Origin of the sequence: Microcoleus sp. T3_B1 (assembly GCF_036700445.1) — a bacterium.
Taxonomy (GTDB): domain Bacteria; phylum Cyanobacteriota; class Cyanobacteriia; order Cyanobacteriales; family Microcoleaceae; genus Microcoleus.
Map to the genome: position 1 here is coordinate 34,062 of NZ_JAUBOX010000009.1, position 54,055 is coordinate 88,116.

The window sequence follows — 54,055 nt, forward strand, 5'->3', positions numbered from 1 at the left end:
TTTGTTGGCTGGGGGCGGGTTTTTGAGATTGTTTGTTTGGGGCGATTATGGTTGGTGGAACCCGCCCCTAGGAAACCCTATTTTGTAGGGGCGGGTTCCACCAAAAATATCTAAGGATTACCAACAATTTAGATAAACCCGCCCCCACACCACGAATAATTCACATTAACCTGATATTTGCATTAAATTCCCCAATGTAAATGATGATTGTTTGTTGGCTGGGGGCGGGTTTTTGAGATTGTTTGTTTGGGGCGATTATGGTTGGTGGAACCCGCCCCTAGGAAACCATATTTTGTAGGGCGGGTTCCACCAAAAATATCTAACAATTACCAACAATTTAGATAAACCCGCCCCCACACCACGAATAATTCACTTTGCTTTTTTCTGAGCAGCCGCATAATGCTCACTCATTAACTGATTAACTTCTGGATTGTAAATCCGCAGATAATTCCAGTAATTCTCAAACACCGATTTCACGTATCCTTTGGTTTCAGGAAACGGAATCTTTTCCGCAAAAGCATCCGGATCACTAAAACTAAACCTCTTCAACCAATCTGCTACTGCATTTGGCCCGGCATTATAACTCGCCACAGCTAACATCGAGTTATTTTTGTACTCGTCGTGAGTGTGATCCAAATACCACGTACCGAGTTTAACGTTGTCGTCCACATTCTCCAATGAATACTTTTTGAGGCTGATTTGTTGAGCAACCCAAGCTCCTGTTTCCGGCATTACTTGCATTAAACCGGTAGCGCCAACTGATGATTTGATAGCGGGCATAAACCGCGATTCTTGCCGGATTAATGCAGTTACTAATACGGGATTTATTGTGCGTTCTTTTGACCATTTGACAATGGTTTCTAAGTAAGGAAAAGGATAAAGTGCTTGCCAATAAATCGGTTGCTGTCTGAGTTCGAGGTATTGGGTTCTATCATCGGGTTTATCGCGCTGCCGCAAACTCCCAACCATCCACAAACCGTCTAAATTGTCTCCGACTGCTACTCGCATTAAACCGTCTGTAAACTGTTCGGCAATACTTGGTTCTACGCGGTCGATAAATTCTACTTGCCACAGCGTCCAAGCATCTCTATCTTGACCTAATTGATAGAGTTCTTTCAACGCAGGAGAACCGGCAGTTGGTTCGGGGCGCTGAGGGGGCTGCGCTACATTGGGAGACAAATCTCGGACTGTGGTAAAGTCGCCTACGGGCCAGCCGAGAAGTACAGCCGATCGCCACGCAAAATATGATTCTGGATAGCGTAAGATCGTGTAGTCAAACGCAGTCTTGGCGTCTTGTTGGCGGCCGAGTTGCTGTGCCCATTTCCCGACCCAAAATGCTGCTTCGGGAGCTTGTTCGCTGTCGGGATTGTGGGTGGTTAATTCTCTCGCCCACTGCCAAGCTGATTTTAAATCTCCGCCTTTGGCAAACTGCTGTGCGATCGTCCACCGCAATTCGCCGGCTTTATCAGAATTATTGTATTTTGTCAAGAGCAACTTCCGGGTATCTGAGGCGGCTTGACCACTGCGTGCTTTGTCTAGAATTTGCGATTTATCTAACAAAGCTTCGGGGGCATAATTGGGGAATTTGCTAATAACTCGATCGAGCAAAACGATCGCTTCTTTCGGTTCGCTCAGCCGCGACAGCCGAATTAAACCCAAACCAGTATCTTCGGCATCGGGAAACTCGCGCACTAATTCTTGATAGGCAATTCTCGATTCCGGGATTTTTCCGTCGAGCCACAAACCGCGAGCTTTGCGGTAAAGATTTTTGGCGTTGCGGGGAGCTTTCCCGTAAGCAATAGCTCCTTTGCCGTAATTTTGTTTTTCCCAATAGCCAAAGGCAATTTCTTCCCAATCTTCCGGTTTCAAACCGGCGCTGTTTCGCTGCACCAGTTGTTCCAAAATTGTCCCGTAATCTTTGACATAATGACCGTGTTTTGCTACGAGCAGCATCAACTGCGGCTGATTGGGATTTTCTTTTAACTTGCGGAGGGCAATTTCTACGCTGCGGGGATGACCAGGAAATTCACTAATTGCCTGTTGCCAATATTCCGGTTTTGACTTGCCTAAAACATATAAAGCTTCCGCTGCTACCGGGTCGTTCGGATAGTTTTTGAGCAGTTCCTCCCAAGCTTTTTGAGTTTTGCCTTTGTCGCCGCTTAATTGGTAAGCTTGCGCCCTTTTTAGGGCAATGTGAGCAGCTAAAACCGGATATTCTTGCTCTAATTTGTCCAATAACTTTAATGCTTTGGCCGCATTTCCTTGCTGAATTAAATCGCTGGCAAGCAGGTAGCGGGCGCGGCTTTGAGGGGAGATTTCTTGCTGCGGGTTCGTACTTGCAGACTGACTGGTTGCGAGTTCAACTAATTTCGCCGATCGCTCGCTCGGTGACAGCGACACCAGCATCTTGACTTGCGATTCGGAATTCGCTGCATTCTGGGGCTGCTGAGCCTTTTGGACCGAGCCAAAACCCATCCATTTCATCGCAGCAACCAAAGAGCCGATCGCAATAACGCAAACTGAAACGCTGATTAAAACAGAAAATCGGGCCCGGCGTCGTTTTAGCATGGGAAAATTTAAGAGAATAAGATATAGAGAACCGATCGTTTGTCAAGAGCCATCACAGGCAGGATGGGTGTTCTACGCCATCACAGGCAGGATGCCTGTTCAAGGAGAAATAAATGTTAATAGTGGGGCAAAAACGGACAGCAGACCCCCAAACAGATGATTGAGATTGGTGGAAGATCCGATCGCAGGCGGACTTGGCTGATATAGTAGCAGAATTTATTTTGATGTGGAGCGGAGAATTTGTGCGATCGATCTATTTCCCCGCACCAAGAAAAAAGCCCAAACCACCCAGTACAAAGTACAATCAAAAATCTAAAATCTAAAGTGTAAATCAAAACATGGAATTTCTAGTCACCGATACGCCCCGCTCTGTTTGGACAGGAGACGCCCTGGCAATTGGTCTATTTGAGGACGGCTTGGAACTCACCGGCGATCTGGCACAATTAGATGAAAAGCTGGCAGGCACTTTGAAAGAGCTGCTACTGGAAGTAGATTTTAAGGGCCAAGTGGGTACGAGCGCCATCACCCGCGTCGGCGGCAATAATCCCATTCGCAAAATTGCGATCGTAGGTTTGGGCAAAACAGAGGACTTAAAATTAGACACCGTGCGGCAAGCTGCGGGCGTTTGCGCCAAGTTAGCCAAAAAAGAGAAATGCAAAACCCTCGGAATTAGCTTTCCGGTGTGGAAAAACGCGCCGGATTCTACAGCCAGCGCCATCGCCGAAGGTGTAGAACTCTCCCTGAATCAAGACAACCGTTTCAAATCGGAAAAGGAAGACAAAAGCCCGCAACTCGAACAAATTCATTTGCTTGGTTTTGCCGGTACCGAAAGTGCGATCGTCCGCGCCCGCCAAATCACTGCCGGAGTCATTTTAGCACGGGAATTAGTCGCAGCGCCGGCAAATTTTGTCACCCCGATTACAATGGCAGAAACCGCTCAAAGTCTAGCTGCCGAATGCGGTTTAGAATTAGAAATATTGGAGCGGGAAGACTGTGAAAAACTAGGAATGGGAGCATTTCTCGGCGTAGCCCTAGCATCTGATTTACCCCCTAAATTCATCCATTTAACTTACAAACCCGAAGGCACACCGCGCCGCAAAATAGCAATTGTCGGCAAAGGATTGACCTTTGATTCTGGCGGTTTGAACATCAAAGGTGCGGGCAGCGGCATTGAAATGATGAAAGTAGATATGGGCGGCGCTGCGGCTACTTTTGGAGCAGCAAAGGCGATCGGACACATCAAACCAGATGTGGAAGTTCACTTTATCAGCGCCGTCACTGAAAACATGATCAGCGGCCGCGCCATGCGCCCTGGAGACATCCTCACAGCTTCCAACGGCAAAACAATTGAAGTCAACAATACCGACGCTGAAGGTCGTTTAACCCTGGCTGATGCTTTGGTATTTGCTGATAAATTGGGAGTTGACGCAATTGTCGATTTAGCAACTCTAACCGGGGCCTGCGTAATTGCTTTAGGCGACGATATCGCGGGTTTGTGGAGTCCTCAAGATAGCGTCGCCGCCGAAATAGTCGCCGCCTCAGAATTGGCAGGCGAAAAATTTTGGCGAATGCCGATGGAAGAAAAATATTTTGAAGGCTTGAAAGCATTGCACGCCGACATGAAAAACACAGGCCCACGTCCCGGCGGTTCGATTACGGCGGCGCTATTTTTGAAGCAGTTTGTAAAGGATACTGCTTGGGCGCATTTAGATATTGCCGGCCCGGTTTGGACTGACAAAGAAAATGGCTACAATGGCCCTGGGGCTACCGGTTTTGGAGTTCGCACTTTGGTGCATTGGGTGCTGGGCGGTGCTTAATTGTGGATTTCCAGCGGAAGAATTGACATTTTCTCTGCCTTAAAAGTCTGCTAGTCCATCTGTGAGCCAGGGGTTTTTAACCGCTGGCTCACTGCTTAAGTCATCTAAAAGAAAATTTAATAGGGATCATTAACAATTTAAATGTTTCGGAAGCAATCAGTACGCGAACCTATGTATTCCGTCACAGGGAGCAACGTAAGCGTTGCTAGCCGTGAGGCTCCCCATTGCTCATACTTGGGCAAAGCTTCGTTCCCAGGGCCCCACCTCGACTGTTTTGACATTTCCTGAAAAAATAGCTGTTTCATAAAAAATGAAAAAAGTATATAATTATGTAAATATTTCATTAGCCGAAATCAAATAATTAGATTTGATCTGATTTGCATTGGTACAGATAATTTTTTTCTTGAACTTTATGCAAGAACAATTAACAATTTTTTTTTCCACACTTGCTTTATCTTCTACACTCGCCTGCAACCTGGTGCCGGAGTTGCGACTGTACGCTGTTTTTGACTCGCTGACGGCACTGGCTTATTGCTCGATCGCCCTATCTTTAGTTTATTTTACCCGCCAAGGTTCTCACCGCAAGATTTTCCGGCTGTTTGCCGTTGTTTTTTTTGCTTGGGGCGCGGCTAAATTGACGGAAGTTTGGACGCTTTGGCATTCCATATATTGGCTGTCGGTAACTCTCAAAGCTGCAAGTGCTTTGATTTCTTGGCTTTTAGCCGCAATCGCCCTCGCCCTCATGCCGAAAGCACTTACCGAGTCTGGTTTAAATCAAAAAGAAAAATTTCAACAAATATCGTTAAAAGAGGTAGAACAAAATCTGCCCCAACATGATATCGAGAAAGGAGAATTGGCAAAACAAGCGCTCAATTTTTACCCTTCAGATACTATTGTCGATCGCGCTTTAGCTCTCAATTCGCTTAATGAACAGTTAGAAAAAGAAATTGCCGATCGCCACCGGGTTGAGGAAAAGTTGCAACTGACTCAATTTGCGATCGACCGATCGGCAGATGCGATATTCTGGATCGGGCCCGACGGTAAATTTTTGTACGTCAACGACGCTGCTTGCACTTCATTGGGATATTCTGAAGCAGAATTGCTCTCGATGACGGTGCATGACATCAATCCAGATTTTCCCCAAACTGCTTGGAGTTTGCACTGGAAAGTCTTAAAACGCTGCGGTTCGGTGAATATTGAAGTTCACCACCTCACTAAGTACGGTCGCATTTTTCCGGTAGAAATCACAATCAACCATTTGGAATTTAATGGCAAAGAATATCAGTGCGCGTTTGCTCGCGACATTAGCGAACGCAAGCGGATTGAGGCAGCTTTGCGAGAAAGGGAAGAAGAATTTAGGTCATTAGTTTCTAACATTCCCGGTGCGGTTTATCGGTGCAGTGCTGCGGGGCGATCGAGCGTAACTTTTATCAGCAGTGGCATAGAAGCTATTTCCGGCTATCCTGCTGCTAACTTTATGCAAAAACCGGTGCAGGCTTTTCCGAGTATAGTTCATCCCGATGACGTTGAGCAGATCGAGACAATTATCGATCGGGCTATTAAGACAAAACAACCTTACATCATCGAATATCGCCTAATTCACTGCGACGGAAATGTGCGGTGGGTTGTAGAGAAAGGCCAAGCCCTTTTCAACGCAGACGGTGAAGTTTTATCCCTCAACGGCGCCATTTTTGACATAACAGAGCGCAAAGCAGCGGAGGATGCTTTGCGGCTCTCCGAGGCGATCGCCAACAACAGAGCCCAGCAGCTAGAAATCGCTCTCAAAGAACTTCGAGAAACTCAAGCTCACCTAATTCATACCGAAAAAATGTCAAGTCTCGGTCAAATGGTAGCTGGAGTAGCTCACGAAATTAATAACCCTGTCAGTTTTATCTACGGCAATATTTCCTACGCCAGCCAATATATCCGAGACTTGTTGCAGCTTGTGGAACTTTATCAAAAACACTATCCTCAGCCCGTGGTAGAAGTTCAAGAATGTATTGACAATATCGATTTAGAATTTTTGAGAGAAGATTTACTAAAAATATTATCTTCGATGAAAATGGGAGCAGATCGCATTCGCGAAATAGTTCTGAGCTTGCGAAATTTCTCGCGTTTAGACGACTCAGTAAAAAAGCCTACAAACCTTCACGAAGGCATAGACAATACCCTCCTAATTTTACACAACAAACTTCGCGCCAGAGGCGACTATCCCGAAATTAAAGTAATCAAAGATTATGGTAAAATCCCTTTAATTGAATGTTATGCAGGTCAGCTAAATCAGGTATTTATGAACCTGCTTAGCAATAGTATTGACGCCTTGGAAGATGCTTGCAACCAAAAAAGGCGAGCGGCAGTCGGCGGCGACGATTGGAAACCAACTATTAGCATTCGCACAGAAGCCCTGAACGAAAATAGTATTTGCATCCGCATTTCCGATAATGCGATCGGCATGACAGAAGACGTGCGGAGCCGATTATTTGACCCGTTTTTCACGACAAAACCGATGGGAAAAGGCACTGGTTTGGGGTTAGCCATCAGTTACCGAATTGTCGCGGAAAAACACGCCGGAGCCTTAAGCTGCCGTTCCACCGTTGGAGAAGGTACGGAATTTGCGATCGAGATTCCTTTATGAATTAGTGCGACGGAAGTATCAAGACTTGGGCAGACGTTATCGATCGCTATAAATTGTCAAGTGGGCGGTAAAAAAAATTCACTTTTCAAGAAAAATCCAAAAATTGGCTATAAATTACCAAGGTAATAATCAACATGGCAGTGAAATTATAAATTCTGTACCTATACCTAAAGTTGAGTTGACATCGAGCATACCGCCGTGTTTTTCAACCACAATCTGCCGTGCGATCGCCAATCCCAACCCCGTACCTTTCCCTACTTCCTTGGTAGTAAATAACTCATCAAAAATCTTCTCTTGCACTACTTCACTCATGCCCACCCCGTTATCTTTGATGCAAATTATAGCTTGTTTTTTGTCGCTACAAATGTCGGTTCTAATGGTAATTTGATTGGCGATTTCTGCATAATGTCTTCCTTGATTTGATTCCTCCAAAGCATCGATCGCATTACCTAACAAATTCATAAATACTTGATTCAACTGTCCGGCATAGCACTCCACGGGTGGCAAATTCCCATATTCCCTAATTACTTTGATTTCTGGACGAGTATCGTTAGCCTTGAGGCGATGTTTCAGGATCATAATGGTGCTATCGATGCCATCGTGGATATTGCAAGCTACGGGATAGTTAGTATCCGCACGGGAGAATGTCCGTAGACTGGTACTAATATCCCGAATCCGCTTCACGCCTTCCCGCATCGAACCTACTAATTTCGGTAAATCTTCCCGGATGTATTCCAGATCGATGTTCTCGATTTCTTCTTGAATCTCTGGATCGAGTTGCGGATATTTTTGTTCATACAAATCGAGCAATCCAAACAAATCTTTGATATAATCTAAGGCGGGTTGAATATTACCAACCAAAAAACCAACTGGATTATTAATTTCGTGAGCCACCCCAGCCACTAAGTTTCCCAAGGCTGACATTTTTTCGCTTTGAACTATTGTTATTTGTGCCTGCTTGAGAGCTGTAAATGCTTGTTGAGATTCTTGATACAAACGGGCATTTTCTAAGGAAATAGCAGCTTGAGAAGCCAGCAAATTTAGCACCTCAATGCGATCGCTCGTAAATGCCCCAACCGTCAGGTTATTTTCCAGATAGAAAACTCCTATCAACTGCCCTTGATTAAGAATTGGAATACAAAGAACACTGATCGGCTGGTGCTGTTCAATATAGCGATCGCTCCCAACCTGGGAACTTACCCTAGCATCAACTATTACCAAAGGTTTCAAACTGCGCTTGACAGTGTTAACCAAACTAATTGCTACATCCTTACTTGATTCTAGAGGTATTGATGGTAATAGCTCAGGTTCCTGTCCCTCTGCTACAAGCGCCGCTACCTGTAAATACTGTTTTTGTTTGAGCAATAAGACACACTTAGTGGCGCCAGCATTCGCGATCGCTATTTTTAAAAGAGTAGTCAGGAGTTTATCTAGTTCAATCTCCCCAGAAATGGCTTGAGAGGCTTGGATCAGAGTAGGCAAATCGAGAAATTCAGAGTTGCTGCTAGAAGAGTGAGTAGAAGTAATCGTTCCCCGGGCGATCGTTTCTTTAAAGGAACTAAAGGATTGAGCTTGCTGAAGGATAATACCGAGTAGGCGAGGATAACGTTTTTCCAAATCGTCTATTTTGGCTTTAGCTCCCCAGCGGGCATAACAATAATACGCTTCAATCATGTAGGCTTGAGCTACTTTTTCTTTGCCCCATTCCAAGTAGAATTTCGCTGCTAGTTCGTTGGCGAGGGCTTCTTCGTTGAGGAATAGATTTTCTTTAGCGAGGGAGATCGCGCGATCGTACATGGAAAGTGCATCGGCCTTGTAACCCAAAACCCGCTGCCGTTCTGCTTCAACTAAATACCACTTATGCAGATGATTCATAGGAGCATTTTGCGCCCACTGGTGCAGAGTCGTTTGATGGGTTTCCACTAGGGCGAGAGTTTCAGCTTGCTCGGTTTCTGGCTGTGTGGAAAACACTGCCAGATGCGTCAGGGCTGCATAGAAATGGAAAGCAGGAACATGAACCAATCCCGATAATGCCATCACATACGGCTTGACTTGACCAATGTGGTTTAAGGCAGCCGGATAATTGCCCCATGAGTAGGCAAGCAGCAGTTTGTAAATGTAGACAAGAGCGATCGCACTGAATTCACGATCCTGATAGTGCTTAGGAATCATCACCGTTTCATCATAGGCAGTTCCGATTAAGCAATCCGGCTGGTTGACGACTTCCCTCAAGTTATGCAACATCTGCCGCTCCATATGCAAATAAGTCCGAGCCGAATATTGCTTCACCTGAGCCAAGGTAGCACTGTAGACAGCCAGTTCCGGTTCCCAAGTATCCAGTTCTACCCCACCGTAAAAGTTGATGTAGCTGTAAGTAGCTATGTTGTAGCCAGCGTTAAGAAAATCGCCCGTTTCCATGCCAGCTATAAAGCCCTCTTTCAGCGTTGGTAGCCCTGCCCTCATAGCATTTTGATGATGCTGAATAAATGCCCCAAACATATTATGAGTAATGCACTTAAATTCTCGTGAATTGACCCGATCGAGCAATGAGAGTGCCAATTTACCAAAGCTATAGCCCGTTTTTGCCTCTCCCAAAAAAGCACTTAATACAAGTCCGTGAATCGCATAGCCCACCGTCGATGCGGGTGCATTCCCAAAGGAGAGCGATAAACTTACCATCGTGGAGCTAAGTAGGGGCACTAAGCCTGGAATTCCCTGGAGAATGGGTGCAAATAACATGGCCAATATTGGCATAGCTGCCTGAGTCTGAGGAGCACTCATCACAGGCAGATCCACCAGTTCCTCAATCGTTCTACCTTGGAGTTGGCTAGCAACGGCTTGTAGCGCTTGGCTAATCAAGGCTTCGTCAGGTGCGGTGGGTAATTCAATGCCCAATTGCCAGAGTGCATCTCTTGCTACTGCAATGGCTTCTAGTGACTTGCTCTGTGCTGTCTCGGCAGCGATTTGAATTTCGTAAATTTTGATTTTGTCTAAGATTGTCTGGGCTGCTTGCAACACTTGTGCTGCTATCTCTTCCATGCTGTCAAAGTCAGCATTCAAATAGGCAGCTTCGGCAGCCGCAACATAGAGGTTCAGGGTTAATTCATACTGGCTTTGCCAGCAGTTGGCTGTTAGTAGATCAATGCCTGTTTGCAGATAAACTCTGGCTGCCGTGTAGGCGGTTGAATTTCTGGCTTTACAACCGGCTTCTAAGTTAAGTTGAGCTAAGGCTTCCCGTTCGCTCGCTTGGGTGATTAACTCAATTCCTCGATTCAAATGCCCGACGATATCAAACAGTTTTTCCTCTAGCTCTATTTTTGAAGAATTTTGCTGAAGTAATTGTCCGATTTTGAGATGCGTTGCTTTTTTCTGTGAATCGGGAATTAGCGAATATGCGGCTTGCTGGACGCGATCGTGTAAAAATCGATAAGTTGGATTAGCTGAAGCCTTGAAAACTTCATCACTATCCGATTCGGTAAAGAACTTATAGATTTTGGTCGTGGGAATCACCAAACCTTCCTGTAATGCTTTCCATAAAGCCGTAGCCATCATTCCAGCAGATTTCTCACTGACAATTACTAACGTATTCAAATCAAACTGTGATCCTATACAAGCAGCTAATGTGAGAACATACTGAGTTCCTTTGGGCAGCTTCTGCAATTGCAACGCCATGAATTCAACGACATCATCAGTGATAGCTAAGGCTTTCACTTGGGCAATATCACACTGCCAATGCCGAATCTCCCAGTTAAAGCTAATTAGCTGCTCGTCATGTAATGTCTTGAGAAACTGAGTTGCAAAGAAAGGATTACCCTGAGTTTTTAGATAGACTAATGTTGTCAAAGGTTGGGCAAGTGATGATTCGCAATTCAGCGTATCCGCCACCAACAAATTCATATCTAGTTCGCTTAACGGTTCCAAAGTAATTGTATTCACTGTTGCCCCCGTTTTAACTATCTCATCCACTCTTAAGATAAATGGATGCACGGGCCAAACTTCATTATCTCGATAGGCCCCCAATACTAATAAATATCCTGTATCGAGCATCAATAATTGTAGCAAATTCAGGGATGCTGAATCCGCCCATTGCAAGTCATCCAAAAACATCACTAAAGGATGTTCTTTGCTCGTGAAAACTTGCACAAATTTCTGCATTAGCAGATTAAAGCGATTTTGGGAGGCACTTGCTGACAATTCTGTTGCAGGAAGTTGAGCGCCAATTATGCCTTCTAACTCAGGAATCACGTCAATCAAGACTTGTCCGCTGTCTCCCACTGCTGCTAAAATCTGGGTTTTCCATGTTTGCAGTTCGGTATCAGATTCTGATAGTAATTGACCCATTAAGTCGCGAAAAGCTTGCACAAAGGCACTGAAGGGAATGTTGCGTTGAAATTGATCGTATTTGCCTTTGATAAAATAACCGCGCTGACGGACAATGGGTTTATGAACTTCATTGACAACGGCGGTTTTCCCAATTCCAGAAAAACCTGCTACTAGCATCATTTCGGTGCTACCTGTGCTGACTCGCTCAAAGGCAGCTAATAGTTGAGCAACTTCTTTTTCTCTACCGTAGAGCTTTTCGGGGATAGTAAAGCGATCGCTAATATCTCGCTTTCCGAGTTCAAAATCTTCTATCTTGGCTGTTTTTTGTAACTGAAATAAACACTTTTCTAAATCGTGCTTTAGTCCTAATGCACTTTGATAGCGTTTTTCGGCATTTTTCGCCATCAGCTTACTGACAATTTTTGATAAAATTATGGGAACTTCTGGATTTATTAGATGGATCGGTTTCGACTGTTTAGCGAGGTGACAATGCACCAGTTTCATCGGATCATCAGAGATAAATGGCAACTGCCCTGTTAACAATTCATAAAAGGTCACACCCAGGGAATAAAAGTCACTACGATAGTCAATGCCTCGATTCATCCGTCCTGTTTGTTCGGGGGAGAGATAGGCTAATGTTCCTTCTAAAATATTCGGATTCTGGATTTCTTGGGTTTCTCGTGGTAGGAGGGATGCAATACTAAAGTCAATTAGTTGAATTTGTTTGGTGTCGGGATTAATGAGAATATTAGCGGGTTTAATATCTTTGTGAATGACTCGGTTTTGGTAGAGATACTGAATAATGTCTGTTAGTTGTATGGCGAGTTGGAGAAATTCTGCTAAAGGTAAAGCTTGAGATGGTTGGGTTTGATTTGTTGCTGTTTGGAGATAAGTAGATAGGGAGACTCCGCCAAAGTCCTCCATTACTAGGGCATAGCTATTCTGGTATACTTCCAGCGTCAGGGGTTTGACGATGTGAGGGAAGTCGAGATTTTTGGCAATGGTGTATTGGTTGCGAAACTGGATGAGCTCGTTGAAGGTCGGGTATTCGTTTCGCAGCAGTTTGATGACGACTGGGTATTGGTCACGGGTACGGATGCCTCGATAGACTAGGGTACGTGTACCTACATAAAGTTGCTCTGTAATCTGATAACCTGACAAATTGGCGATCGCATCCATAACTCGTTTATACAACAGTTAAATTAAAACCTTCCCTTCCATTATATTTTATTATGTGACAAAGATAGCGATCGCCAACTCTGCACCCTCGCTAGGGACAGAATTAACTGTAATTTTTTCCCAATGTTTATCAACTATTATTTGACCAAAAGCAATGTGGTCACAATCATCCGGATTCATCCGTGTACCTGTGAAAAAAGCTCCCCATCCTAATCACAACCCCTCGGACTCATCCGTGCGAGCAATCTCAAATATCAAATCTCAACTTTCAGGTGGCATGAGGTGCGATCGCTAATCCTAAATTAGTTTCTTTGCCTACTCCGCACTATTTGCGCTATGTTATGTATAGTATGGTTGCGTAATTTCTGATAATATCAGAAAACAATAATTTGTAATTTTTCACCGCCAATATACGCAGATAAACCAGGAGATAAACTTGATAATATCTGCGTACATTTGCCTGCATCTGCGGTTGTATTATGCTTTATTCCCCGTAGTGGCCGCCGACAACCTTACCCCGAAACACAACATAATTGTAGATGTTGTAAAAAATCATAATCGGGATCAGAATGCCCATGAACACAATCATAAATACCAGGGCGCTGGGCGAAGCTGCGGCTTGGTAAATCGTGATTTCCGAGGGAATAATGTAGGGAAAAACAATCAATCCCAAGCCGATGAAAGTAAGCAAAAAAATCAGAATCGTCCAGATAAACGGCGTTCGTTCTTCCTTGCTTGCGAGACTTTTCAGCAGCAGTCCCACCAATAGCACTCCCAACAAAGGAATCGTGGCAAAGACATAAACTAGCGGTTTCTCGAACAACCTGGATCTAGCACTTTCGTAAAAAATCGGAGTGGCAATTGTAATTAAAATCGCTCCGATTAAAGTTGTCACCGCCGCAATTTTAGCCGTGCGATAGTGATTTGTTTGCAGTTCGCCTTCTGTTTTCATAATTAGATAGGTTGAACCGATCAAAACATAGCCTTGAATCAGCGTCAAAGCAACCAAGATCGATCGCCAATCCAGCCAGTCCCAAGTAGTACCCACAAAGTGACCGGCTTCATCAACCGCAATGCCTTCGAGCACCGCACCCAAGGCAAATCCTTGAGCTAAAGCTGCTAAAAAACTGCCAGCACCAAAGGCATAATTCCAGAATAATTTGCGATTAGAATGCTCGCGAAATTCAAAGGCTACAGCCCGAAATATCAAACCAAAAAGCATCATGCAAATCGGTATATATAGCGCTGTCAAAATCGTGCCGTAAGCCAGGGGAAATGCGCCAAATAAAGCGCCTCCCATCAACACCAGCCAAGTTTCGTTCGCGTCCCAAACGTTGCCCAAACTCGTCATTAAAATGCCCCTGCGTTCCTCGTCGGAAGCAGTCAGAGACAGGATGCCTACTCCTAAGTCAAAACCGTCTAGCATGACATATAGCAGGAGAAACAAAGCTAAAACTACAAACCAAACTTGCGGGAGAAAATGCTCCAAAGCTTGCATAAAATCTCCTATTGTTGTGCTTCTACGGGACGTTGATCGGGAATATGTTCTGCGGGTTGACTTTCGATTGCAGGTTCATTGTCTAAACCTGGCACAGGCAGACTTAAATTAGGCCCTTGGCGGATAATTCTACTGCCAAAATACAAAGCACAAACAAACAAAAAGCTGTAAATAACTGCAAAGAAACTGAGAGAAGTTAAAACATTGCTGGCGGGGATGTTTGACACCGCATCAGCAGTGCGAATTTGCCCGTATAAAGCCCAAGGTTGTCTGCCGACACAGCGCACAATCCAACCCGATTCTACAGCAATATATCCCAGGGGAGCAGCTAATACCCAAGCGCGCATCAGCCAAGGTTGACTGCTAATATTTTCAGCAGCAAGTTTGCCTCGCATCCACTGAATTATACTGAACAGCATCAGTCCTAAAAAGAAGAATCCAATCCCGGACATGATGCGGAAACAATAGTAGATCAAACCCACCATCCGGGGTCTGTCTTCTGGCTTCCATTCCTTCAATCCGAGTACGGGTTCGGAGAGTTTTTGTTTGAATTCCAGAACGTATCCTAAGCCATTGGGAACGCTAATTTCCCAGTCATTTTTTTTGGCTTTTTCATTAGGCAAAGCTAGCAAAGTCCAATCTGCTGACTCTCCCGCTGGTGAAGTTTCCCACTTAGCTTCGATTGCTGCTAATTTAGTGGGTTGGTAGTGATAAACTTGTTCGGCGCTCAAATGTCCGATGTATATTTGCAAAGGTGCAACGGCGATGGCTGTCGCTATGGCAATTTTTAAAGACTTGGAAAAAAAGGCTTGGTTGCGCTTATTGAGAATGTACCAAGCGCTAATTCCCCCAATGACAAACAGCGAAGTTTCTAACGTCGCAAAAAACATATGGAGAATGCTGTTTAATGCGAACGGGTTCATAATTGCTTGAAAGTAATCGCTGACAATAAACTTGCCATTGACCATTTCTCCTCCCGCAGGAGTTTGCAGCCAAGAGTTAGCGACTAAAATCCAGACTGTGGATAGGTTAGCGCCGAAGGCTACCATGATTGTAGCGAAATAATGGACGATCGGGTGAACGCGCTCCCAACCAAACAGCATAATGCCTAAAAAGCCGGCTTCTAACATAAATGCCATTGAAGCTTCAAATCCTAAAATGCTGCCAAAAAAGTCACCAACTGCTTCGGAAAATGGTGCCCAATTCGTGCCAAACTGAAATTCCATCGGAATGCCTGAAGCTACTCCAATACCGAAGTTGAGGACGTAGAGTTGAGACCAAAAACGAGCGTGATGGTAGTAGTCGGGATTGCGAGTTTTCAGCCACATTCCTTCAACAATTACCAGATAAATTCCCATTCCCGTAGTCAGAACTGGCCACAGCATATGGAATATGGCGGTTAGCGCAAATTGCATCCGTGATAGCGCCACGGTGTTAGATAAGATATCCATCGTTATATCCTTTGGTCAGTTCAAGAGAGGTTAGCTTGCACAAATTCCATAATGGACACTGGTTATAATGTAGTGTAAAAATTTGTGACATTTTGTAGAGTTGGCAATTTTTAAGGTTTTATACAGATTTCGCTTGTATTTTTTTGTATGTTAAAATAGGTAGATTATTATTTGCCGTTGGGTGGGGGCGGGTTTATGAGATTGGGGGTTTTAGGCATTTATTGTCGGTGAACCCGCCCCTACAAGATTTATGTTCGGTGATGGAAATATTATCTTAGTTGGGTGGGGGCGGGTTTATGAGATTGTGGGTTTTAGGCATTTATTGTCTGTGAACTGGCCCCTACAAGATTTATGTTCGGTGAGGGAAAGATTATCTTAGTTGGGTGGGGGCGGGTTTATGAGATTGTGGGTTTTAGGCATTTATTATCGGTGAACCCGCCCCTACAAGATTTATGTTCGGTGAGGGAAAGATTATCTTAGCGAACCGTGACTTTATACGTTAGTTTAAAGGGTTTAAAATTAGCTTTATTTTTGGCGGTTCCGCTCAATTCAAGTTCGTAAATTCCAGCCTTGGGAAACACGATATCACCTCCCGGAATCCCTTGATATTTCTCCGCAGATATGGCGGTCAAAGGCGGCTGCATCAGCGGCTTATCCCCATCTTTACGATTTTTCGGATAAACTTCTAATTTGCAATTACACTGCTCTAGGGGGATAATTTGACCGCCCCTGCGAGTTAGGGCAAACCAAACTCTTGCAGGCTGTCCGGCGCGGGGGTTGTGGTTGGGTTCTAGGTGAAAGGTAGCGGCTACATCTCCCGATACTTCGACTTCGTGCGCCAAAACAGAAATCGAGTTTAACTGCGGCGCACTGGGAATTGCTGCTTCAATTAGTAATCCCAAAAAAACTAACAATCCCAAACTTTTACTTTTGTTTGACAGGCGAAACATAGAAATTTTCTAGTGATAAAACTGACCAAAACAAGCGCGATCGCACAAACGTAACTAACACCGTAACCACAGCTAACACCGCTGTCAGCAGTTGATTGTGCAACTTCCATTCAAAACCGCCGAGATAGTGGGAACCGATGAGTGCGGCGTGTACAGCGCACAGCAAGAAAGCTGGAACGCTTAACAGATGAAGCATTCGCCACAGTTGGCCTAAAAAATTTTGAATACGATCGCAACTTGTAACCGCCGCCGGCAACATCAACAGCAGCGCCGTCATTCCAGCCGCCATTCCCAACTGATGCTGCGGCAACATAAAAGATAGCGCGTCAAAATTCCATCGCAGCGTATGATCCAGCATATGAAACGTGTGGGCGACTGCGAGGAAAAACGCGCCCACACCCAAAGCGCGGCGATAGCGCAACAGTTGGGGCAAAAACTTGCTAACCGGACGCGCCAACAGTGCTAGCATCAAGCACAGCAGCGCTGCGTGGCCCGTAAAATCTACCATTTCATCGGTTCGCAGCAAGGTAAGAATCCCGATCGCCACAGTCACCCAACCACCCATCCGAAACAGTTGACTGCGCTTGTCCGCGCTCAATCTGCCAGCAAAAAAACTCACTCCCAGCATAGTTGGCAGTGTGCCGAGTCCAAAAGCCAGCATCGTCGCCGCACCCAAAACCGAATTTCCCGTTTCCGCCGCCTTAATCTGCGCCGCGTAGAGGAAACCGCAGGGAATCAAACCCCAAAGCAAACCCAAAGCAACCGGCACCCACCAGTTTTTTTGCGCCGAAAGCTTGCTCATTGCTTGTCCGACTCGATCGTGCGACATTGGGTGCAGCAGCGGCAATCTGGGCAGCAAACCCGGTTTAATTTGCACTACTCCGAACCAAATCAGCATTGTGCCCGTGAGAAGTGCGATCGCCCGCCGCAATTCGCTACCGGTACCTGCCAAAAGTCCGCCAGCAATTAACACCGAACCCAGTCCGCCAATTGCAGCACCAACCAAAGCGTAAGCAGTAATTCTCCCCAAATTCAGCAGCAAATGAAAGCGGAAAGCAGCTAATTTATCGTTGCGGGAATTAGAAATAGAAAACGCCATTGTCAGCGGGCCGCACATCCCCGCGCAGTGACCGAAACTGCCGAGAAATCCCAAAATTGCAATTAGCAGGATGTCGAGCATATTGAGTCATACGATTTTAGATTTTAGATTTTAGATTTTAGATTTTTTTTTACTGCTTACCTATTACCTATTACCCCATGCCCTGCGCGGGCCAATGCCCCATGCCCCATGCCCCATGCCCCATGCCCAATTACCCATTTTGAATTCCGATCGCTAAAATTCCCAAAATTTTATCAACCTGATTCAAAAAATACTCCAATAAATCTATTTGAACTGCTTGCCCTTCCAGCATTAAAAACTTCCAAATTTCTCCCGTTGTCACAACCCCATAAATCCTCGATACCTGATTTCCCTCCCGTTCGTTAAACAGTTGAGCTGCATACATTTCCGCTACGCACTGACCCAACCCAGCATTAATATTTTCCTGTTTAGCCTCAACGATTAAAATCGCCGGCGCGCTAACAATCAGGAACTCTACCGATCGACTGATCAGAAAATCGCAACTGCCGTTTAATCCCAAGTCGCTGTCCACCGTAAAATCAACTCCCGAAAACAAACTAATGCGATCGGGAAACTGTTTGGTAAGTTCCAGCAAAATCGGCGTAATAATCATTTCTGAGCGTGATTTTTCCGTATTACTCGCCAGAGCAAAAGGAACATTATAAGCTAAAGTTTCTGTTAAATGATTGCTGCATTCTAAAGCAGGTACGGCCGAAAACAAATCTTGCCTCGGCGAAATCGTTAAATTCAAAGCTTTTTTGACGCTTGCCAAACTAAAATCGCTGTAAGCCATACATTTTACACTTGATTTTTTACTTGTTAGGACTTACGCAACTCACACATATAGTAGGGTGCGTCGGAGGTCTAAACCATTAATAATCGCTCTCTAACGAAAGCCTGACGCACCCTACAAGTCTAATAACTAATGACTAATAACTAATAATATCATGTCCGCTCGATTGACCATAATATCCGGGCAGGGCGGGTTTTTGAGATTGGAGATTATTGGCAGATATTGTTGGTGAACCCGCCCCTACCTGATGAAGGGTAATCGACCGGATATGATATAACTAATGACTAATGACTAATGACTAATGACTAATGACTAATGACTAATGACTAATGACTAATGACTAATAACTAATGACTAATGACTAATAACTAATGACTAATGACTAATAACTAATGACTAATGACTAATGACTACTTTTGTGCTGGATGCGCCGCCGCCGGCGAAGCTGCACCCATTTGATTTATAGCAGCAATTAGCTGATAAAGCCGCCCCAAATCCCGCTGGTTGAAATGCAAAACTAGGCGCGGCAGATCGAAAGTTGCATCTCCTATTTCGGGTTCCAAAGCTTGACTTTTTTCAATTTTTCCGGTGACAACTATATCGCTAAAATCTGTATTTAGCCGATCGACATTCTCCTGAGAAAGCTCTGTTTTTAAGCGAATTACCAGTTTTTCGCGCACGTAGCGGCAGGAGTGATAAACCAGATAAAAACTACCGATCGCCTCGCAAGCGACATTTACATCGTCAGTAATCGTATACAGGCTGCGATCGTCGGCTGAAATCAAACCCCGACCCCGCAATTGTTTTTGCACAAAAATATTCCAATCAAGCCAATAATCTCCTCCCGGTCGATCGATCAATACCACAGGAGCAGGCCCGAACTTGCCAGTTTGAGTCAAAGTCAGACACTCAAAAGCCTCGTCCAGAGTGCCGAAACCGCCCGGAAACAGAGCTAAAGCATCGCTCTCCCGGAGAAAAAACAACTTGCGAGTGAAAAAATATTTAAAATTGAGCAATTTGCGATCGCCGGCAATGAAAGGATTAGAACTCTGCTCGAAAGGTAACTGAATGTTCAGCCCAAAAGAACGTTCCGCAGTCGCCCCCTCGTTCCCCGCCTGCATAATTCCCCCGCCGCCGCCAGTAATCACCATAAACCCCTGCTGGGCGATCGCCCGCGCAAAGTCTCTGGCCATCAAATATTCCGCAGATTGCGGTGACACCCTCGCCGAACCAAAAATCACAATTTTGCGAACGTGTCGGTAAGGATAAAACATCTCAAAAGCGCTCTCCATATCTCGGAGCGACGCCGCAATAATCTTCAAGTCTAGGCGATCGAGATCCTCTCTGGCCATTTGCACTATAGTAGAGAGCGATCGTTCGATCCACTCAGAGTGCTTCAACATTGGCAAGCGATCGAGCAAATCCATCACTTCAGCTTGGAGGGACTCAAAACCTTGACCATACCCAGAACGAATCATGAATTTTTCCGAAATGGTAACAAATTGTCGCTACTAAAAATTAAGGGGCAAGCCAAAGTTATAAGCCAATAGCCACCCGCAAATTGCCCTGCTGGTCACTAATAACTTTTCCCGTAGCTTTGCCCCGGTTCTGAAGCGAGTTAGCTTTCGTCGCCCAAAAAGAACAGCGCGAAACCGCTCGCAGTTCAGTTAAATGTACTTTTCTAGAGTGTTGGCCAGAGTAGTTTTCGGGACGGCCCCAACCACCATATCCACCCGTGCACCGCCCTTAAATATCATCAGCGTCGGAATGCTGCGGATACCGTATTGGCTGGCCACGTTAGGATTCTCGTCGGTATTAACTTTTACTACCTTGACCTTCCCTTCATATTGCTGGGCAATTTCGTCTACGACGGGCGCCACCATCCGACAGGGCCCGCACCAGGGAGCCCAAAAATCCACTAGAACTGGAACTTCGCTATCGAGCACTTCCTGCTTAAAGGTAGAGTCGGTTACTTGCGCGGCTGCTGACATCCCTAGCCATCCTTGTAAATACTATTTCTCGGATAACAAGTTTAGCAAAAAATGTAACCACTTGCGTCAACGATTTTAACAGAAGGCTTCTGAAGGAAGAAGGAAGACGGTAGAAGGAAGAGGGAAGACGGTAGAAGGAAGAAGGGACAAGGTTTCTGAAGGAACAAGGCACTTATGTTTCCGAAGGCACTTATGTTTCCGAAGGCAGAATGGGGAGCATCTCACCTTTGCGGCCAAGCTAGAAATTGGAGTTTTGAGGCAGGAGGCAGGAGGCAGGAGGCAGAAGGAAAGAGGAAGAAGGAAGGAGCCACAAGAAGGAAGGAGCCAGAAGAAGTATTTTTACAAATATGAGATGCTCCCGCAGAATGCACTTATGTAGAAGAAAAATTCTCCCACTCCCAGACTCTCCCACTCTCCCACCCTCCCACTCTCCCCCTCTCCGGAGCTAAAAGCCTCAGTTCTGTATCTAGTAAGCAAGAGCCAAGATTTCCGGCAAAAAAGGAACCGCCCGAACAGTAGTCCGGGCGGAGTGTGGTGTGAGGAGTGAACGGAAACATGCGTCTCCGCTTCTTCTATTGTGACATCTCCTTCTCGATAATTCCACAATATTCTGTAAATTTCGAGACTATTGAACAAATTTTGTCAAGGTATGCTGGTATTCGATCGGTAAATCTACTTACCCATGCCCAACTGCTGAGCTTTTTGATAGACTTTACCCTCAGTCAGCAGAGAAGGAGCAATTACCACTTCCACTTGCTGCATCTCCTTAATATCCTTAGCGCCCAAGGTACCCATACTAGTTTTCAGAGCTCCGAGCAAGTTGTGCGTACCGTCATCTAGCACCGCAGGCCCCCGCAAAATTTGCTCCACAGTACCCGTAGTCCCCACGCGAATGCGAGTGCCACGCGGCAAAACCGGGCTGGGAGTCGCCATCCCCCAGTGAAAGCCGCGGCCAGGAGCTTCGGCGGCCCTGGCAAAGGGCGAACCAATCATCACTCCATCGGCGCCGCAGGCAATGCACTTGCAGATATCGCCGCCGGTAATTAAACCGCCGTCAGCAATCACCGACACGTATTTGCCAGTTTCGCGATAGTAGTCGTCCCGCGCGGCGGCGCAGTCTGCTACCGCTGTGGCTTGGGGCACGCCGACACCCAATACGCCCCTAGATGTGCAAGCAGCCCCCGGCCCAATGCCCACGAGAATGCCCGCAGCGCCAGTTTTCATTAAATTCAGGGCGACTTCGTAGGTCACGCAGTTACCCAAAATTACTGGGATCGGCATCTCTTGACAGAATTGTGTCAAATCTAAAGATGAGATTGATTCAGGGGAAAGGAAAGCTGTCGAGACTACTGTTGCTTGCACAAAAAATATATCGGCTCCAGATTCAGCAACCGCCCGGCCGTATTTGCTCGCAGCAGCCGGTGTACCGCTGACGGCGGCAATCCCTCCTCCTGCTTTAATTTCTTTAATTCTGAGCTCGATTAATTCTGGCTTGATGGGTTCGGCATAGAGTTCCTGCATCAGAGAAACAAATTCGTGGTTGCCGACACTCGCGATGCGCTCTAATATTGGCTGGGGGTCGGCATAGCGGGTTTGAATTCCTTCTAGGTTGAGCACGCCCATTGCTCCCAATTCTGACAGCAAAATCGCCATGCGGACATCGACTACTCCATCCATTGCGCTGGCGATGATCGGGATTTCTCGATCGATCCCGCCAATCTGCCAGCGAGTATCTGCCAAACTCGGATCGAGCGTGCGCTGTCCTGGTACAAGCGCGATTTCATCTATGCCGTAAGCTCGGCGAGCACTTTTGCCCCGCCCAATTTCAATATTCACGCTGTTTCACTTCCACAATGTATTTAAATTAGAGTAACAAAATCGTAGCCTGTCGGCAGGTAGCGATCGCGCAAATGAGTTTAAAAAGCCTGATCTTGATTGGATTTTATGAAATCGAAGGGGATACTTTTCCTCAGCAACGGCCACGGGGAAGACGCGATTAACTGTCAAATTCTCCAAGCTTTGAGAGTATCTGGCGCGGATGTTGATGTTTCGGCCATGCCGATTGTAGGTGACGGGGCTGCTTACCGCCGATCGACCGTGCCAATTATTGGGCCCACCAGTCAAATGCCGTCTGGGGGAGTTTTTTACATGAATCCCCTGTTTTTCCTCAAAGATATTGGGGCGGGGCTGATTGCTTTGACTTGGCAGCAATTGCAGGCTGTTTGGAGGCATTCGCGCCACTGCGATTTGGTGGTGGCCACTGGGGATATTGTCGCCGGGGCGATCGCCCATGCCAGCAACCGCCCCTATATAATTTTTCTATCGGCCCATTCTAGTTATTACGAGGGGCGAGTCGATTTGGGTTTAATCTTGTGGCAGTTGCTTTGCTCACAGAAATGTCTGGCGGTTTTTACTAGAGATGCTTTGACTGCTGCTGACTTAAACCGACAGGGTTTAAAGAAAGCTCAGTTTGTCGGCAATCCTGTCATGGACAACCTCAATTCTACGGGCAAAGATTTGCAGTTAATACCCGGAGTTCGGACGATCGCCCTTCTCCCCGGTTCTCGCCTCCCGGAAGCCACCGACAACCTCGTTTTGCTGCTGGAACTGGTTAAAGAAATTGCTAGTAACTCTACTGTACCAGTGCAGTTTCGGGCAGCTTTAGTTCCGGCTTTAATGCCTCAATTAGAGGATATTGCGGCGCGATGCGGATGGCAAATGCGATCGGGCAAGCTCATTTTTCCAGCAATCAAACGATCTTTTTGTGAAGATAAAATAGTCGAAGTGATGTGCTGGGCCGATGCTTTCGCCGATATTTTGCAGCAGTCGAGTTTAGTAATTGGGATGACTGGAACTGCTGTAGAACAAGCTGTGGGTTTGGGAAAACCTGTAATTGCAGTACCGGGAAACGGCCCTGCTTTTACCTATAGATTTGCGGAGGCTCAAAATCGGCTTTTAGGTGATTCGGTGCAGGTTATTGGCACACAACCAGCGAATTCTGATATTATCAAGGAAGCTGCTTTGGCAGTCGATCGTACTTTGCAAGATGATAAATACTTAGCCAGTTGCATTCAAAATGGTTTAGAGAGAATGGGGCGATCGGGCAGCAGCATAAAAATTGCTAATTACGTGGCAAACTATCTGGGTTATTGATTGTGGTAGGGTGGGTCAGGTTGTAAATTTTCAAGCGCCACGAACAGTCTAATTCTGACGCACCATTTATATTATGTCCGGTCGATTACCTCTAATACGGTAGGGGCGGGTTCACAAAAAATATCTGCCAATAATTGACAATCTCTAAAACCCGCCCTTTTAATGGCTCTATCGGACATGATATTATTTCCTGGTGCGTCAGTATGAGATTGTGGATTTGTCGCGAAAATAATTGTGGCTGACGCACCCTACTGCTATTTCAACAACTCAGAAACAGTTTTAAATTCGTAACCTTTCGACTGCAAATCCTTGACAATCATCTCAGTTGCTGCTACGGTTTTCGAGCGATCGCCCCCGCCGTCGTGCATCACCACAATCGAACCAGATCGCACATTTTTAATCACCCGATTAGCGATATCTTCCGCCGTGAGTGTTTTTTCATAATCGTGGGAATCCACATCCCACATAATCAGTTTTTTGTGCATTTGGGATAGCAAATAAGACAAAACTATAAATCGCCTACCCCAAGGTGGCCGAAAACTGATACTATCTTGCTTAACCCCAACTTCCTGCAAAAGTTTGTCGGTTTTTTCAATCTCAGACAGCAAAAATTCCTGGGGTTTAAACATCATATCTTTGTGAGAGTATGAATGGTTTGCCAACTCATCTCCCCTCGCGACAATCATTTTCACGATTTCTGGATGTTTCTCAATATTGCGGCCGATTTCAAAAAAAGTTGCTTTAATTTGATAGCGGTCTAAGATATCTAAAAGCTGATTTGTATAGGGAGGATAGGGCCCATCGTCGTAGCTGAGGGCAACAACTTTTACTTCGGTATCGGCGCGGTTGATGCCGAAATAATTGTGAAATTTAGTAACTTTAATCAACAGCGATACTGCGAAAAATAACGCTATGGTGAAAAGCAGAAACTTTTGTAAAATTTTACCGATTCGCATAGCTGCACGCACTCGATCGAGAATGAAAGTGGATTTGGTCAGATTACCACAATTGGGTAACTGAATCCTTAAGGTATTTTATCATTAATTATTGTCCGTTTCGAGATTTTCGAGTTTTGGCGATCGCCCAGTAGCTAGACGCTTCAAGTGCCAGTACACTTGTACCCTACATATAGCGTAAGTAAGTCCAGAGGAAAAAAGCAATAATAAAAGATCGGGAGTTGTAGGGGCTGGTAAGGCAAGGATTTATATTCGGAGCGAGTGTACGGCTGTTCTCACCCGCTCCTCGCCATGTTATATTTATTTGTATAGTCAACTTTTTTAGGCAGCAATAATTCCCAACATGATTTCACTGCCAGATATCACAATTGTCAACCAAATCTACGACAGTGCTAATACCCTCGTATACCGGGGCCTCCTCAAATCAAATCAGCAACCTTTGATTTTGAAACTCCTCAAAGAGGATTACCCCACACCAGCCGAACTCTACCGCTATCAGCAGGAATACGAAATCACTCGCCGTCTCAACCTAGAGGAAACGATTAAAGCCTACGAACTGCGACAATACGAAAACACACAAGTCATGTTGTTGGAGGATTTTGGAGGAGAGTCCTTAAAAATCGTGCAGTCAGGTCGTCCCTATGCTGTACCAGATTTTCTCCACCTTGCCCTCCAAATCACAGATGCGTTAGGCAAAGTTCATCAAAAAAATGTCATTCACAAAGATATCAATCCATCTAATATTGTCTTGAATCCTCAAACAGGACAATTAAAAATTATTGACTTTGGCTTATCTACCATCCTCTCCCAAGAGAATCCCAGCCTCACAAGTCCTAATCTTCTAGAAGGGACATTGGCTTATATATCTCCAGAACAAACAGGCAGGATGAATCGCTTACTAGACTACCGCACCGACTTTTATTCTCTTGGCGTTACTTTCTATGAACTGCTAACCAACCAGTTGCCTTTTGAATCCGTCGATCCACTTGAGTTAGTTCATTGCCATATTGCCAAACAACCCACTCCACCTCATGAAATTAATCCAGAAATTCCCGTGACTATCTCAGAAATTGTCATGAAGTTAATGGCAAAAAATGCGGAAGATAGATATCAGAGTGCTTGGGGAATCAAGACGGATTTAAAAACTTGTCTTGATCGATTTATAAATGGTAAATTTCAAGCTTTTTTCTTGGGATACCAAGATATTTCTCCTCAATTACAACTCCCTCAAAAACTGTACGGGAGAGAATCACAGATTGAGTCCTTATTGAGTGCATTTGATCGCGTAGCTTCCGGACAAGAAAAACAAGTAGGGGTTCGTTTAGCAAATAACCTGAGTAACCCAACGACAACTCAGTCACAAAATCTGCCCGTAGAGACACAAACTGAACTCATGCTAATTTCGGGATACTCTGGTATTGGGAAATCAGCTTTAGTTCAGGAATTGTATAAGCTCATCACTCAAAAAAACGGCTACTTTATTGCAGGTAAATTTGACCAGTTGCAACGCGATATTCCCTATCAAGCTTTAGTCGCTGCCTTCCAAGAATTGGTGCGACAACTACTCACCGAAACTCCAGCGCAATTACAACAGTGGCAAGAGAAGATTCAACGCGCATTAGGAATCAACGGACAAATTATTATTGATGTTATTCCCGAAGTAGAACTGATTATTGGCAAACAGAATCCCGTCCCCGAATTGCCTGCAACCGAAGCAAGAAATCGGTTTAATTTAGCTTTTCAAAACTTTATTCAAGTTTTTTGCCAAAAAGAACATCCCCTCGTCCTATTTCTAGACGACCTTCAATGGACAGACAGCGCTACCCTGCAATTGATTCAGTTGATAATGACCGATTTTACTACTCAATATCTGTTTGTAATTGGAGCTTATCGAGATAACGAAGTCACTGCAACTCATCCTGCAATGCTGACTTTATCTGAGATGAAAAAGCAGGGAGTTGTAATTAATCATCTCTCCGTTTCACCCCTAAATTTAAACCAGGTTAATGAATTCATTGCGGATACGCTGAAAACCGATAGCATCCAGGCGCAAAAATTAGCCGATTTAGTTTGGCAAAAAACACAAGGAAATCCGTTTTTTATCAAAGAGTTTCTCAAGTCGCTTTATACCGAGCAATTGCTGAAATTTGATACTAATGCTGGGGCTTGGTATTGGGATTTAGAGCAAATTATAACTAGGAATATTACTGATAACGTTGTTGAGTTCATCGCAGATAAAATTCAAACCTTATCAGATTCAGCACAAAAAGTTTTACGATTAGCCGCTTGCATTGGCAACCAATTTGATTTGCCAACCCTTTCAATTATTAATGAAGATTCTCAAAAACAAACGGCTGATGAATTGTGGAATGCTATTCAAGCAGGGTTGATATTACCCATTGGGGATGATTACAAATTCCTAAAAACAGACAGAGATACCAAGGGATTAAAAATTATTTATAAATTTGCTCACGATCGCATCCAGCAAGCAGCCTATTCCCTAATTCCCCCAGACGACAAGCAAGCGGTTCACTGGAAAGTTGGGCAACTGTTGTTACAAAATACACCACCACAGGTACTCCAACAAAAGATTTTTGATATTGTCAATCAACTAAACTTCAGTATAGAAGCAATTGACGTTCAGTTAGAAAAAGATAAACTTGCTCAATTAAATCTGATTGCTGGCAAAAAAGCGAAGGCATCAGCAGCTTGGAAACCGGCCTGGAATTACTTAAGCATTGGTATAAATTGCCTGAGTGCAGATAGTTGGCTTCGTCAGTATGACCTAAGTCTAGCACTGTATGTGGAAACAGTAGAAGCTGCTATCTTGAGTGGCCATGTTGAGGAAATGGAAAAATTGGCTAACCTAGTGCTTCAACAAGCTACTTCATTGCTGGACAAAGTGAAAGTCTATGAAGTCAAGATTCAAGCTTATACAGCACAAAACAAACCTCTGGAAGCTATAGATACGGCACTTTTTGTATTAAAGCTGTTGGGGATTCGCTTTCCCAAGAAGCCAAATAAATTAGATATTATCATTGCACTCGCCAGGACAAAGATCGGGCTAGCAGGGAAACGAATCGAGGACTTGATCGACCTGCCAGAAATGACTGATCCTGACAAGATAGCCGCCATGCGTATCTTATCAATTATGTTTTCTGCTGCCTATTTCGCCACACCAGAATTGTTTCCGCTGATAGTGTTTAAACAGGTTAATTTATCAGTTCAACATGGTAATACTCCTGTGTCATCCTATGCTTATGCTACCTACGGACTAATTCTTTCGGGAGAAGGCGTCAACGATGTTAACTCCGGCTATAAATTTGGGAAACTTGCTCTCTTGTTAGTCGATAAATTCAAGGCAACAAAACTTAAATCTCGGACATTATTTATCTTTAATTACTTTATTAGACATTGGCACGAGCATATTAGGGAAAGCTTAACCCCTTTGCTAGATGCTTACTTGATTGGACGGGAAACCGGAGATTTAGAATATGCGACTTTTTCAGCCGGCGCATACTGCTACTATTCCCTGGTAGCGGGCAAGGAACTGACAAGGCTGGAACGCGAGATGGCTATGTACAGTAACGCTTTCCGGCAATTCAATCAAGAAACATTTTTTTATTACAATCAACTCCAGCGGCAGGTCGTATTGAACTTAATGGGTCGGGCTGAAGATAAGTGCCGTTTAATCGGTGAAAGCTATGATGAAATAAAAATGCTGCCCATTCATTTGGCGGCGAATACTACAAATATTTGTCACTCCATCTATTTTTTTAAATTATACCTCGGCTATCTTTTCCAAGACTATCAGCAAGCCCTGGAAAATGCCGCCTTGGTCGAAAAAAATATAAACAGTGCTGTGGGATCTATTCCTCTTTCTCATTTTTACAATTCCCTTACTCATCTTGCTATATATTTTGATGTTTCTAAAATTGAGCAAAAACAAATCCTGAAAAAGGTTGAATCCAATCAGAAAAAGATCCAGAAATGGGCGCACTTTGCTCCGATGACTCACCTCCATAAATTCTATCTAGTGGAGGCAGAACGATATCGAGTTTTGGGTGAAAATTCTAGGGCGATCGACTACTACGATCGCGCTATTGCCTTAGCCAAAGAACATGAGTACCTGAACGAAGAGGCTTTGGCTAATGAACTGGCAGCCAAATTCTACATCGCTTGGGGAAAAGAGCAAGTTGCCCAAGCCTATATGACAAATGCTTACTACTGTTATTTACGTTGGGGCGCAACAGCTAAAATGACAGATTTGAAACGACAGTACCCACAACTTTTAAAGCGTTTTACGACAGCCAATACGTCCATAGATTCGCGCAACAGCCTGTCTAATACTTATGGCAGCACTTCAGGTGAAACCCTGGATTTGGCAGCATTGATGAAAGCATCTGGGGCAATTGCCAGTGAAATTGAGTTGGATAAACTCCTCACGACTTTGATGAAAATCCTGCTAGAAAGCTGCGGGGCACAAATTGGCTATCTAATTTTAGAGTCTCAAGGACAACTGCGAGTCGAAGCGTCAGGTGAGGCTAACTCAGATCGGGTGATGGTTTTGCAATCGACTCCTATAGAAACCTGCCTGCCTTTGTCGATTATTCACTATGTTGAAAGGACTCAGGAAGGACTGATTGAAAACAATGTGGCCCGTGAAGGCAGATTTACCCAAGATGCTTATATCAAAACACAGCAGCCCAAGTCTATCCTTTGCGCCCCTCTGCTCAATCAAGGGCAATTAATTGGCATTGTTTACTTGGAAAATAATTTAGCAGATGGCGTCTTTACACCCGATCGCCTGGAAGTGATTCAATTGCTTTCAACTCAGGCGGCGATCGCCCTTACTAACGCCAGACTCTATACTCAAGTACGATCGACGCAAAATCGCCAGAATAAATTCCTTAATGCCATTCCTTTTGGCATATCCGTTCACGACGCCAAAGGACAACTGGTTTACGCCAATCCCGTTTCACAGCAGTTACTGAATATTCAAGATTTACCCAAAGCCGCAATCGATCAACTCTCAAAAACCTATCACATTTATCGGGCAGGGACAGGGGAGGTGTATCCAGTGGAAGAGTTGCCCTTGGTGCGATCGCTTGGCGGTGAAAAAACATGGGCGGATGATTTGGAACTGCACTACAGTGAGCGAATCGTTCCCTTAGAAGTAACCAGCACGCCAATTTTGGATGACACGGGTAATGTAGAATATGCGATCGTAGCTTTTCAAGATATAAGCGAACGTAAGCAGGCACAGATTACACTCATTGAAAATGTTCGCTTAGAACAGGAAATTCGCGAGCGCAAAAAAACAGAAGAGGCTCTGCAGCAGAGCGAGGCACGCTACCTTGGTATTCTGGAAGACCAGACAGAACTGATTGCCCGGTATCTGCCAGATGGTACCGTTACCTTTGTCAATGAAGGCTTCTGTCGATTTTTTGGACTGACAAGGGAACAACTCATCGGCCATCACTACGCACCTGTCGTGTTTGAGGAAGACCGCGAATATGTAACCCGAGTCGTCAATTCCATTAGCCAAGAAAATCCCGTTGTCACAATTGAAAATCGGGTGATTGTTAGCTCCCAAGTGCGTTGGACGCAGTGGGTTAACCGAGCGATATTTGATGATTCCGGTTGCATTGTTGAATTCCAGGCGGTAGGACGAGATATCAGCGCTCGCAAAAAAGCCGAAGCAGAACTCGAGCAAGCAAAAGACGCTGCTGAAGCTGCCAACAAAGCTAAAAGCACTTTTCTTGCCAACATGAGTCATGAATTGCGAACTCCCCTCAACGCCATTATCGGCTTTTCTCAACTGATGAATCACGATACTAATCTGTTAACTGAACAAAAAGAGAACCTTAACATTATTTATCGGAGTGGAAATCATTTATTATCTCTAATTAATGAGGTACTTGACCTTTCCAAAGTAGAAGCGGGACGCATGACTCTATCGGAAACTAACTTTGATATTCATCAATTACTAGCTGATGTCGAGGAGATGTTTGCGTTAAAAGCCAAATATCAAGGCTTACAATTACTGTTTGAATGTGCTGCCGAAGTTCCTAAATATATCTATGCTGATGAAGTTAAGTTGCGGCAAGTGCTGATTAATTTAATCAGTAATGCCATTAAGTTTACTCCTTCGGGAAGCGTATCTGTAGAACTAAAAAGTAAACAGGCCAAAACCCAAAGTGAAGCCCAAACACAAATAACCACAAACCAACAACAAACAACCATTATCTTTGAAATAAAAGATACCGGACTTGGCATCGCTGCAGACGAACTAGAGAAACTATTCAAACCCTTCGTACAAACAGCATCAGGTCAAAAAGTGCAGCAAGGAACCGGATTAGGACTGACGATTAGCCGTCAATTTGTCCGCTTGATGGGAGGTGAAATCACCGTTATCAGCGGCGGCAAAGCTTTCACCCCTGGAAGGCCTCTCAAGGAATTTTTAGAAGACACAACGGGCACAACATTTAAATTTGACATTCCTGTGGGCATCGCTGATGCCAGCACAATTCAAAACCAACCCTACCATCGTCGCGTCGTTGCCCTCGCCCCTAACCAGCCCCAATATCGCATCCTAGTGGTGGACGATCGAGATTACAATCGGCAACTGTTAGTTAAACTCCTCAAACCTGTTGGTTTTGAGGTGGAAGAAGCGAGTAACGGTATTGAAGCGATCGCACTTTGGGACTCCTACTCACCGCATCTCATCTGGATGGACATGAGAATGCCCATTATGGATGGTTATGAAGCCACGAAACAGATTAAAGGCACTATCAAAGGTCAAGCTACGGCTGTTATTGCCCTGACAGCTAGCGTGTGGGAAGAAGAAAAGGCAGTTATTTTATCGGCTGGGTGTGATGATTTTGTGCGAAAACCGTTCCACACAGAAGCCCTTTTTGACATCCTGGCTAAACATTTGGGGGTCGATTATATTTATCAGGAGCAAGACCTACCCTCTCCCCCTTCTAATGTGACTGGAGAACCGTTAAATTTCACTGATTTATTAGCAGCGATGTCAAAAGAATGGATAGTAAAATTATATGAAGCAGCTATTGACGCGGATGCGGAATTAGTTTTTCAACTCCTAAAGGAGATTCCTGAATCTCACACTTTCGAGCTTCAAACTCTCAGAAATTGGGTGACGAAGTTTCAGTTTGAGAAGATTCTGGATTTAACTGAACCATTGGTTGGTGAATATTGATATAGCAGATTGCAGGTTTATGAAGTATACCGCGCGATCGATCCCCCCTAGCCCCCCTTCTTAAGGGGGGGACAAGAGTCTTCTCAAAGTCAACCCCTACTCCCCTTCTTAAGGGGGATGCGAGGGGGATCGAGACTCAGCTAAAAGCGAGATTTCTTGGGTCGGATTGTGTAAGTCCCGTTTATGCTATTTGATGCTAGCACGCGGTTGGTTCTGTCCCATCATTAACTTTAATGCCGACTGTTTTAAGTCTGTAAGGTCGCGGATGGTAATTGAGCAACCGTCTCCCAATTTAACAGCAGTGAAATAATAGCATTTGCCCAGGTAATCACTTTCTAGATGAACCTCTCCTTCAAGCGATTCTCCCGTCTCAACAACTTCTACTAATAAATCAAACAATCCTGGACTCAATTGATTAAGCAGTTTTCTCAGCACGGGTTCCACCGCGAGTTCTGTTCGTTTTTTCCCTAAGAGTCTGGCAAAGACAGGGTTAACTACCAAGCAGCGAAAATCTTCAATTTCTCCAGCGATATCCCCCCTCACCGCATCCACCGCAGCTATTCCATCCAGAGATGAGTTTAGCAAATTTGCCAGCAGGGCGCGAGATTGGTAGGCAATTTCTGCAGTTTGCTGGTGTCGCTCGATTGCTTCTTTAAGCTGGCGTTTTTGGTGCTGGATAGTTACCTGAGTATCGAGGCGCACTAGCACTTCTTCCGGCTCAAAAGGTTTAGAAATGTAGTCAACTCCCCCTACCTTAAAAGCTTTAACTTTATCAAATACTTGGTCAAGTGCGCTTAAGAAAATAATGGGAATTTCTGAGGTGTTTTCATCGGATTTGAGGGTTTGGCAGACTTGATAGCCATCCATGTCTGGCATTTTAATATCCAGCAATATAGCATCGGGGGGATGATTGCGAACAGTCCTCAAGGCCATCGTACCATTGGTGACGCACCGAACTTTATACCCATTTGTAGTCAGAATTTCGGTAAGAAAATGCAGATTCTCTGGGATGTCATCAACAATTAAAATGTTACCTTTCGGAGTTTCTAATTGATTGATTTCTATTGTTTCAGCCGCAGCCATCGCCATAAGTTCGCCTGCGTTTTTGGCATCGGCGATATCAGTTTTGGTGCTTTGCTTCTCTAGCAGAGAGCGAAAGTTATTCTTAGTAACTTTCTGCCCCATTACGTCTGAAATGCGGTGCCACAGGATGGAAGATAAATCTTTGATATGTCCTACACTGAGGTACAAGCTGTCAGCAACAGCACTATAAGTTGCGTTTTTCCAAGCAGCTTTTAAAATTTCCTGCTCGAGAAAACTTAACGGTTTACTGGTTTTTGACTCTAAGGCTGATTCGAGAAATTCTAGAGCTTGTTCAAAAGTCATGTACAAATCAATCTCATCGGGTAAGGTTTTTTCAATTGGGCACCCTAACTTTGAGTTATACACCGTACTAAGTCGGTGGAGAAATTCCTAATAGTTATTATGACAGACTTATTGACACTTACGCTCCGGGACGATCGCCCCCGATCGTGATTCCACCTTGTCGAAACCCGAAAAAGGCGATCGCGCCCGCCTAATTATTTTTGAGGGCGATCGGCTTAAACCCTTTAATTGCAAGGCTTTTAAGTTGCTTGTCAGCCCGTCAGCTATTTGAGTTTGTTCGCTTAAATTTTTGCCCACCTCTTTCTTCACCAGCCTTGGAGGCACTCCCACCAAAGAAACCGGGTTTTTTACCTTGGGTGCGGGCTGCAACCTGTGTATTTTCCTAAAAAAACACAGGTGATGGGCCCCCATGCGTAAGCCCTATTCACATAACGCTCCAAATGATCCGACTTTTCCGACTTTACGATCCGACTTTTCCGACTTGCTTTATGCCGATCGCGCAAACATACTATTGAATAGGATCTACCAAAAGACATAGAACAGTACCAGTCATGCTGTCGATCTGCTCTATCTAAAGATAGATAGTAAAACCAGGGCGTCCGACTTTTCCGACTTTACGATCCGACTTTTCCGACTGACAGGGGCGGGGGAGGGGAGCCAGGATACAGACATGGAAAGGATGCAGCCTCAAAAAAAGAGCAACTGAATCCAATCTTTATCCGCATAAATACTCAGACCACACTGAGCTAGATGTTTGCGGGATTGGGGTGCAACGAAAAAAGGAACAGAGGAAGGTTCCTTCACATTTATCTTTCACCACTTTTAAAATCATGTCAAATTCTCAATCCGTTATTGCAACAGACATTCGGTATTGTCCTGAAGATATAGAGAAAGCATTTTGGCAGCTATGGCAGCAGAACCGAGATTATCTTTACCGTTGCTGTCTCAGGTGGATGGAGGGGAATGCTACTGATGCTGAAGAGGTGCTCAGTCGCGCCATGCTCAAAGCTTGGGATAAATTGCCAGACTATGCCGAAAAAATCACCAACCTCCGAGCTTGGATCACTCGCTTAACCCATAATCTAGCTATAGATATACACCGAGAACGTCGCCGGAAAGCAATGCAAATGGAGGATATTGAAGAAGTAGCTGCTACAGGAAGCTCAGCAGTTATTTCTTGTTTGAACTCTCCTGAAGAGGCACTTCTACATCATGAGTTGGGACAGTACATTCGCCGCGCTATTGATACTCTTCCTTCTCGATTACGCAATCCGTTTATCCTGCGTTACTGCCACCAGATTGCCTATCAAGATATTGCCCAACAACTTGCTCTGTCGCTCAATAACGTTTATAAGCGCATCCAACAGGCACGAGATATTCTGCAAAAGCGTTTGAGCAGGTATTTGTCAGGGTTGGATGATGCTTTGTTAGATTCCTCCGAGTCCTCTAAAAAGGGGGACGTTGCCTCGATCGCGGATGATTTTGCTGTAGGGGTAGTGCCCCCGTGCCTACCCCGTCAAGATTCTGGGGCGATCGCGGATGATTTTGCTGTAGGGGTAGTGCCCCCGTGCCTACCCCGTCAAGATTCTGGGGCGATCGCGGTTGGGACAGCCACGGTTGGGACAGCCACGGTTGGGACAGCCACGGTTGGGACAGCCTCGGCTGGGGCAACCACGGGGGGATTGCCCCTACAATTCGATGAAACGATCGCATCCGACTCGATCGCCCCCATCCCTCAAAACATTGGCGAGACAATTAATTATCAAGTAACAGCAATATGTCTAGAAACATTACACTCCGGGTGGTATCCCTCACTCAGTCCTCTGGGGTGGAGTTGAATGCTTACCTAGTTCTCGACGAAAAGCCAGCCCGAATTGACCAGAAGCTGAAAACCTTAAGTGAGTATGTGCAGCAGTATCCTTCTGGATGGAAGAAACGGTTGGAATTGGCGAATCTGCTGTATGCAATGGGTCGTATTGAGCAGGCGGTTGAGGAGTATCGCCAAGTGATCGATCGGCAGCAACCATTGATTGGCGTGCGGTTGCAATTGGGGAAACTCTTGCAGCTTATGGGACAAAAGGCTGAGGCAGTAGCGGTTTATGAAAGTGCCTTGGCCAATGCACGCAATGAGGCGACTCGACAGCATATCAGCGGATCGATCGCACTCTGTAGAGGTGACACTCAGGCAGCGATACTCGCTTTTGAGTCGGCGGCTTCCCTAGAACCAGATAATGCGGCTCACTGGCTGGCGTTGGGGCAGGTGCAAAGGGGGAGAGGGGATGCGGTTGCAGCTTTGCGAGCCTTTGATACGGTTTTGTCCCTTCAGCCAGATGATGTTGTAGCGCTGATTGACAGCTACGACGCGAGTCAGGCGGTGGGGAATGTGCGCCAAGCGCAGCGGCGGTTGAGCAAAGTGCTAGAGGTGGCTCCGGGTGATTTCCGAGCGCTCAAACGACTGGCGGATACTCGTTGCCGGATGAGATTGGTATCGGGTGAGGAGGGGAAGCAGACTAAACAGATAATTAGTTCTTTGCTGCAACTGGCTCCTGATACGGCGGATGCCCGCGAGTTGCTGGCCTATTATCACCTATTTCGAGGGGAGTCGGCTAACGGGGTTGGGGTGTTGGAACGGTTTACTGAGGAACACCCGAATCATCCTAGGGGTTGGTATTCCTATGGGCGGTGCTTGTTCCATACGGGGGAATATCAGAAAGCCGCTGAGGCGATGCTGAAGGCTTATCGTCTGTATCCCCAGGATTGTGAAATTTATCGGGCGTTGTGCGAGATTTTGCCTTTAACTTCTCCCCCAGTTCCTCTCGATCCCCCCCAGCCCCCCTTAAAAAGGGGGGAGCTAGAGGAGGCAAAGTCTTCTAATTGCACGGGGGGAACTCCTCTCAAAGTCCCCCTTTTTAAGGGGGATTTAGGGGGATCTAACCGCCGTCTCCCAGATCCTCTCGATCCCCCCCAGCCCCCCTTAACAAGGGGGGAGCCAGAGGGGGTAAAGCCTTCTAACTTCACGGGGGAAACTCCTCTCAAAGTCCCCCTTTTTAAGGGGGATTTAGGGGGATCGAACCGTCAAGTAACCCTTACATCAATAGTAGAAGAGATGCTCGATCGTTTTCCCCAACGCTGGAGTGTTTGGACGACGGCGGGGCGGGTGTTGGTGGAAAGTTTTCAGGAGATTGAGCGAGGGTGTAGTGTCTCTGTGCGGGGGACGCAACTTGAGCCGCAGTTACCTGATGCTTGGTTTAGTCATGGGCGGGTGTTGGCGCTGGCGGGGAAACACCGGGAAGCGGTGGAGGCTTTGGCGCAAGGATGGCAGTTGTTACCGGAAGATGGGGGTTATCTGCAATCGGTGTCTGCTGCGGTGTGGCTGGGGGAGAGTTATGGAGTGTTGGGGGATGAGGTGGCGAGTCGGAAATGGTTGGAAAAGGCTTGTCAGTTTGCTCAGGAATTGTTGGAGTTTGACCCGGCGATGGCTGGTTACTGGCAAGGAAGGGCGTTGTTGGGGTTGGGGGATGTGAGGGAGGCTGTGGAGGCCTATCGAAGTGCGCTGAGTCGGCGGTTGCTCTACCCTTTTCGCGGGGAGGTTGAGGAGGCTGTGAAACGGCTGAAAGGTAAGAGGCGAAAGGGCGATCGGGCTAAAGCGTAGAGCCTTGACTTCTTAGAGAAGTCGGGGATCTGAACCTCTCAGAGTGCATTGAGTTAGGAAAAAACAGCCTCTAACTCGAAAAATTCAGAAATAGACCTCTGGATTCGTCTTATAGGTGTAGAGACAAAAATACAATAAAGGAGAAGATTACCATGTGTATAATAGTAAGAAACAGACGGCTCTGCCACTTCTAAAAAACATTATCTTATCAGAAATTTTTTAGTGAAAAAAGCTGATAAGATAAGACGACAAATCTAAGCCGAGTGGAAAATTACCACTCAGTTAAGTCAGGAGTAGGGTGGGCATTGCCCACCCTACTTAGTAAGGAAATATCCAGATAATAACTGCCCAAGTAAAAGTATAAATCGTGCCTGTAGACAAACTCCCATAACCTATGGAAATTATTTGGTTTTTTAAAACTATCAACAAATATATTGCCGACTATAAATGGCAATTAGTTTTAGTCTATAGCTGCCTAATTTTCGACGCCGCCTTCGATACAGTCCTGAGAGCCAGCTTAAAATACATTATCGATGCCGCCATCGTTCCCAAAAATTATAATCTGCTGATTCTCATCCTATCCCTCCTAGCCGCGGGAGCCATTTTATATGCTGCTATCGGCTTGTTTGCCAACTTCTTAGGAGCGCGTTTGGGTGTTTTAATCGTCAACAACATCCGCCGTTCCGTATTCGAGTATCTCCAGAACCTGTCAATGGAGTTTTTTGGGCGACGTTCAGCCGCAGATATTGTCAAGTGTGTCATGTCCGACACACAGCATGTGGAATATGGTTTAATTACCACCGGGCTATCTGTCGTTATTCTCGAAATCGGTAGCATCCTGTTTTCAGGTATCTTCCTCTTTCTCCTCAACTGGCAGCTAGCTGTTATCAGTTGCATTGGTTTAACATTCTGCACCATTGCCCCGGCAAAAATCGCCCAACGGGCGACTGAAGAAAGTTATCAATTAATGGAAAAAGAAGGACAAATTGCTAGCGGAGTCGAAGAGAATATTCTCTCGCAATCGGTTGTCAAGATATTTGGGATGGAAACCCAAATGGTCAAGAATTTTAATACCGATCTAAACGACTTGAAACGGGTTTATATCCGAGCTACATTTCTGTCCTACTTAGCGCAGAAAATTCCCATGATTGGTTTTGTCATGACGCAGATTGTGACGTTAAGCGTCGGTGCGTCAATGACTTTCTCAAATGTGATTTCGGTAGGAACCCTGGTTTCTTATCAGCTTTTACTGGTCGGGTTGAATCTAAATATTCTCGCCTTAACTTCATCGGCACCTTATTTTATCGATGGAGTAGCAGCCCTGCGGCGCATTAACGATATCTTGTCAGAAGTCCCTGATGTTCAGGATGCCCCAGATGCGATTGACTTGCCCCATTTTCATAGTGATATTTACTTTGACGATGTTAGCTTTAGCTACTCCCAAGATAGAGGAGGAGTTAAAAATCTATCCCTAAAAATTCGCCAAGGAGACTTCGCGGTATTTGTCGGTCAAAGTGGCGCAGGCAAAAGTACAATTGTCAACTTGCTGACCCGATTTTATGACCCAGATAAAGGACGCATTCTGTTTGATGGAATTGATTTGCGTGATGCAACAGTACGCTCCCTTCGTTCTCAAATTGGGCTGGTTTCTCAGGATGTAATTCTGTTTAATTGCTCGGTGCGAGAAAACATCCGCATGGGCTATTTACAAGCTACTGACGAACAAGTCGAAGCCGCAGCCAAAGACGCCGAGATTCACCAATTTATTTTGTCCTTACCCCAAGGCTACGATACACTTGTTGGTGACAGGGGGGGACAGTTATCAGGGGGACAACGGCAAAGAATCGCTTTAGCTAGAGCCTTGGTGAGAAATCCAGCAATTCTAATTCTGGATGAAGCCACATCCGCCCTCGACCCCGCCACAGAAGCCAAAATCCTCACCACCATCGAGCACATTAGCAAAGAACGCACCGTGATTTTCATCACCCACCGCATAGCTAATGCGCTGCTCGCGGATGTCACTTACGTGATGGAAAACGGCAGCTTGGTGGTGAGTGATTGACACGCAGATTTGACCTATACTGAACATTTTGGAGTTAAAAATTATGACCAGCACAAATGATTACAAATGGCTAATTCCCTCTTCTCCTAACCTAGGCTCGAAATCTCTTGAAGAAGAGAAAGCTCTCTGGAGATAAAAGCCACGAAGATTATACCAACACCGCTTTCAGCATCACCCAAGACCCCAAAATCTGCAAAACCCTAATCCGTCCAGAGCGTTCTCCCGGCTATGATATTCCCAACTCGCCTGACATCAAAGTCCTAATTCCCGGTTGCGGCTCGGAAATTTATCTTCAGAAAACCTTACTAGAATTTTGCCCGCAAATTGGACAAATCTACTGTACCGATTTTTCCAAAACAGCCATTGAAAAAGCACAAGGACACTGGAAAACAGCAGATGGAGATTCCCGACTCAACAATCAGCAAATCGTGTTTGAGCAAGTAGACTCCACGCGAATCACCGAACAAAAACCGGAGTGGAACGAGAAATTTGATTACGTCCTACTCGCAAATTCCGTGGTTTCCAGTGAGGATAAAACCAACCGCGATATGATACGGGAATTTGGTAAAGTTCTCAAGCCAGGTGGCAAGATATACGGATATTTCCCAACCACCTTATGCTTCTTAGAAATTGCCTATTTTAGTCGCAAACACGCTCACTGTGTTACAGAGGGATTTATCGATGTCTACGGCAATAAAGTTTGGGATGCTGAGTGGCAAGATGCCCAGATTTATTACACTCCCTTGCGGTTAAATCGCATCTTTAAAGAAGCGGGATTGCAACAACTCAGTTTGGAGATGCAGTTTTTGGACTATGAGCCTTTTGTTTCCATGTTTAAACAGATGATAGCTCATGACGACCCGGATATCTTTCTCTGGCATCTTCTAGTTCGTTATGAAAAATAGGACTTAGGGATTTGGGCGAAGCATCGAGCGAGATGCTTCGTTTCACTCAGCATGACACATAGGCTTTTCGTAAGTAGGGACACGGCAATGTTGTGTCCTTCTTCGTGTCAACAACTAGGTTAAACCCCCAGTCCGGCAAGGGTTGAAACCCCTGCCTCAAAGCTAAAGTCCTCTGAAGAGGACTGAAAAACTCATTAGTCCTCTTCAGAGGACTTTAGCTATTAGACAGGGAATTCATTCCCTGGCGGTCTGGCGGACTGGCGACTGTCAGCGGCGAGTTATGGTTGAGGTAAAACTCTAGAATCTGGAAATTAACAGAGGCCAGAAGTACGATCGCCCTTTTGAAGAGAAATGTATAGAAATAGAAACGCGATCGCAACTTTATTTGTTTTACCCTCCGATAACTCCCCATCTCCCGATGGTTTCCCAACTACGCTTCAACTATCAAAGTAATGTTGTCAAGTCTCACGACGCCAACAACTTCACCGGGTTGCAAAGTTATTTCTCGTTAGCGAAGCCCTCAAAGAGGATCGCACTTCGCCGGCCACCAACTGTTTTGGAAACGAACGCGACCGCATTCTTGAGGGCTAATTTGTTCATCTACGATCGCTGTTTCAACATCGTTAATAGACATAGCTGCTTGCTCCTGAATATAAACTCGACTTGATTTGTGCGGATGTCAGAAGCTTGTCTGTCAACTTCCCCTCCACACTCAACAGTGTCACTTATGATTATTATTTGAGCGGTTTATACAGTATTTTAGGCATTTATTATCGAATTTTATGCGATATAAATCAAGCCATAGAAGACCATCAAATATCAGAAATAAAAGCCACTAAATTTTTGCAAATTATAGCGAAAAGCAGGGAACATAAAAACGGTAAACAAGCTAATCTGGAATTCGGGAAAGTTAACGCTGCAATTAATATAGGTTTTTGTCAAATAGAAACGCGCGAATTATAATCAGCTATGGAGATATTTGTCAAGCTGAAAAAAATGCGGGACTAAATCGGGAGTAATAGCTATTCGATCGATGTCGGGTTAGCTTTCCTCAACTCCTGTGTCGGAGCAAAAAAGAGGCGGAAGATATCGCCGAAAAACTTTATGCCGATCGGGAAAACAGTCAGTTGGTGGGTACGGGATACAAATTAGTTTTTCTCGCCGCCACTTATCACAACCTGCCAGAGACAGAGAAAGCTTTGAGCTTGTACCGCCAAGCGATCGCCCAGGCCGACCAAAACCAGTACAGCACCATCAAAGCCAAAACTCTCAGCGGTACAGCCGCGCTGCTGACACAAAGTAAATGATTTCCTGGAATGTTCTTGTAAATTCCGGTAAAGTCTGGTACTATAGTTTGAGAACAAAAATACCACCTAGCGATGACCAGATATGTCACACCGCGAGAAGCTTGCAAAATCCTGCAAGTCTCAGACAAAACCCTTAGAAACTGGGAACTTGCCGACAAAATATCAGCAATCAGAACTCCCTCCAACCAGCGACGCTACGACATCGACAGCGTTCTCGGAACCGGACACGACCGAATTACAGCCATCTACGCCAGGGTCAGTAGCTACAAACAGCGCGAAGACCTCGATAGGCAAGTCAGCTACCTCCAAAACCTCTACCCGCAAGCCAAAGTCTTCAAAGACATCGGAGGCGGACTCAACTTCAAAAGAAAAGCGCTGCTTGCCCTTCTGGGACAAGTCATGTCAGGAGACATCTCAACAGTTGTGGTGGGACACCAAGACAGACTGTGCCGGTTTGGTGGCGATCTTATCAAATGGATCTGCGAGCAAAACAATTGCCAACTCATGGTTCTCAGTAGAAACGAGCTGTCTCCAGAACGAGAAATGGTTGAAGATATCCTTGCCATCATCCACGTCTTTAGCTGCCGACTCTATGGTTTGCGAAAATACAAATCTGCTATCAAAGAAGATTCGAGTTTACCCGGAAACCAAGCTAGCAGCGAAGTGGAGGACTTGGATTGCAGCAAGTAGATGGTGTTATAACCAAGCAATTGCTATCCTGAGAGACGAAAAAATTGGCAAGTACGATTTAAGAAAGAAAGTGATGGACTCGGCTCCCAAGTGGGTGTCAGAGCAGCCTTATAATCCCCGAGAAATGGCAGTGTTTCAAGCTTTTGAAGCACACAAGGCTGCGAAGAAAGTCAAAGGAACGGCAAAGTTTAGGAGCCGTTTCGACACATCTCAAACTATCCGGTTCCAAACATCTAACTGGAAGTTAGGTACTTTTTACCCAAATTCTACCAAAGGACTAAGTTTTAAAGCATCAGAACCAATCGTTGAGGTAATGCAGCACGAACCAATACTCAGCTTAATTAACAGGCAGTGGTTGATCGGCTATGCGATTGACGCACAAGTAATGAAACCAATTAATAGCGATTTGGTTGTCGCGCTAGATCCGGGTGTCAGAACTTTTCTTACTGGTTTTGATGGTAGTGACTTCATCGAAATAGGAAAAAACGATATCGGTCGTATCTATCGCCTAGCAAGGCATCTAGACAAATTAATGTCCCGTATTGGAGTAAGTAAAGGGAGAGAGTTCAAGCGACTAAGGTATTGCCTGCGAAAATCAGCCGCCAAAATCAGGATCAAGATTAAAAACTTGGTCAATGAATTGCATAAAAAAGCTGCCAAATATCTAACAAGCAAGTACAAGTTAATTTTTTTGCCAACCTTTGAGACGCAACAAATGGTCAAGAAAGGTAAACGTAGGTTGGCGACTAAAACGGCTAGAGCGATGGTTACATTGAGTCATTATCGTTTCAAGCAAATGTTGAAGCATCAAGCCACCAAGCACGGTGGTGTTGTAGTAGACGTAACGGAAGAGTATACATCTAAAACTTGCTCAAAATGTGGACATATCCATACTAACTTGGGTGGATCTAAAATCTTTAAATGTCCAAAATGCGGACACACCCTAGAAAGGGATAAAAATGGCGCTTTCAATATTTTGTTGAAAGCTTTGAGAGATACCTCCTTGACAGGAGAGCTTGCTGCTTTTTCTGTCTTGCCATACACGGTTATTCCGGGATTAGTCCGGGATTTACCGGGTTAAATGTATCTGTACCGAGAACGGGGAGAATTTGACCAAGCCCTGCCGCACCATCCAGAAGCAATCGAAATACCCGATCGAGCCAGCGCTAAATTAGACCGAGCCGAAGCTTGCTCTCAACTAGCACTAACAGAACAAAAACTTGGTAACATCGAGAAAACCCAAGAAAATTTTGACCGCGCCATTCAACTGTTCAGCGAAATGGACGCTAGCAAACAAGTAGAAAAAGTACAGTTAGCCGCGACAAAAAAACTGAAAAAATACCTAATTAATCGAGCAAGAAATCAGAAAATAGATACAATAAACGAAAGAACAACCATAAACTTTGTAGATATGAAACTAAAACGATTGGGACACGTAGCCGTCTGCGTGCAAGACATAGAGAAGTCTGCTGAATTCTACCGCAACTTGGGTATGGAGTTAGTCTGGAAAGATCCAGACTGGGCTTATTTGAAAGCAGGAGAGGACGGATTGGCGCTGTTGAGTCCGAGTTACGACCAAGCAGGGCCGCATTTTGGGTTTGTATTTGACGATCGTACCGAAATGGAATCCGCCTACGAACAACTCAAAGCCGATGGTGTTTCCGTCACCCACATCCACGAACACCGCGACGGTACTGCATCCTTCTACGGCAGAGATCCCGACGGTAACGGCTTCGAGTACCTTTACGAACCGGCCTGACGATTCTAGGGCTTACGAATCAAAACCCAAGAAACCGGGTTTTTAGCGGTTTCTGCCAGTTGCAGTGCGTCTTTTCGAGAAAAACCCGGTTTCTGACCACGTGCGCGAACTAAATTAAGTAAGCGCCCAGAAAAAAATAGAATACCCAGATACCCGGTTGGGCGTTCCTTCTTCCGTTCCCGGAACATCCCTACAACTCCCCGAATAATCTGAGGTACTTACACCGACGCTTCTCAAGTAAGGTGCAGACTCTGAATCCGAAATATATCCACAACTTCCGAAAATCGGCTCGATAATCTAAAATCTAAAATCTAAAATCTAAAATCCTCATGTTGCAGAGAATACAAGTCAGAAACCGCTGGAAATCAATCTTCAAACCTTGGGAAGAAGCAGACCCTTGGCTCTTCGCCGCTTGCATCGCCCTCACCATCTTCGGGGGAATCATGATCCGCAGCGTCGAAATCAACCAGGGGCTGATCGACTGGTGGCGACACTGGGTAACTGGGGCAGTTGGTTTGTTCCTCGCCATCATCATTTCCCGCTGCCGCTACCAAATACTGCTGGAGTGGAAATGGCCGATTTACATATTAATCAATTTGTCGCTGATCGCAGTGCGTTTTATCGGTACTACAGGACTCGGCGCCCAGCGGTGGATCAACATCGGCGGCTTTTACCTGCAACCGTCAGAATTTGCCAAAGTAGGCATGATTGTCACTTTAGCAGCTCTCCTGCACGACAAGACTGTTCCCACGGTGGGTAATATGTTGAGGATGCTGGCGATTATGGCTGTACCCTGGGGATTGATCTTTGCCGAACCAAATTTAGGTACTTCCTTAGTCTTCGGCGCGATCACAATTGGGATGTTTTACTGGGGTAATGTAAATCCCGGCTGGCTAATATTGCTATTCTCTCCTCTAATCTCTGTTCTCCTCAATAACCTGTCTACACCGATTTGGGTAGCCTGGGTAGTTCTTGCGGGTATTATCGCTTGGCGAACCCTGCCTTGGCCTTGGCTGGGGACTTTCGGTGCTGTGTTGGTGAACGTTGTTTCTGGACAAGTCGGACAGCTTTTTTGGAATGTACTCAAGGATTATCAAAAAATGCGCCTGACAGGGTTTTTAAACCCGGAGAAAGACCCTTTAGGCAGCGGATATCACTTGATTCAATCTCGGATTGCTATTGGGGCCGGGGAACTGAAAGGCAGGGGTTTGTTTCAGGGAACGCAAACTCAGCTTAACTTTATTCCCGAACAGCATACAGACTTTATCTTTTCAGCTATTGGCGAAGAATTGGGGTTTATTGGCTGTATTTGCGTGCTGTTTATGTTCTGGTTAATTTGTTTCCGGTTGGTGACGATCGCTCAAACTGCTAACGATAATTTTGGTTCTTTGCTGGCGATCGGCGTACTGTCAATGTTGATTTTTCAGGTGTTCGTAAATATTGGAATGAACATTGGCTTGGCTCCGGTTACGGGCATTCCGCTGCCTTTCCTGAGTTACGGGAATGCCTCGCTGCTGAGTAATTTTCTCGGCCTGGGACTGGTAGAGGCGGTGGCAAGCCAGCGACAGCGCAAAAAGCGTTGGAATTAGGCCATTGGTAATGGGTTTTGGGAATGCGATCGCCCTTAAGTTTTCGAGGCGAGGAGGGCGATCGTATTTTTTTTCGATCGACCTAGCCGCATCTAAATTTTACGTTTCCTGAGCCGAGCCTTTAGGACAGTCAAGTTTGATAAAATTCTTGTACGGTGCGCGCGAGAACCAGCCAAAAAATAAAATTTAGAGGCCAAACAGCTTAAGTATATCAACTTAATTAAACCACTTCTGACGCAAACAATAAATGCTTTTATGCGCTATGGGTAAGCCACTCTCTGTGCAGTGGAGACCCTACTGAGGACGTTCTTAATCGCTGAAACCATTGCCATTATTACATCTTTTTTTCTTCTTCCTTCCTGCTTCCTGCTTCCTTCTTCCTTCTTCCGACGGACATCGGACTGACATCCGTTACATCCGTTACATCCGCTACAAAATCCGTTGCCGAACTTCCTTCGCCCCTGATTACTCGTTCATATTCTTGTACGTAGCAACAGCCGAAGGCGAACTCCGGTTTAAATAACGGAATATCCAATACTTAAATACCGTATCCAAGATCACTGGAAACGTCGCAATGAACAAAAATATGAACTGCCTATTTTCTGGCAGTCCCAAATGCCTCGATAAACCTTCGAGAATTACTTCCCAACCATGAGGCGAGTGAAATCCGACAAACACATCTGTAAACAAAATAATTACGAAAGCTTTCGCACTGTCGCTGAGGCCGTAAATCACATCGTCCATGAAAGACTTTAAAATCTCAATCTCTTTCTTGTTAGTGACGATAATCGCGGCAAAGGCAATGCAGGAAATCAAATCGGCAAAAATATTTTTAATAGCTCCACCACTTTCAGATCGGTATTCCTCCGCTAGTTCAACTGCTTTCTCGGCAATCTTCTTTTCCGTTTCCTCTAAAGAAAGCGACGGAGCAATGCCGATTAACCTTTCAAATTTGAGGTGTTGCTCAAATCTCTCCAGCTCTTGGAATGCTTCTTCTTCCAGGTTAACATTTATGAAAATTGGAGCATTTTCTTTGCCTCTAAAATGGTCAACTACCGGGCCGACTAAAAAGTTTTTGGCAATTTGATTCGTCAACAGCGGAACTAAAATCAAAAGCAAAATAAATCTGAGAGAAATAATGGTTTTTACTTTGGAATTGCGAAAATTCTTGACTACTTCTTTTTCAGCTCCCGGATCTAAATCTTTAGTGATTCGATTCAAAGTTCCCAAAAGCGATCGCGGTAATAAATTCACTTCTTCATAGTTAGTGTCAACCTCACCATCGTGAATTTGAACAGAATTAGCTGAACCTTTATTTTTTTTGTCAGGTGGAGAGCTGCTATTTGTAGATTTTGCCTGCACATTTACTGAAGTGACAACCGGAACAATTGCCGTCGATCTACTATTATTAATATACTTGTCGATGACTCCATCAATAAACTCTAGCTTCTCAAATATAAGGGAGGCTCTATCTTTATTGTTGAGATGTAATCCGTGCTGGTGATGATCCGCGCTGTGCCCCGTTTTTGGTTGGGCCCCCACTCGCTCCGGCAGTTCCAAAAAAGAACGGCTAGCATTAAACTCAACCATTCGGGTTTGGATGACCTTGAGGTATTTTTGCAGTTCGGATTTAAAGTAAGACAGGGTGCTTTGTCCGTATTCTCCCGATCGCTCAGAGATTCCTTGACCCCCAAAATGCTCGTCTTCGATCGCCTTAATTGCTAACGCAGCATCGTAGGCCTCTTCTAGAGCCCTCTCAGGCGTTTCTCGATACCATTGGTGAAGGCTGTAGAGATATTTTACAATCCTGTTCCACGGAGAAGTATTCATAGCTAAAGCTGGTTAGTTGGCTGTAGACATTAGTGATTAAAGTATTCACGGTATGGTAACAAATTTACATAAATTGGGAACGGCCACCGAGGATTCAATTTGGATTGTCGGATCTGCCCGCAGTGGCAAAACCACTCGTTTAGTCGAGCAGTTCTGCATTTGGAGCAAAACTGTCAAGCCGTTGCCCACAACTGTTTCAGGGCGATCTAGTTCCGGGCGGCGGCGGGCTGGACAAACTGCCCCAGCAATTTTAGTCTTAGCAGCTAACGGAGACAACCGGCTAGAATTGGCCGATCGCATCGCCGTCGCTACCGAAGGAAAATATACCTTTCACTCCACAACACCCTTCGGTTTTTTTGAGCAGGAGGTATTGCTATTTTGGCCACTGCTAGTTCAGTCGCTGGATTTGAGGGCTCAATTTCCCCTGCGGCTGCAACCTGAAACAGAACTGGAACTTGCCGCGAGACTCTGGCGTCGCGAACTAGACGAAGGGATTTTGCAAAAAACAGGGGTCAGTCCAAACCGAATGGTGCGTCGAACACTAGACTTATTACAACTTGCTGCTGTCAGCGGTACGCCGAGAGAAGAGATTCCCAGCATTCTGGAACAGGGATTTGCTGGTGACAGCGGCTCGAACAACCTGTGGACTAGCATGGGAGATTTGCTGGAAAGGTGGCGGGAGTGGTGCTTGACGCGGGGGCTCCTGACTTACGGGATTGTTTGCGAACTCTACTGGCGCTATTTGTTGCCGGATGCCACCTACCAGCAGCATTTGGCCTCTAGATATCAAGCTGCGATCGCAGACGATGTTGACGATTATCCCGCGATCAGTGGCCATTTGTTCGATCGAATGCTCGACTTCGGTGCGGCGGGGGCGTTCTCCTACAACCCAGATGGAGGAGTGCGTTTGGGCTTGGGGGCTGATACGGAATACCTAGCCAGACTCGAAAGCCACTGTCAAAGCGTGGTAAATTTGGACGCAAAAGCCGGTTTAGCCCCAGAGATTGGAGATTTAGCGGTAAGTTTAGCAGTTAATACTGAGGGCTTTTATCCTTTAGGCTTGAGTTTGCCCGGTAAAGTTCGATCGCTCCAAACCACTTCCCGGGCTCAACTGCTGCGAGAAACCGCCGAAATCATCGTGGATGCGGTGAAGTCACAAGCCGTGGAACCCCAGGAAATCGCCGTAATTGCCCCTGGGATGGATGCGATCGCCCGTTACAGTTTAACGGAAATTCTGGCGCGACATAATATCGCCGCCGTATCTCTCAACGATCAGCGTCCCCTCTCGGCTACCCCAGAGATTCGAGCTTTACTGACTTTGTTAGCCTTAGTTTATCCCGGACTCGGCCGTTTAGTCGATCGAGACGGCGCAGCCGAAATGCTGGTAGTGTTGGGCAGCCAGAAACACAGTTCATTGGAAACAGAAGATTCCAACTCGACGTTCAATCTAAAATCTCAAATTCACAATCAAAAATCGATCGACCAAGTGAGAGCCGGTTTAATCGCCGATCACTGTTTTTGCCCAGATATCGATCGACCTCAATTGCTGCCCATTACAGCCTTTCCCCGGTGGGACAGAGTGGGACACCGAGCAGCCAGGGCCTACGATCGCATTGTGGAGTGGATCGAACAACAGCGATCGCAACAGCAGGAGCGGCTGTTGCCGAGTCCAATTGCCCTACTCGATCGAGCAATCCAGAAATTTCTCATGAACGACAGATACCTGCCCTACGATCGGCTAGCAGCCCTGCGCGAGTTAATGGAAACCGCCACCCACTACTGGGAAATCAACGGGCGAATGCAGCGCGTAGAACCCACAAACGGCGGCGACTCAGAAACGATCGCCCGGTTCATCCAGTTGTTGCGCCAAGGAACCGTCACCGCCAACCCCTTTCCAGTGCGTCCCGAAGGCCCAGCAGCCAGGGCCGTCACCCTCGCCAACATTTTCCAGTACCGCAGCAGCCGCCGCGCCCACAAATGGCACTTTTGGCTGGATGCCGGCTCGCCCCTGTGGCTGAGTGGTGGTGCGGCGACATTGTTTGGTGCTCCCTTATTTTTGCGATCGCAACTGGGGCGCCCCTGGGAAACCGAAGAGGAAACGGCGGCAGACCAACAGCGGCTGCGGCGAATTCTGCTAGATTTGTTAAGTCGCTGTTCCCTGCTTTACCTTTGCCACAGCGAACTATCCGTCAGTGGACAAGAACAAACCGGGCCGCTTCTGCCCCTAATTAACAGCTCTGTTTCTTGTCAGCAGTCAGCATAAGACAGTCGGCTTCTGCTGGCAAGGGGCACATCTGTATTCAGCCTTCGACATTCGGAAAGAAAAAATTCTGACGGCGAAGATTTTTATTTATTCGGCTTCTGGATAAATACACTGGGCTGACTCCCAGCCGGAATTCTAGGTTATATATCGAAGTGGCGCGATATTAAAGTATACCCAACCTAGGCATCAAAACGTGCAATCATTAATATTTTGATATCAAAAGATGCCCCGCTTAAAAAATATCTATAGCCGTTGCAGTTTTGATTTAGTATGTTAGAAATGATGGGGTTATTAATCAATTTTAAGCCAGATTTGTGGCAACAAACTGATACTAATCAGTTCTTAAAGTTAATCGGGATCGTCGTCGTTTAAAGGAGCCAAAATAATGCCAAGTGCAGTGCCAGCAGTAATTATACCACCAACACCAACACCAGAACCACCTCCAACACCAGAACCACCTCCAACACCAGAACCACCTCCGACGCCGCCAACACCTCCAACCCCAGCACCACCTCCAACACCTCCAACACCTCCCTCCGGGGACGACACAATTGGCGACATAGACGACACAGGGGGCGGAGGCCAAGGTACCTCGCCCGGAATCATCGGCGGCGTAGTCCGCGGCACAGAAACCAACGACTCCTTAGTTGGCAGTCCCGGGCCCGACGTGATTTCCGGGCTGCAAGGCAACGACAACCTCCAAGGAGCCGACGGTGACGATTTAGTATTCGGGGGCGATGATGACGACGTGCTGTTCGGCGCGCCAGGGAACGACGTTCTCGACGGCGGTTCAGGACTCGATACCGTGTACGGAGGCAAAGGCAACGACTGCCTCGACGGGGCAAATAACCCTGACCTGCTGTACGGCAATGACGCCAACGACACGGTAATCGGAGGCGAAGGCAGAGACACGGGTTATGGGGGAAAAGGCAGCGACAGCTTGCGTGGGGGTTCTGGCGACGATAGCTTTTTGGGCGATCGAGGCGACGACATCCTGTGGGGCGACCAAGGCAACGACTCGCTCTTCGGTGGCGACGGCGAAGACTTGCTATTTGGCAACGAAGGAGGCGACTGGCTATACGGAAACGCCGGCGGGGACACATTTTTTTCCGGCGACGGCGACGACATCGTATTCGGCGGCGACGGTGATGACATCGTGGACGGCGGTGCTGGCAACGACGTTCTTTGGGGCGAAGCAGGCAAAGACATAATCGCAGGAGGCGAAGGCAGAGATGTCTTCGTTATCGGCGCCTTCAGTTCCCCCAGCGGCAGCAGCGACGGCACTAACCCGGCATTTCTCACCACAGGCGGCCCCGATATCGCCGATGCCGACATTTTCACAGACTTTCGCCAAGGCGAAGATTTAATCGGGTTAACCGGCGACCTCAAGTTTGAAGATTTGGTAATCTTCCAAAGCACTGAGACGAAAGCCGGCAGTACGATTATTCGCAACGGCGTCAGCGGCGACTTTTTAGCAGTATTGCCTGGAGTAGACAGCAGAACCCTAGGGCGAAGCTCATTTGTAATTGCCCCCACAGTTCCCGGCAGCGCAACTCCCCTTCCCCTACCGACACCGACAGGAAGTCCGACACCGACAGGAAGTCCGACACCGACAGGAAGTCCGACACCGACAGGAAGTCCGACACCGACAGGAAGTCCGACACCGCCCACACCGACAGAGCCGGTGCCGACGTTCCCGACGCCGACAACAGGAAGTCCGACGCCGACAGGAAGTCCGACGCCGACAGGAAGTCCGCCGCCGACGTTCCCGACGCCCATCTTTAACCAACCTCCAAGAGCAGTTAACGATAACTTCACCACGGTTGCGGGTAAAGAACTCAGTTTCAACGTTCTGTTGAACGACACTGACCAGGAACAAAGCGCTCTGACTGTCACGACTTTTACTCCAGCAAGCAAAGGGAGCGTGAGTCCCGTGGGCGGTGGCGTATTCAAATACACCCCGAATCCGGGCTTTTTGGGTACTGACAGCTTCAGCTACTCGATCGCAGACGGCAGCGGCGGCACAAGTAAGGCGGTAGTAACCATCAACGTCAGTAGCCCGCCGCAGCTAATAATTAACGACGGTGTGGTGGTTGCCAAAAGTAATCCTATCCAGACAATCACTGCCGCCGATTTGTTAGTCACAGATCCCGACAACAGCCCCTTGGAAATCGTTTACACGATTACTAAAGCTCCCGATGCTACCAGAGGTTTTGTCCAAAGGGGTAGCACCTTTCTCAACGTGGGCGGCAAATTCACCCAAGACGATATCAATAACAACATCGTCAAATACAACTTGCTGGCAGCAGGTGGCAGCGACACTTTCACGTTTACAGCCTCCGACGGATCTGCAACTATCGGGCCGACATCCTTCAGCATCACGGTGGTAGATAATATTGTCGATCGCAGCGCACTCCCGGCCAGCAGCTTTACAGGCAGCAACCTCAGCGACTTCATCCTCGGCGGGGCCGGCGACGATACCCTCTCTGGGGGCGACGGCAGCGACATCATCGATGGCAGTGTCGGCAACGACGTCGTATTCGGTGAAGCAGGCAACGACTCGGTGGTGGGTGCGATCGGCAATGACACCGTTGACGGCGGACTGGGCAACGACACCGTTGACGGCCAAGACGGCATAGACTCGCTGATCGGCGGGCTGGGCAACGACCTGATGTTCGGCGGCAATGACAATGACAACCTCTTGGGCGGTGACAACAACGACACCATTGACGGCGGAACAGGCAATGACTCGATGTTGGGAGAATCCGGCGAGGACTCGATACTTGGTGGCGCCGGGATTGACACCTTACTTGGTGGCATTGGCGACGACTCCCTTGAGGGCGGTGCAGGCGACGACATCCTCGACGGTGGACTGGGCAGAAACTTGGTCGATGGCGGTATCAATAACGATTCCATCTTGGGCGGCGACAACGATGAAACGATGTTGGGTGGACAAGGCAACGACACGGGACTCGGAGGTTCGGGCAATGACTACGTGTTGGGCGAGGCCGGCAGCGACTCCCTCGACGGCCAAGCGGGCGACGACACTCTCGACGGCGGTGCCGGCAGCGACTGTCTCAGCGGCGCCTTCGGCAATGACTTGGTATTGGGCGGCGATGACAACGACTCGCTTTCCGGCGGTGCAGCCAATGACATTTTGGGTGGCGGTGTCGGTTCTGACTTGCTCACCGGCGATGCTGGCAATGATTTCTTCTACTACGAAACTCCCAGCGAAGGCGTGGACGTGATTGCTGACTTTAACGCTAACGGCAGCGAGACCGACAGATTCTTGTTCAGATCGTCAAATTTCGCGGGTTTAACCAACTCAGGAACTACTCTCGATTTCACCAGTTTTATCGTCAGGAATATCGGGTCTAGCGGCGACGACATCAGCAAGCAATCAGTCATTTTGTTTGAATCTAAATTTGATAACGCTCAAGCAGTAAATGCAGTGTTGAAGAATCAAAAGGGTTCGAGCAAAACAGGAGCTTTCTTCGTGTACCTGAACAATACTTTTAACAAGTACGTTCTCGGCTTCGACCCGAATGTGGCAGATGACAGTCTCCCAGCTTTCGATTTGGGAGTGTTGAATTCTATTCCTACAGTGCCGGGAGCCCTCAGCACCGTCATTACTGCATCTGACTTTAAGTTTATTTAGTAGTTAGTTTTTGAGTAGCGTCGCAAGGAGTCGGAACAATGCCAAGTGCAGTACCAGTAGCTTTTCCCCCACCGTCGCCGTCCCCGGCACCGTCGCCGTCCCCGGCACCGTCGCCGATGACGGGGACTTCAACAGGGATGACGGGGACTTCAACAGGGATGACGGGGACTTCGACAACGATGACGGGGACTTCGACAGGGATGACGGGGACTTCGACAGGGATGACGGGGACGGGCCCGGACATTTCGATCACCCCGGTGCCGCGGCCACCTCTGACAGTTCCAACCCCTCCCCCACAGCCACTTTTTGTCGATGGCTTAGTTGTCGCAAATGACGGCAGTAACTATTTAATCGGCAGCTTGTTCAATGACACGATTTCCGGGCGCGGCGGCGACGACACGCTTCTGAGTCGGGACGGAGACGATATAGTCAGGGGCGAAGACGGTAACGATTCTCTCAACGGCGGCGCTGGTAAAGATATTGTTGAGGGCGGGCGCGGCAATGACACGGCGCGGGGCGGCAAAGGCGATGACTTGGTTTCTGGCGACCAAGGCGATGACCTAGCTTTTGGCGACCAGGGGAACGATGTTGTCTTGGGTGCTGAAGGCAACGACTCGCTGTACGGCGGTAAAGGCAATGACTGTCTGCGCGGTGGTGGCGAGGACGACCTGATTTTTGGCGACAAGGGCAGTGACACCCTTTTTGGTGACACTGGTAACGACTGCCTGATCGGCGCTCGGGGCAATGATATTTTGTTGGGCCAGGAGGGCGGGGATGTCATCACCGGCGGTGTTGGTAACGATACTGGTGACGGCGGCGAGGGTGATGACCTGATCTTCGGGGGCGACGAGAATGATTCTTTGTCTGGAGATGCTGGGGATGATGTTCTTTCGGGCGATCGCGGATCGGATACTCTGACAGGAGGCGACGGATCGGATATCTTTGTTCTCGGTAGGGTGGGCACGTCGCCGGGTAGCAACGGGTTTCTCACTACTGGCGGCAGCGAAATCGGCGATGCTGATGTAATTAGAGATTTTAAGGCGGGAGATTCGATCGGTCTGGCTGGAGGTCTGAACTTTACAGAGTTAGAAATTTTCCAGGGCCAAGGCTCGAATTCTAGCAACACGATTATTAGGGACAGGCGAACTGGGGAATTTTTGGCGGTGTTGATTGATGTTCGATCGAACTCGCTAGATGAATCTCGGTTCACTACAGGTCAAATACCCCGCGTAAACGACAATCCCTTCACCATTGAGGGGACAACTCCTTCTAGCGGCGGGACAACTCCTGCGGGCGGC

General features: G+C 46.4%; 34 protein-coding genes. 18 read left to right on the top strand and 16 right to left on the bottom strand.

What is annotated here, in order from left to right:
* Nucleotides 1-369: 369 nt before the first annotated feature.
* Nucleotides 370-2,568 carry a transglycosylase SLT domain-containing protein gene (locus QT990_RS07590; protein ID WP_333465089.1) on the bottom strand — a complete coding sequence of 733 codons (2,199 nt, stop codon included), beginning with the start codon at nt 2,566-2,568 and terminating at the stop codon, nt 370-372.
* A 338-nt stretch (nt 2,569-2,906) separates the two neighbouring features.
* Between QT990_RS07590 and QT990_RS07595 the strand changes: the two genes are divergently transcribed.
* Both QT990_RS07595 and QT990_RS07600 read left to right on the top strand, forming a co-directional pair.
* On the top strand, nt 2,907-4,385 hold the full coding sequence (locus tag QT990_RS07595) for a leucyl aminopeptidase (protein ID WP_333465090.1): 1,479 nt from the start codon (nt 2,907-2,909) through the stop codon (nt 4,383-4,385).
* Nucleotides 4,386-4,797: 412 nt separating this feature from the next.
* Complete coding sequence (locus tag QT990_RS07600) at nt 4,798-7,020, top strand: PAS domain S-box protein (protein WP_333465091.1); 2,223 nt, start codon at nt 4,798-4,800, stop codon at nt 7,018-7,020.
* A 129-nt stretch (nt 7,021-7,149) separates the two neighbouring features.
* Here the strand turns inward: QT990_RS07600 and QT990_RS07605 are convergent, their stop codons facing one another.
* The 8 genes from QT990_RS07605 to trxA all read right to left on the bottom strand — a co-directional run bounded on the left by QT990_RS07605 (nt 7,150) and on the right by trxA (nt 20,325).
* Nucleotides 7,150-12,522, bottom strand: coding sequence for an AAA family ATPase (locus QT990_RS07605; protein ID WP_333465108.1), 5,373 nt, complete (start codon nt 12,520-12,522; stop codon nt 7,150-7,152).
* A gap of 484 nt (nt 12,523-13,006) precedes the next feature.
* Entirely contained in the window at nt 13,007-14,020 is a 1,014-nt protein-coding gene (cydB, locus tag QT990_RS07610) for a cytochrome d ubiquinol oxidase subunit II (RefSeq protein ID WP_333143266.1), read from the bottom strand.
* Between the two features lie 8 nt (nt 14,021-14,028).
* Complete coding sequence (locus QT990_RS07615) at nt 14,029-15,471, bottom strand: cytochrome ubiquinol oxidase subunit I (RefSeq protein WP_333143265.1); 1,443 nt, start codon at nt 15,469-15,471, stop codon at nt 14,029-14,031.
* Between the two features lie 476 nt (nt 15,472-15,947).
* On the bottom strand, nt 15,948-16,421 hold the full coding sequence (locus tag QT990_RS07620) for a hypothetical protein (RefSeq protein WP_333305085.1): 474 nt from the start codon (nt 16,419-16,421) through the stop codon (nt 15,948-15,950).
* Nucleotides 16,396-17,601, bottom strand: coding sequence for an urease accessory protein UreH domain-containing protein (locus QT990_RS07625; RefSeq protein ID WP_333305088.1), 1,206 nt, complete (start codon nt 17,599-17,601; stop codon nt 16,396-16,398). Before QT990_RS07625 ends, QT990_RS07620 begins: the two co-directional genes overlap by 26 nt.
* A gap of 130 nt (nt 17,602-17,731) precedes the next feature.
* Complete coding sequence (locus QT990_RS07630) at nt 17,732-18,334, bottom strand: hypothetical protein (RefSeq protein WP_333305090.1); 603 nt, start codon at nt 18,332-18,334, stop codon at nt 17,732-17,734.
* 410 nt (nt 18,335-18,744) lie between these two features.
* Nucleotides 18,745-19,812: an LOG family protein gene (locus QT990_RS07635; RefSeq protein WP_333465092.1), complete on the bottom strand. Its 1,068-nt coding sequence runs from the start codon at nt 19,810-19,812 to the stop codon at nt 18,745-18,747.
* A gap of 189 nt (nt 19,813-20,001) precedes the next feature.
* Nucleotides 20,002-20,325, bottom strand: a complete 324-nt coding sequence (gene trxA / locus QT990_RS07640) for a thioredoxin (RefSeq protein WP_333143260.1) — start codon at nt 20,323-20,325, stop codon at nt 20,002-20,004.
* A gap of 192 nt (nt 20,326-20,517) precedes the next feature.
* Between trxA and QT990_RS07645 the strand changes: the two genes are divergently transcribed.
* Nucleotides 20,518-20,676, top strand: coding sequence for a hypothetical protein (locus QT990_RS07645; protein ID WP_333300378.1), 159 nt, complete (start codon nt 20,518-20,520; stop codon nt 20,674-20,676).
* A 321-nt stretch (nt 20,677-20,997) separates the two neighbouring features.
* Here the strand turns inward: QT990_RS07645 and QT990_RS07650 are convergent, their stop codons facing one another.
* Nucleotides 20,998-22,161, bottom strand: a complete 1,164-nt coding sequence (locus QT990_RS07650) for a GuaB3 family IMP dehydrogenase-related protein (RefSeq protein WP_333143258.1) — start codon at nt 22,159-22,161, stop codon at nt 20,998-21,000.
* A 108-nt stretch (nt 22,162-22,269) separates the two neighbouring features.
* Between QT990_RS07650 and QT990_RS07655 the strand changes: the two genes are divergently transcribed.
* Nucleotides 22,270-23,478: a lipid-A-disaccharide synthase-related protein gene (locus QT990_RS07655; protein WP_333305094.1), complete on the top strand. Its 1,209-nt coding sequence runs from the start codon at nt 22,270-22,272 to the stop codon at nt 23,476-23,478.
* 254 nt (nt 23,479-23,732) lie between these two features.
* Here the strand turns inward: QT990_RS07655 and QT990_RS07660 are convergent, their stop codons facing one another.
* On the bottom strand, nt 23,733-24,434 hold the full coding sequence (locus tag QT990_RS07660) for a polysaccharide deacetylase family protein (RefSeq protein WP_333143256.1): 702 nt from the start codon (nt 24,432-24,434) through the stop codon (nt 23,733-23,735).
* Between the two features lie 343 nt (nt 24,435-24,777).
* On the opposite strand from QT990_RS07660, the gene QT990_RS07665 reads away from it, so the two are divergent.
* Nucleotides 24,778-31,656 (top strand): AAA family ATPase, encoded by a 6,879-nt coding sequence (locus QT990_RS07665; RefSeq protein ID WP_333465093.1) that lies wholly within the window; start codon nt 24,778-24,780, stop codon nt 31,654-31,656.
* A gap of 186 nt (nt 31,657-31,842) precedes the next feature.
* On the opposite strand, the gene QT990_RS07670 is transcribed toward QT990_RS07665, so the two are convergent.
* Both QT990_RS07670 and QT990_RS07675 read right to left on the bottom strand, forming a co-directional pair.
* On the bottom strand, nt 31,843-33,042 hold the full coding sequence (locus QT990_RS07670) for a response regulator (protein ID WP_333143254.1): 1,200 nt from the start codon (nt 33,040-33,042) through the stop codon (nt 31,843-31,845).
* Between the two features lie 108 nt (nt 33,043-33,150).
* Nucleotides 33,151-33,411 carry a hypothetical protein gene (locus QT990_RS07675; RefSeq protein ID WP_333465094.1) on the bottom strand — a complete coding sequence of 87 codons (261 nt, stop codon included), beginning with the start codon at nt 33,409-33,411 and terminating at the stop codon, nt 33,151-33,153.
* Between the two features lie 461 nt (nt 33,412-33,872).
* On the opposite strand from QT990_RS07675, the gene QT990_RS07680 reads away from it, so the two are divergent.
* The 4 genes from QT990_RS07680 to QT990_RS07695 all read left to right on the top strand — a co-directional run bounded on the left by QT990_RS07680 (nt 33,873) and on the right by QT990_RS07695 (nt 39,661).
* A complete protein-coding gene (locus tag QT990_RS07680) occupies nt 33,873-34,880 on the top strand; it encodes a sigma-70 family RNA polymerase sigma factor (RefSeq protein WP_333410945.1) in 1,008 nt (335 codons plus the stop codon).
* Nucleotides 34,820-36,694 carry a tetratricopeptide repeat protein gene (locus tag QT990_RS07685; protein WP_333465095.1) on the top strand — a complete coding sequence of 625 codons (1,875 nt, stop codon included), beginning with the start codon at nt 34,820-34,822 and terminating at the stop codon, nt 36,692-36,694. Before QT990_RS07680 ends, QT990_RS07685 begins: the two co-directional genes overlap by 61 nt.
* A 394-nt stretch (nt 36,695-37,088) precedes the next feature.
* Nucleotides 37,089-38,756 (top strand): ABC transporter ATP-binding protein, encoded by a 1,668-nt coding sequence (locus QT990_RS07690; protein WP_333465096.1) that lies wholly within the window; start codon nt 37,089-37,091, stop codon nt 38,754-38,756.
* Nucleotides 38,757-38,863: 107 nt separating this feature from the next.
* A complete protein-coding gene (locus QT990_RS07695) occupies nt 38,864-39,661 on the top strand; it encodes a class I SAM-dependent methyltransferase (RefSeq protein WP_333465097.1) in 798 nt (265 codons plus the stop codon).
* A 520-nt stretch (nt 39,662-40,181) separates the two neighbouring features.
* Here QT990_RS07695 and QT990_RS35795 read toward each other — a convergent pair.
* A complete protein-coding gene (locus QT990_RS35795; RefSeq protein ID WP_445252021.1) occupies nt 40,182-40,295 on the bottom strand; it encodes an NfeD family protein in 114 nt (37 codons plus the stop codon).
* A gap of 53 nt (nt 40,296-40,348) precedes the next feature.
* Between QT990_RS35795 and QT990_RS07700 the strand changes: the two genes are divergently transcribed.
* The 6 genes from QT990_RS07700 (at nt 40,349) to rodA (ending at nt 45,006) form a co-directional block, all read left to right on the top strand.
* Nucleotides 40,349-40,624, top strand: a complete 276-nt coding sequence (locus QT990_RS07700) for a hypothetical protein (RefSeq protein ID WP_333143244.1) — start codon at nt 40,349-40,351, stop codon at nt 40,622-40,624.
* Between the two features lie 167 nt (nt 40,625-40,791).
* Nucleotides 40,792-40,968, top strand: coding sequence for a hypothetical protein (locus tag QT990_RS07705; protein ID WP_333181204.1), 177 nt, complete (start codon nt 40,792-40,794; stop codon nt 40,966-40,968).
* Nucleotides 40,969-41,040: 72 nt separating this feature from the next.
* A complete protein-coding gene (locus QT990_RS07710; RefSeq protein ID WP_333143243.1) occupies nt 41,041-41,658 on the top strand; it encodes an IS607 family transposase in 618 nt (205 codons plus the stop codon).
* The gene (locus QT990_RS07715; RefSeq protein ID WP_333143242.1) at nt 41,561-42,739 is read left to right on the top strand and encodes a transposase; all 1,179 of its coding nucleotides are present in this window, start codon (nt 41,561-41,563) and stop codon (nt 42,737-42,739) included. Before QT990_RS07710 ends, QT990_RS07715 begins: the two co-directional genes overlap by 98 nt.
* Nucleotides 42,740-43,069: 330 nt before the next feature.
* Nucleotides 43,070-43,417, top strand: a complete 348-nt coding sequence (locus QT990_RS07720) for a VOC family protein (protein ID WP_333103068.1) — start codon at nt 43,070-43,072, stop codon at nt 43,415-43,417.
* A gap of 329 nt (nt 43,418-43,746) precedes the next feature.
* The gene (rodA, locus tag QT990_RS07725) at nt 43,747-45,006 is read left to right on the top strand and encodes a rod shape-determining protein RodA (RefSeq protein WP_333305101.1); all 1,260 of its coding nucleotides are present in this window, start codon (nt 43,747-43,749) and stop codon (nt 45,004-45,006) included.
* 465 nt (nt 45,007-45,471) lie between these two features.
* Here the strand turns inward: rodA and QT990_RS07730 are convergent, their stop codons facing one another.
* Nucleotides 45,472-46,836 (bottom strand): proton extrusion protein PcxA, encoded by a 1,365-nt coding sequence (locus tag QT990_RS07730; protein WP_333465098.1) that lies wholly within the window; start codon nt 46,834-46,836, stop codon nt 45,472-45,474.
* A gap of 52 nt (nt 46,837-46,888) precedes the next feature.
* Between QT990_RS07730 and QT990_RS07735 the strand changes: the two genes are divergently transcribed.
* Both QT990_RS07735 and QT990_RS07740 read left to right on the top strand, forming a co-directional pair.
* Nucleotides 46,889-49,099, top strand: coding sequence for a recombinase family protein (locus tag QT990_RS07735; RefSeq protein WP_333465099.1), 2,211 nt, complete (start codon nt 46,889-46,891; stop codon nt 49,097-49,099).
* 385 nt (nt 49,100-49,484) lie between these two features.
* Complete coding sequence (locus QT990_RS07740; RefSeq protein ID WP_333465100.1) at nt 49,485-52,757, top strand: Ig-like domain-containing protein; 3,273 nt, start codon at nt 49,485-49,487, stop codon at nt 52,755-52,757.
* Here the strand turns inward: QT990_RS07740 and QT990_RS07745 are convergent.
* Entirely contained in the window at nt 52,750-53,001 is a 252-nt protein-coding gene (locus QT990_RS07745; RefSeq protein ID WP_333465101.1) for a hypothetical protein, read from the bottom strand. The genes QT990_RS07740 and QT990_RS07745 overlap by 8 nt on opposite strands.
* 13 nt (nt 53,002-53,014) lie before the next feature.
* Between QT990_RS07745 and QT990_RS07750 the strand changes: the two genes are divergently transcribed.
* The coding region (locus QT990_RS07750) for a calcium-binding protein (RefSeq protein WP_333143464.1) at nt 53,015-54,055 on the top strand (1,041 nt) is incomplete at its 3' end.

Excerpts from the sequence above, each read along its gene's own strand:
- QT990_RS07590 (WP_333465089.1), bottom strand. The coding sequence starts at position 2,568 with ATGCTAAAACGACGCCGGGCCCGATTTTCTGTTTTAATCAGCGTTTCA.
- QT990_RS07595 (WP_333465090.1), top strand. The coding sequence starts at position 2,907 with ATGGAATTTCTAGTCACCGATACGCCCCGCTCTGTTTGGACAGGAGAC.
- QT990_RS07600 (WP_333465091.1), top strand. The coding sequence starts at position 4,798 with ATGCAAGAACAATTAACAATTTTTTTTTCCACACTTGCTTTATCTTCT.
- QT990_RS07605 (WP_333465108.1), bottom strand. The coding sequence starts at position 12,522 with ATGGATGCGATCGCCAATTTGTCAGGTTATCAGATTACAGAGCAACTT.
- cydB (WP_333143266.1), bottom strand. The coding sequence starts at position 14,020 with ATGCAAGCTTTGGAGCATTTTCTCCCGCAAGTTTGGTTTGTAGTTTTA.
- QT990_RS07615 (WP_333143265.1), bottom strand. The coding sequence starts at position 15,471 with ATGGATATCTTATCTAACACCGTGGCGCTATCACGGATGCAATTTGCG.
- QT990_RS07620 (WP_333305085.1), bottom strand. The coding sequence starts at position 16,421 with ATGTTTCGCCTGTCAAACAAAAGTAAAAGTTTGGGATTGTTAGTTTTT.
- QT990_RS07625 (WP_333305088.1), bottom strand. The coding sequence starts at position 17,601 with ATGCTCGACATCCTGCTAATTGCAATTTTGGGATTTCTCGGCAGTTTC.
- QT990_RS07630 (WP_333305090.1), bottom strand. The coding sequence starts at position 18,334 with ATGGCTTACAGCGATTTTAGTTTGGCAAGCGTCAAAAAAGCTTTGAAT.
- QT990_RS07635 (WP_333465092.1), bottom strand. The coding sequence starts at position 19,812 with ATGATTCGTTCTGGGTATGGTCAAGGTTTTGAGTCCCTCCAAGCTGAA.
- trxA (WP_333143260.1), bottom strand. The coding sequence starts at position 20,325 with ATGTCAGCAGCCGCGCAAGTAACCGACTCTACCTTTAAGCAGGAAGTG.
- QT990_RS07645 (WP_333300378.1), top strand. The coding sequence starts at position 20,518 with ATGTTTCCGAAGGCAGAATGGGGAGCATCTCACCTTTGCGGCCAAGCT.
- QT990_RS07655 (WP_333305094.1), top strand. The coding sequence starts at position 22,270 with ATGAAATCGAAGGGGATACTTTTCCTCAGCAACGGCCACGGGGAAGAC.
- QT990_RS07660 (WP_333143256.1), bottom strand. The coding sequence starts at position 24,434 with ATGCGAATCGGTAAAATTTTACAAAAGTTTCTGCTTTTCACCATAGCG.
- QT990_RS07665 (WP_333465093.1), top strand. The coding sequence starts at position 24,778 with ATGATTTCACTGCCAGATATCACAATTGTCAACCAAATCTACGACAGT.
- QT990_RS07670 (WP_333143254.1), bottom strand. The coding sequence starts at position 33,042 with ATGACTTTTGAACAAGCTCTAGAATTTCTCGAATCAGCCTTAGAGTCA.
- QT990_RS07680 (WP_333410945.1), top strand. The coding sequence starts at position 33,873 with ATGTCAAATTCTCAATCCGTTATTGCAACAGACATTCGGTATTGTCCT.
- QT990_RS07685 (WP_333465095.1), top strand. The coding sequence starts at position 34,820 with ATGTCTAGAAACATTACACTCCGGGTGGTATCCCTCACTCAGTCCTCT.
- QT990_RS07690 (WP_333465096.1), top strand. The coding sequence starts at position 37,089 with ATGGAAATTATTTGGTTTTTTAAAACTATCAACAAATATATTGCCGAC.
- QT990_RS35795 (WP_445252021.1), bottom strand. The coding sequence starts at position 40,295 with ATGTCTATTAACGATGTTGAAACAGCGATCGTAGATGAACAAATTAGC.
- QT990_RS07710 (WP_333143243.1), top strand. The coding sequence starts at position 41,041 with ATGACCAGATATGTCACACCGCGAGAAGCTTGCAAAATCCTGCAAGTC.
- QT990_RS07715 (WP_333143242.1), top strand. The coding sequence starts at position 41,561 with ATGGTTTGCGAAAATACAAATCTGCTATCAAAGAAGATTCGAGTTTAC.
- QT990_RS07720 (WP_333103068.1), top strand. The coding sequence starts at position 43,070 with ATGAAACTAAAACGATTGGGACACGTAGCCGTCTGCGTGCAAGACATA.
- rodA (WP_333305101.1), top strand. The coding sequence starts at position 43,747 with ATGTTGCAGAGAATACAAGTCAGAAACCGCTGGAAATCAATCTTCAAA.
- QT990_RS07730 (WP_333465098.1), bottom strand. The coding sequence starts at position 46,836 with ATGAATACTTCTCCGTGGAACAGGATTGTAAAATATCTCTACAGCCTT.
- QT990_RS07735 (WP_333465099.1), top strand. The coding sequence starts at position 46,889 with ATGGTAACAAATTTACATAAATTGGGAACGGCCACCGAGGATTCAATT.
- QT990_RS07740 (WP_333465100.1), top strand. The coding sequence starts at position 49,485 with ATGCCAAGTGCAGTGCCAGCAGTAATTATACCACCAACACCAACACCA.
- QT990_RS07745 (WP_333465101.1), bottom strand. The coding sequence starts at position 53,001 with ATGTCCGGGCCCGTCCCCGTCATCCCTGTCGAAGTCCCCGTCATCCCT.